52 protein-coding genes, 1 tRNA gene and 5 pseudogenes (3 of these 58 only partly in view) are annotated in these 56,666 nt (G+C 69.7%); 33 read left to right on the forward strand and 25 right to left on the reverse strand.

The window, feature by feature from the left end; genetic code table 11:
• A protein-coding gene (locus OG912_RS18235) for a DNA-binding protein (RefSeq protein ID WP_327710287.1) crosses the window boundary here: on the reverse strand, nt 1–2 show a 2-nt sliver of it. 400 nt of this gene lie to the left of the window's left edge; just 2 of its 402 coding nucleotides fall inside the window; its start codon straddles the left edge of the window (only 2 of its three bases are visible, at nt 1–2); the stop codon falls past the left edge of the window.
• Nucleotides 1–247, reverse strand: the 5' portion of a protein-coding gene (locus OG912_RS18240; protein WP_327710288.1) for a type II toxin-antitoxin system CcdA family antitoxin. The gene continues 2 nt to the left of window position 1, outside the view; only the first 247 of its 249 coding nucleotides appear in the window; its start codon is at nt 245–247; only part of the stop codon is in view: it crosses the left edge, with 1 base visible at nt 1. The genes OG912_RS18235 and OG912_RS18240 overlap by 4 nt, the downstream gene beginning before the upstream one ends.
• Before the next feature lie 132 nt (nt 248–379).
• Nucleotides 380–1,126 (reverse strand): hypothetical protein, encoded by a 747-nt coding sequence (locus OG912_RS18245; RefSeq protein ID WP_327710289.1) that lies wholly within the window; start codon nt 1,124–1,126, stop codon nt 380–382.
• 212 nt (nt 1,127–1,338) lie between these two features.
• Here OG912_RS18245 and OG912_RS18250 point away from each other — a divergent pair.
• Nucleotides 1,339–2,492, forward strand: a pseudogene (locus tag OG912_RS18250) (IS256 family transposase).
• Nucleotides 2,493–2,540: 48 nt separating this feature from the next.
• Here OG912_RS18250 and OG912_RS18255 read toward each other — a convergent pair.
• The 8 genes and pseudogenes from OG912_RS18255 to OG912_RS18290 all read right to left on the reverse strand — a co-directional run bounded on the left by OG912_RS18255 (nt 2,541) and on the right by OG912_RS18290 (nt 7,075).
• On the reverse strand, nt 2,541–3,491 hold the full coding sequence (locus OG912_RS18255) for a methylenetetrahydrofolate reductase (protein ID WP_327710290.1): 951 nt from the start codon (nt 3,489–3,491) through the stop codon (nt 2,541–2,543).
• 248 nt (nt 3,492–3,739) lie between these two features.
• A pseudogene (locus OG912_RS18260) lies at nt 3,740–4,081 on the reverse strand (hypothetical protein); the annotation flags it as partial.
• A gap of 127 nt (nt 4,082–4,208) precedes the next feature.
• A pseudogene (locus tag OG912_RS18265) lies at nt 4,209–4,855 on the reverse strand (nucleotidyl transferase AbiEii/AbiGii toxin family protein).
• A complete protein-coding gene (locus OG912_RS18270) occupies nt 4,852–5,199 on the reverse strand; it encodes a transcriptional regulator (protein ID WP_327710291.1) in 348 nt (115 codons plus the stop codon). The pseudogene OG912_RS18265 and the gene OG912_RS18270 overlap by 4 nt, the downstream one beginning before the upstream one ends.
• Before the next feature lie 367 nt (nt 5,200–5,566).
• Nucleotides 5,567–5,884, reverse strand: a complete 318-nt coding sequence (locus OG912_RS18275; protein ID WP_327710292.1) for a hypothetical protein — start codon at nt 5,882–5,884, stop codon at nt 5,567–5,569.
• Nucleotides 5,881–6,246: a hypothetical protein gene (locus OG912_RS18280; RefSeq protein WP_306070704.1), complete on the reverse strand. Its 366-nt coding sequence runs from the start codon at nt 6,244–6,246 to the stop codon at nt 5,881–5,883. The genes OG912_RS18275 and OG912_RS18280 overlap by 4 nt, the downstream gene beginning before the upstream one ends.
• Nucleotides 6,247–6,296: 50 nt before the next feature.
• A complete protein-coding gene (locus tag OG912_RS18285; RefSeq protein ID WP_327710293.1) occupies nt 6,297–6,470 on the reverse strand; it encodes a type II toxin-antitoxin system Phd/YefM family antitoxin in 174 nt (57 codons plus the stop codon).
• Nucleotides 6,471–6,836: 366 nt separating this feature from the next.
• Nucleotides 6,837–7,075, reverse strand: a pseudogene (locus OG912_RS18290) (hypothetical protein).
• A gap of 226 nt (nt 7,076–7,301) precedes the next feature.
• On the opposite strand from OG912_RS18290, the gene OG912_RS18295 reads away from it, so the two are divergent.
• Nucleotides 7,302–7,976: a HalD/BesD family halogenase gene (locus tag OG912_RS18295; protein WP_327710294.1), complete on the forward strand. Its 675-nt coding sequence runs from the start codon at nt 7,302–7,304 to the stop codon at nt 7,974–7,976.
• Nucleotides 7,977–8,027: 51 nt separating this feature from the next.
• On the opposite strand, the gene OG912_RS18300 is transcribed toward OG912_RS18295, so the two are convergent.
• Both OG912_RS18300 and OG912_RS18305 read right to left on the reverse strand, forming a co-directional pair.
• The gene (locus OG912_RS18300) at nt 8,028–8,867 is read right to left on the reverse strand and encodes an IS5 family transposase (RefSeq protein ID WP_327710295.1); all 840 of its coding nucleotides are present in this window, start codon (nt 8,865–8,867) and stop codon (nt 8,028–8,030) included.
• Between the two features lie 480 nt (nt 8,868–9,347).
• On the reverse strand, nt 9,348–10,322 hold the full coding sequence (locus tag OG912_RS18305; protein WP_327710296.1) for an SGNH/GDSL hydrolase family protein: 975 nt from the start codon (nt 10,320–10,322) through the stop codon (nt 9,348–9,350).
• A 465-nt stretch (nt 10,323–10,787) separates the two neighbouring features.
• Between OG912_RS18305 and OG912_RS18310 the strand changes: the two genes are divergently transcribed.
• Entirely contained in the window at nt 10,788–11,588 is an 801-nt protein-coding gene (locus tag OG912_RS18310) for a bestrophin-like domain (RefSeq protein ID WP_327710297.1), read from the forward strand.
• 183 nt (nt 11,589–11,771) lie between these two features.
• Here the strand turns inward: OG912_RS18310 and OG912_RS18315 are convergent, their stop codons facing one another.
• Nucleotides 11,772–12,836, reverse strand: a complete 1,065-nt coding sequence (locus OG912_RS18315; RefSeq protein WP_327710298.1) for a 5-methyltetrahydropteroyltriglutamate--homocysteine methyltransferase — start codon at nt 12,834–12,836, stop codon at nt 11,772–11,774.
• A 598-nt stretch (nt 12,837–13,434) separates the two neighbouring features.
• Between OG912_RS18315 and OG912_RS18320 the strand changes: the two genes are divergently transcribed.
• From OG912_RS18320 to OG912_RS18330, 3 genes are all read left to right on the forward strand, one after another.
• Entirely contained in the window at nt 13,435–13,827 is a 393-nt protein-coding gene (locus tag OG912_RS18320; protein ID WP_327710299.1) for a hypothetical protein, read from the forward strand.
• 272 nt (nt 13,828–14,099) lie between these two features.
• Nucleotides 14,100–14,834, forward strand: coding sequence for a polyprenyl diphosphate synthase (uppS, locus tag OG912_RS18325; RefSeq protein ID WP_327710300.1), 735 nt, complete (start codon nt 14,100–14,102; stop codon nt 14,832–14,834).
• 29 nt (nt 14,835–14,863) lie between these two features.
• On the forward strand, nt 14,864–15,541 hold the full coding sequence (locus OG912_RS18330) for a hypothetical protein (RefSeq protein ID WP_327710301.1): 678 nt from the start codon (nt 14,864–14,866) through the stop codon (nt 15,539–15,541).
• Between the two features lie 92 nt (nt 15,542–15,633).
• Here the strand turns inward: OG912_RS18330 and OG912_RS18335 are convergent, their stop codons facing one another.
• Nucleotides 15,634–15,774: a hypothetical protein gene (locus tag OG912_RS18335; protein WP_327710302.1), complete on the reverse strand. Its 141-nt coding sequence runs from the start codon at nt 15,772–15,774 to the stop codon at nt 15,634–15,636.
• Between the two features lie 558 nt (nt 15,775–16,332).
• On the opposite strand from OG912_RS18335, the pseudogene OG912_RS18345 reads away from it, so the two are divergent.
• Nucleotides 16,333–16,593 (forward strand): annotated as a pseudogene (locus OG912_RS18345) (tyrosine-type recombinase/integrase); the annotation flags it as partial.
• 217 nt (nt 16,594–16,810) lie between these two features.
• On the opposite strand, the gene OG912_RS18350 reads toward OG912_RS18345, so the two are convergent.
• Nucleotides 16,811–16,884 (reverse strand) — tRNA-Gly (locus tag OG912_RS18350).
• Between the two features lie 509 nt (nt 16,885–17,393).
• On the opposite strand from OG912_RS18350, the gene dcd reads away from it, so the two are divergent.
• Together dcd and OG912_RS18360 are read left to right on the forward strand one after the other, a co-directional pair.
• A complete protein-coding gene (dcd, locus tag OG912_RS18355; protein ID WP_136326616.1) occupies nt 17,394–17,969 on the forward strand; it encodes a dCTP deaminase in 576 nt (191 codons plus the stop codon).
• 6 nt (nt 17,970–17,975) lie between these two features.
• Nucleotides 17,976–18,476: a phosphoribosyltransferase gene (locus OG912_RS18360; protein ID WP_326737201.1), complete on the forward strand. Its 501-nt coding sequence runs from the start codon at nt 17,976–17,978 to the stop codon at nt 18,474–18,476.
• 95 nt (nt 18,477–18,571) lie between these two features.
• Here OG912_RS18360 and OG912_RS18365 read toward each other — a convergent pair whose 3' ends face one another.
• The 4 genes from OG912_RS18365 to OG912_RS18380 form a co-directional block, all read right to left on the reverse strand.
• The gene (locus OG912_RS18365; protein ID WP_326737200.1) at nt 18,572–19,510 is read right to left on the reverse strand and encodes a Yip1 family protein; all 939 of its coding nucleotides are present in this window, start codon (nt 19,508–19,510) and stop codon (nt 18,572–18,574) included.
• A gap of 109 nt (nt 19,511–19,619) precedes the next feature.
• Entirely contained in the window at nt 19,620–20,816 is a 1,197-nt protein-coding gene (locus OG912_RS18370) for an FG-GAP repeat domain-containing protein (protein ID WP_443060987.1), read from the reverse strand.
• Between the two features lie 163 nt (nt 20,817–20,979).
• Nucleotides 20,980–23,247 carry a (Fe-S)-binding protein gene (locus tag OG912_RS18375; protein ID WP_327710303.1) on the reverse strand — a complete coding sequence of 756 codons (2,268 nt, stop codon included), beginning with the start codon at nt 23,245–23,247 and terminating at the stop codon, nt 20,980–20,982.
• Between the two features lie 152 nt (nt 23,248–23,399).
• Nucleotides 23,400–24,098 carry a sugar transferase gene (locus tag OG912_RS18380; RefSeq protein ID WP_327710304.1) on the reverse strand — a complete coding sequence of 233 codons (699 nt, stop codon included), beginning with the start codon at nt 24,096–24,098 and terminating at the stop codon, nt 23,400–23,402.
• Between the two features lie 338 nt (nt 24,099–24,436).
• Here OG912_RS18380 and dnaK point away from each other — a divergent pair, with 338 nt between their 5' ends.
• The 4 genes from dnaK (at nt 24,437) to OG912_RS18400 (ending at nt 28,642) form a co-directional block, all read left to right on the forward strand.
• Nucleotides 24,437–26,296 (forward strand): molecular chaperone DnaK, encoded by a 1,860-nt coding sequence (gene dnaK, locus OG912_RS18385; RefSeq protein WP_326737197.1) that lies wholly within the window; start codon nt 24,437–24,439, stop codon nt 26,294–26,296.
• On the forward strand, nt 26,293–26,943 hold the full coding sequence (gene grpE, locus OG912_RS18390; RefSeq protein ID WP_327710305.1) for a nucleotide exchange factor GrpE: 651 nt from the start codon (nt 26,293–26,295) through the stop codon (nt 26,941–26,943). Before dnaK ends, grpE begins: the two co-directional genes overlap by 4 nt.
• A gap of 81 nt (nt 26,944–27,024) precedes the next feature.
• Nucleotides 27,025–28,194 carry a molecular chaperone DnaJ gene (dnaJ, locus tag OG912_RS18395; protein WP_326737195.1) on the forward strand — a complete coding sequence of 390 codons (1,170 nt, stop codon included), beginning with the start codon at nt 27,025–27,027 and terminating at the stop codon, nt 28,192–28,194.
• Nucleotide 28,195: 1 nt separating this feature from the next.
• Nucleotides 28,196–28,642, forward strand: a complete 447-nt coding sequence (locus OG912_RS18400; protein ID WP_327710306.1) for a heat shock protein transcriptional repressor HspR — start codon at nt 28,196–28,198, stop codon at nt 28,640–28,642.
• A gap of 31 nt (nt 28,643–28,673) precedes the next feature.
• On the opposite strand, the gene OG912_RS18405 is transcribed toward OG912_RS18400, so the two are convergent.
• Both OG912_RS18405 and OG912_RS18410 read right to left on the reverse strand, forming a co-directional pair.
• The gene (locus OG912_RS18405; protein ID WP_327710307.1) at nt 28,674–29,693 is read right to left on the reverse strand and encodes a helix-turn-helix transcriptional regulator; all 1,020 of its coding nucleotides are present in this window, start codon (nt 29,691–29,693) and stop codon (nt 28,674–28,676) included.
• A 183-nt stretch (nt 29,694–29,876) separates the two neighbouring features.
• Nucleotides 29,877–30,725 carry a helix-turn-helix transcriptional regulator gene (locus OG912_RS18410; protein WP_326740670.1) on the reverse strand — a complete coding sequence of 283 codons (849 nt, stop codon included), beginning with the start codon at nt 30,723–30,725 and terminating at the stop codon, nt 29,877–29,879.
• Nucleotides 30,726–31,213: 488 nt separating this feature from the next.
• Between OG912_RS18410 and OG912_RS18415 the strand changes: the two genes are divergently transcribed.
• Together OG912_RS18415 and OG912_RS18420 are read left to right on the forward strand one after the other, a co-directional pair.
• On the forward strand, nt 31,214–31,534 hold the full coding sequence (locus tag OG912_RS18415; RefSeq protein WP_136314816.1) for a (2Fe-2S)-binding protein: 321 nt from the start codon (nt 31,214–31,216) through the stop codon (nt 31,532–31,534).
• 195 nt (nt 31,535–31,729) lie between these two features.
• Nucleotides 31,730–32,602 carry a hypothetical protein gene (locus OG912_RS18420; protein WP_327710308.1) on the forward strand — a complete coding sequence of 291 codons (873 nt, stop codon included), beginning with the start codon at nt 31,730–31,732 and terminating at the stop codon, nt 32,600–32,602.
• Between the two features lie 114 nt (nt 32,603–32,716).
• Here OG912_RS18420 and OG912_RS18425 read toward each other — a convergent pair whose 3' ends face one another.
• A complete protein-coding gene (locus OG912_RS18425; RefSeq protein WP_326737192.1) occupies nt 32,717–33,121 on the reverse strand; it encodes a pyridoxamine 5'-phosphate oxidase family protein in 405 nt (134 codons plus the stop codon).
• 187 nt (nt 33,122–33,308) lie between these two features.
• Here OG912_RS18425 and clpB point away from each other — a divergent pair, with 187 nt between their 5' ends.
• Together clpB and OG912_RS18435 are read left to right on the forward strand one after the other, a co-directional pair.
• Nucleotides 33,309–35,903, forward strand: a complete 2,595-nt coding sequence (gene clpB, locus OG912_RS18430) for an ATP-dependent chaperone ClpB (protein WP_327710310.1) — start codon at nt 33,309–33,311, stop codon at nt 35,901–35,903.
• A 141-nt stretch (nt 35,904–36,044) separates the two neighbouring features.
• The gene (locus OG912_RS18435) at nt 36,045–36,659 is read left to right on the forward strand and encodes a YbjN domain-containing protein (protein WP_327710311.1); all 615 of its coding nucleotides are present in this window, start codon (nt 36,045–36,047) and stop codon (nt 36,657–36,659) included.
• 67 nt (nt 36,660–36,726) lie between these two features.
• On the opposite strand, the gene OG912_RS18440 is transcribed toward OG912_RS18435, so the two are convergent.
• Nucleotides 36,727–37,905: a pyridoxal phosphate-dependent aminotransferase gene (locus OG912_RS18440; protein WP_327710312.1), complete on the reverse strand. Its 1,179-nt coding sequence runs from the start codon at nt 37,903–37,905 to the stop codon at nt 36,727–36,729.
• Between the two features lie 782 nt (nt 37,906–38,687).
• On the opposite strand from OG912_RS18440, the gene OG912_RS18445 reads away from it, so the two are divergent.
• From OG912_RS18445 to OG912_RS18520, 16 genes are all read left to right on the forward strand, one after another.
• Nucleotides 38,688–39,212 carry a DUF2617 family protein gene (locus tag OG912_RS18445; RefSeq protein WP_326737185.1) on the forward strand — a complete coding sequence of 175 codons (525 nt, stop codon included), beginning with the start codon at nt 38,688–38,690 and terminating at the stop codon, nt 39,210–39,212.
• 84 nt (nt 39,213–39,296) lie between these two features.
• Entirely contained in the window at nt 39,297–40,895 is a 1,599-nt protein-coding gene (locus OG912_RS18450) for a polyamine aminopropyltransferase (protein ID WP_327710313.1), read from the forward strand.
• A gap of 86 nt (nt 40,896–40,981) precedes the next feature.
• Complete coding sequence (locus OG912_RS18455) at nt 40,982–41,944, forward strand: SRPBCC domain-containing protein (RefSeq protein WP_327710314.1); 963 nt, start codon at nt 40,982–40,984, stop codon at nt 41,942–41,944.
• Between the two features lie 21 nt (nt 41,945–41,965).
• Nucleotides 41,966–42,763: an aldose epimerase family protein gene (locus OG912_RS18460; RefSeq protein WP_326737182.1), complete on the forward strand. Its 798-nt coding sequence runs from the start codon at nt 41,966–41,968 to the stop codon at nt 42,761–42,763.
• A gap of 51 nt (nt 42,764–42,814) precedes the next feature.
• On the forward strand, nt 42,815–43,354 hold the full coding sequence (pyrE, locus tag OG912_RS18465) for an orotate phosphoribosyltransferase (RefSeq protein ID WP_326737181.1): 540 nt from the start codon (nt 42,815–42,817) through the stop codon (nt 43,352–43,354).
• A gap of 212 nt (nt 43,355–43,566) precedes the next feature.
• Nucleotides 43,567–44,589: a class II fructose-bisphosphate aldolase gene (fbaA, locus tag OG912_RS18470; RefSeq protein WP_326737180.1), complete on the forward strand. Its 1,023-nt coding sequence runs from the start codon at nt 43,567–43,569 to the stop codon at nt 44,587–44,589.
• A gap of 99 nt (nt 44,590–44,688) precedes the next feature.
• Nucleotides 44,689–45,855, forward strand: coding sequence for a MalY/PatB family protein (locus tag OG912_RS18475; RefSeq protein ID WP_327710315.1), 1,167 nt, complete (start codon nt 44,689–44,691; stop codon nt 45,853–45,855).
• 177 nt (nt 45,856–46,032) lie between these two features.
• Nucleotides 46,033–47,541, forward strand: a complete 1,509-nt coding sequence (locus OG912_RS18480) for an MFS transporter (protein ID WP_327710316.1) — start codon at nt 46,033–46,035, stop codon at nt 47,539–47,541.
• 71 nt (nt 47,542–47,612) lie between these two features.
• On the forward strand, nt 47,613–48,026 hold the full coding sequence (locus OG912_RS18485) for a DUF3151 domain-containing protein (RefSeq protein WP_326737177.1): 414 nt from the start codon (nt 47,613–47,615) through the stop codon (nt 48,024–48,026).
• A gap of 163 nt (nt 48,027–48,189) precedes the next feature.
• A complete protein-coding gene (locus tag OG912_RS18490) occupies nt 48,190–49,038 on the forward strand; it encodes a tryptophan 2,3-dioxygenase family protein (RefSeq protein WP_327710317.1) in 849 nt (282 codons plus the stop codon).
• The gene (gene kynU / locus OG912_RS18495; RefSeq protein ID WP_327710318.1) at nt 49,031–50,236 is read left to right on the forward strand and encodes a kynureninase; all 1,206 of its coding nucleotides are present in this window, start codon (nt 49,031–49,033) and stop codon (nt 50,234–50,236) included. Before OG912_RS18490 ends, kynU begins: the two co-directional genes overlap by 8 nt.
• A gap of 114 nt (nt 50,237–50,350) precedes the next feature.
• Nucleotides 50,351–50,983 (forward strand): SUKH-4 family immunity protein, encoded by a 633-nt coding sequence (locus OG912_RS18500; RefSeq protein WP_327710319.1) that lies wholly within the window; start codon nt 50,351–50,353, stop codon nt 50,981–50,983.
• A 98-nt stretch (nt 50,984–51,081) separates the two neighbouring features.
• Nucleotides 51,082–51,957 (forward strand): alpha/beta hydrolase family protein, encoded by an 876-nt coding sequence (locus tag OG912_RS18505; RefSeq protein ID WP_327710320.1) that lies wholly within the window; start codon nt 51,082–51,084, stop codon nt 51,955–51,957.
• A gap of 108 nt (nt 51,958–52,065) precedes the next feature.
• Nucleotides 52,066–53,370, forward strand: coding sequence for a sensor histidine kinase (locus tag OG912_RS18510; RefSeq protein ID WP_327710321.1), 1,305 nt, complete (start codon nt 52,066–52,068; stop codon nt 53,368–53,370).
• A complete protein-coding gene (locus tag OG912_RS18515) occupies nt 53,367–54,044 on the forward strand; it encodes a response regulator transcription factor (RefSeq protein WP_327710322.1) in 678 nt (225 codons plus the stop codon). Before OG912_RS18510 ends, OG912_RS18515 begins: the two co-directional genes overlap by 4 nt.
• 121 nt (nt 54,045–54,165) lie before the next feature.
• Nucleotides 54,166–55,401 (forward strand): cytochrome P450, encoded by a 1,236-nt coding sequence (locus tag OG912_RS18520; RefSeq protein ID WP_327710323.1) that lies wholly within the window; start codon nt 54,166–54,168, stop codon nt 55,399–55,401.
• A 65-nt stretch (nt 55,402–55,466) separates the two neighbouring features.
• Here the strand turns inward: OG912_RS18520 and OG912_RS18525 are convergent, their stop codons facing one another.
• Nucleotides 55,467–56,666 carry the 3' portion of an ABC transporter permease gene (locus OG912_RS18525; RefSeq protein WP_327710324.1) on the reverse strand. It continues 429 nt past the right edge of the window, so 1,200 of the gene's 1,629 nt are visible here — the last part of the coding sequence; its start codon lies beyond the right edge, outside the window; its stop codon occupies nt 55,467–55,469.

The following is a 56,666-nucleotide window of genomic DNA, read 5'->3' on the forward strand; positions in this document are numbered from 1 at the left end:
ACGCGGCGTCCGCGTCCTTGGAGGAGCCGGTGGCGCCGAAGATCTTCGCGTGGGCCTCGGAGAGCTCCTCGTCGCTGAAGCCTCCATGCTCTTCCTCGTGCCGACGGAGGTCGTCACCCAGAAGCTGGTGCCGGATCTGGCGAGCCACGGCCTCCGCCACATAGCCGGAGACGTTGTCCGTGAGCTTGCGGAGCTCCGCCACCTGGTCGCTGGGGAGCGTGACGGTGATGCGAGTCGTTGAGGACATACGCCAAGCATACTGGAGTATGCGTGACCGGGCTTGGGTTTCCGGCACCGATCGTTCCGGTCAAGGTTTCGCGACCGGAGGGTGCGGTTTCCGGCGCCGGGAGTTCAAGCCCGCGGGCCATGCGCGTATCGGTCAGAAGGGCGGTTCGAGATAGCTGCGGCCATCGCTGTGTGGCCGCCAGTCCCAGGGCTCCTCCGCAACAGGCTCAGGGTCGGGGACCTCGTGGCCCCACGCTTCGAGCGCCTTCCGGGCAACACGCCGATTGGGGGCATCGCCGCTGGTGTCCAGCATGGCGCGCGCGTGCACGGCGAGGTGATCGCGGTGCTCGGCAAGCGTGGGGTGCTCGGCGAGGATGAGCGCGGCGATGACGGCGGCTGCGCGCACGTCCTCGTGGCTGTCTCGGAGGAAGGGCGAGACCGCCCGATAGAGCATCGGGCGCAGGTCTCGGAAGGACGCCACGATGGTGCCGGGGGCGAGGAATGCAGGGGAGTACTGCTCCGTGCGACCCACAATCTCGTCGGAGGCGTCGTAGGCCGTGGAAGCCAGCCAGTTCAACAGCGCCGCGCGAATGGGGACGTTGCGATAGGGCCGGGGGGTTGTGGCCGCCGGGTGGGCGAGGATGCCGGCGACATACATGGCGACGGGGGCAGTGGCTTCATAGATGCTGTTCTGATGGTGGACCATCTCACTCAGCTCCGACAAAGCGGAGACCTGAACCTTGGGATCGGGTTCCAACAGCCGTGTCAGGATCTTGGGGAGGTCCTGACCGTCCCCGAATGCCGTCTGGAGCGAACCCCAATCAGTCTCTGAGAGGACTACCTGGTACGGCGGCAAGTCAGGCTCGCAGGGCATGCCGGCGCTGGAACGGCTGTGGTTCACAGCTCGATTGTCCGGGAAGAGCCGGCAGTGAGCTGCTTGGTCCGCACGCAACACTCCTGTGAGCAGGAGACGGGCCTAACCGGCGAGCAATGCTCAGGACTTGTGGATCGGCTCCTCTGGATGACGCACGAAGGGCGTACCTTCCCGAGTGAGTGATCGTCAAGTCACCGAGTAGGCCCGCGCTGCGAACCCGGCTCGGGAAGGGCACGCCCGTGCTCAGCGTAGTCAACGAAGACGGCACCACCGAGGCCGGTTCCCTGATTGACGAGATCGTCCGGGAGGGCGCGAGGCAGATGCTAGCCGCCGCGCTGGAGGCGGAAGTTGACCAGTACATAGCCGAGCTCGCCGGGCAGCGGGACGAGGCCGGTCGCCGACTGGTGGTCCGTAACGGCCGGCACCGTCCCCGAACGGTGACAACGGCCGCCGGGCCCGTCGAGGTCGCGGCCCCGCGTGTGAACGACAAGCGCGTCGACGAGGCCACCGGTGAGCGCAAGCGGTTCTCCTCGAAGATCCTCCCGCCGTGGTGCCGAAAGTCCCCGAAGATCAGCGAGGTCCTGCCGCTGCTCCACCTCCACGGCCTGTCCTCCGGCGACTTCGTGCCCGCAATGGAACAGTTCCTGGGTTCTTCGGCCGGCCTGTCGCCAGCCACCGTGACGCGGCTGACGAAGCAGTGGACCGCTGACCACGCCGAGTTCCAGCGCCGCGACCTGGCCGAATCCGATTACGTCTACGTCTGGGCCGACGGCGTCCACCCCAAGATCCGCCTGTCCGAGACGCACTCCTGCGGGACTGCCGCCGACGCGGCATGCGCGACCCGATGCTCATGGTCGGTGACGGCGCGATGGGCCTGTGGCGGGCACTGGCGGAGGTGTTTCCGCAGGCCAGGCACCAGAGGTGTTGGGTTCACAAGACCCGCAATGTCATGAACGCGTTGCCGAGGTCCGCGCAGCCCGGCGCGAAGAAGGCTCTCCAGGAGATCTACAACGCTGAGGACCGCACGCACGCGGACAAGGCGGTCAAGGCGTTCGAGAAGACGTACGGGGCGAAGTGGCCCAAGGCCGTCAAGAAGATCACCGGCGAGGTCGACGAGCTGCTGGCGTTCTACGACTTCCCCGCGGAGCATTGGGTCCATCTGCGCACGACAAATCCGATTGAATCGACTTTCAGCACGGTCAAGCTTCGAACCAAGGTCACCCGCGGGGCCGGCAGCCTGGCCGCTGCCCTCGCGATGGTCTTCAAGCTCGTCGAGTCCGCCCAGGCCCGATGGCGCGCGGTCAACGCGCCTCACCTGGTCTCCCTGGTCCGTGTCGGAGCCTGCTTCGAGAAGGGAGTCCTCGTCGAGCGTGAGGAAGTCACAGCAGCCTGAGCTACGTCATGATCAGAGAACTTGACACCTGCACGTTCATGGCCGGCCTCATACGGATGGTCGACCGCGCCCGAGCAGTCCGCTCACCTCGCCGGCGAGGGCGACCGAGGCATCGATCTCGACTTTGCGGATCGATACGCTCTCCACGAGGAAGCCGAACGGCATGCCGAGCCTGCGGCAGAAGGCGACCAGGTCACGGGCGTTGGCCAAGCAGTGCTCGTACGACTCGGCCAGGGTGTCGTCGGCGTGGAGCAGCGAGTTCTCAATCCAGCGTGGCACGTCGACTCCGAGCCATTTGAGGAACGTCAGCGTCTTCACAGAGCCGCATACCGAGAGCGTGAACACGACGGGCTTGGGTGTGAGCCGCCGCTCGCGGCAGGCGTAGTAGTAGTCGGAGACCATGCTCTTCACCGCGTCGGCGTTGTAGACGACCTGCGAGATGAAGTACGCGCATCCCGCCTCCTGCTTGGCGAGCAGCCGCAGATGCTCGTCGGGCCGCTCGGTGATGGCGACGCCGCCGAGCAGCAGCTCCGGGCGGACGTCGCGGCGCAGGGCCTGCGCCTCGGACAGGCGGGTCCGCACCGTCTTGTCTTTCGAGGCCGCACCGACGAAGACGCTGAGCACTCGGTCAGTGTCGGCCATCTGCAGCCAAGTCCGCAGCTCCGCCTCGGGGTACTTGCCGACGCACCGGTAGATAACCGCAGGGCGGTTCCACTCGCCGAGGAATTCCGCGTGGTAGTCGGCGGGGTCCATGGTCGGCAGGTATGGAAACGGCCGCTCCGCAGGATTGCGGTCGCTCTCGTCGTCGATGTCGTAGAGCGCCAGCCCGTCCAGGTCGAGGAAGTCCAACCGTGCCAACGTGGCCGCGGTGATCTCCCGTATCCGCTCGGGAGCGGTGCTCAGACGCGGCGGCGTGATGCCGAACAGCAGGATGCCGCTCTCGGCGTCGGCGTTGGTCACCAGCGTCCGGAGAGCCGTGCTGTCTCTGTGGTCGATCATGTCGCGGAAGCTACCAGCTCATTCACCAGGCAGCAGGCGAACGCCGCTCTGTGAGACCGGATTCGACCGCTCTTGCCCGAGGGAACCAAAACAAGGCTCCGATGGAACGACCGCGTTGATCAGATCCACAGGATTTGACAATAACTCCTAACCGGCCGCCGCCCGGCTGTGTGGCCAATGGTGATCGCCGGGTGGTCACCATCAGTATTCGGTTGCGCCGATGGGCTGGTGGCAGACGCAGCAGGCTGGCTCTCGGGGCGGAGGAAGCTGTACTCATCCAGAAGCCGAGTGGACTCCTCGGGGTCCTCGGACTTGGCGGCGCGGGCTTCGAGGTCGCGAAGGTGCGAGTCGAGGACGGGATTCCGCGCAATGGCGTACTGCGTCCACCACAGGCGCATGAAGGCGGGCACGGGGGTGATGTTGAAGGCGTCGCCGATGACGCGCTTCCAGTGCGCCTCAAAGTCCGGGAGGAGGTGCGGAGTGTGTTCCTGAATCGCCAACCGAAGCACTTGAGGCGTGTGTTCGGGCATGGGCGGCAACCGCAGGGGTTCCCCCTCGTACCCATCGAAGTGGAGTGCGTGGGCGGGCATGGTTCGTGCTCCTTGGTGTGGAGGGTGGTTCAGGCCGCCTCGCGTCGGTCCTCGTGCGACTCGTGCTCGCGGGCCATGTGGCCTGGCGTGCACCGTGCTGAGCGCATCCGGCCTCCATGCGGCCCCATTAGTCTTCGTGCGGAGTCTCCAGCTCTTGGAGCCGTTCGCCGATGTCGGTGGCCCATGCCTGCGCCCACTGGCGCAGCCCGGTGATCGCTTGTTCGTCGAGCCCGTAGGCGCCGAATTCCGTGTCGTCGATCCAGTCGGCTCCCAGGTCGAAGGAGTCGCGGGCGTGGCGTCGACCGAGCTCTTCGAGGTCGATATGGCTCCAGCGTTTCGCGGCAGCCTGTACGTCGATCAGGTCCCTGGCGAGTCCGCGGTCGAAGAGTGCACGAACTTTGGTTCCGACGACGTCTTCGAGGGACAGCACCAATCCGTGGTCGGTGTGTACGGGCGGTCGCCAGAGCGCTTCCTTGAGGATGTCGACCTCGCACTTTTCGTGACTGACCGGATCGGTGACGATCAGGCGTGCGGAGAGCGGGTCTGTTTCCAGAGCGCTGACCTGCCACCCGTGTCGTTCCAGGCCGGCGCGCACGGCAGCAGCGATGTCCTCCATGCGATCGGGGTTCTCGGTCGCTACGTCGAGGTCCTGGCTGAGCCGGTCGACCAGGCCGTGCGCCTGAACTGCGTAGCCGCCGGTCAGCGCCAGGGGTAGGCACCGCCCACGGCGAGTACATCAGCGAGCAGGCGACGGTGCAGATCGGTGAGATTCACGCAGCAGCCTGGGCGTTGTGAGCCAGCTCGTCGAAGGAGTGTTCCCAGACTTCACGGACATCACGACTGATCAGTGTGCGCAGTGTGGGCCACAAGCTGACGAGGAGGCCCCGGTTGAGGTACCGGACCAGGTCGTCATGCTGGCCCTCGGCCAACACGATGCGGTAATAGCTCATCCGCAGCCGTGGCTGGTCGAGGTCGAACATGGTCAGCCCCGACCATGCCAGGTGAAGTGGCAGGCGCACCGTGCCGTGCTCGGGGCCGACAAGCTCGGAGAGCGCTGTGGGCAGGCGCCGGGCGAACTTGGCGCGACGGAGATCGGAAAGGCTGGGCTGCGATGCCATATGTCGATTATCCAGGGAGAGGCCACCGAAGCCGACCGGACGCATCCAAGATGACCCGAACAAAGAAGCCCCGGGCCGCTGGCCTGGGGCTTTCATGTGGAGCGGGTGACGAGAATCGAACTCGCGCTCTGAGCTTGGGAATCAACGGTTCTTGGACAGCCAAAACCGACCTGACCTGCAGGTTCGACTGGAGGGCGCGAGGCCGGTGTGGTCTCTGCGTGCCGCACTTGACCGCTGTTGTCCGCTCCGAAGGGCACGGATGGGGCACACCGACGGGAGGTCATCAACCTGAGGTGATGTGCCGAAGCGGTGGCAGGAAGCGGAAGCCTCCCGTGGTGCGGACGCCGCGGTGACGCAGGCCTCAGGCTCAGAAGGCTTCGGTGACGACGATCTGTGGGTCGGCGTGGCGGCGCATGAAGGTGTAGATGAGCCAGCCGCGTCCGCCGGCCAGGTCCACGATGTGGGGACCACCGGGGCTCGTGGAGGCCAGCGGTCGGACGGTCATCCAGTGCGGGAGCGAGACGTCAGCGTCGATTCCCCGGAAGTACGGGTCTTCAGCGGTGATCAGTTCCGCACGAGCACTCATGACCAGGTCACTGCCTTCGGCAGGCATGCTTTGGAAGTCGTGCTGTGCCTGCTTCGTCCAGTCCATCTGCCAGGGCGGCCGGAGTGGTTCGTCGATCACTCTCCGGGCTTCCTCTCGGCGGCTTCGTGCCGGAGGCGGCTGTACTCCTCCAGGAGCTGGATGGACTCCTCGGGGTCGTCGGACTCGGCTGCGCGGGCTTCGAGATCGCGAAGGTGCGAGTCGAGAACGGGATTTCGTGCGATGGCGTACTGCGTCCACCACAGGCGCATGAAGGCAGGCACGGGGGTGATGCTGAAGGCGTCACCAATGACGCGCTTCCAGTGGGCCTCGAAGTCCGGGAGGAGGTGCGGGGCGTGTTCCTGAATGGCCAACCTGAGTGCCTGGGGCGTGCGTTCGGGCATCGGCGGCAACCGCAGGGGTTCCCCCTCGTACCCATCGAAGTGGAGTGCATGGGCGGGCATGGTTCGGGCTCCTCGACGTGAAGGGTGGGTCAGGCCGCCCCGTGCCGGTCCTAGTGCGACTGGTGCCGACGGGCCATCTCCTCGAACCACTCGGCCGGCACCAGGTAGGCGACCGTCTTCCCTTTGCGGGTGATGGCGGCGGCCTCACCGGCGATCCGGGTCCGGTCCAGGATCTCGCCCATCCCTTTGCGCAAGTCGATGGTTGTGTAGGTCTTCGTCTCCATACACTGAAGCATATAACAACTATCATAGTTGACATATATGCTCTAGAGGTGCTGGCGACCCGAAGGGGCCGACGGGCGCGCTGGGTGCATAACGGGCACACAGGGCACTCTCGATCGGGCTTGAACAACAACAAAGCCCCGGCCGCTGGCCTGGGGCTTCTGGTGGAGCGGGTGACGAGAATCGAACTCGCGCTCTGAGCTTGGGAATCACCGTCGCCCAGCCCGATCAGCTGGCTTCTGACCTGGGGAAACAGCCCCCGGTGTGGCCTCCTGGGCGGGCGTGGTGACACCCGTGTCGACCGCTGTTCACCGCTCCGAAGGGCACGGATGGGGCACGGGCCGACGAAGGCCGTTCAGGGGTGCGGGCTAGTTCCCCGAGTGGTCGATGACGTTGCCGTTGGAGCAGTTGTTCAGTGGTTTCCGGTCCAGTCGCTGAGCGCCGGCACCACGGCCAGCTCCTGGATGCACACGTCGGCGGCGGTGAAGTTCCAGTTGTTGGCGGCGTTGACGCCGCTGCCGAAGTTGGAGTCGTTGTCGGCGTGGGCGGGGGCTGCGAGGGCGACGCCGGCGAGGACCAGTGCCGCGACAGAAACGATCTTCTTCATGGCCTGAGAACGACCTACGGGAATCGGCGATACGTCCGTTCACTCTCCTGCCCGTACCGGAACGGGGGCACTTCGCCCGGTCATCGACCGGTGGCGCCGGCCTCCGTCGCACGGCGGCCCCGGCTACTTGGCCGGGGTCGGCGTTTCGCAGCCCCGCACCCTCTGTATGCAGGCAGACAGGGCCGAGGTGGGTTTGTCCTCCGCGCGTGTGAGGGATGCATCGGCCGTGTTGTCCTTTCCCCTCCCCGCACGTCGGGAGTCGCTGCGCCGTCGGTTCTCCGACGACGGATACGTCACCCTGCCCCGGCTCGTCAGCCCCGTCGGGCTCGCGACGCTCGCCTCGGAAGCGCGTCGGCTGGAGGCCGATGCGGCGCGGCGGGACTTCCGCATGCCGTGCATGGCGGACAGCCCCCGGCACATGACCACGCTCGGCGGACACCGGATCGCGCACGCTTCACCGGTCATCGCACGTCTCTACGAGGACCGGGATCTGATGCGGCTGCTCTCCTCGCTCCTGGGCGAGGCGGTCGTCGCCGTGCACGACCCCGTCGAACGACACGTTCTGAACGTCTTGCACCGGCCCGGGGACACCCACGGTGCGCATACCGACGACTACCCGCTCGCTCTCGTTCTCTTCCTTGAGGCCCCGCCGCACCCCGCCGACGGCGGACTGCTGGAGTTCCACCCTGGCCGCGGAGACCTCGATGCCCTCGGCGCGCCCGGTGCCCGGCGCGTGCACCACCGGCCCGGCGACGGTTACCTCCTGCGCAGCGACCTCACCGCCCACCGCGTCACCCCGCTCGGGCGTCCAGGAGTCCGGCGTACGGTGCTCAACTTCGCGTACACGACGCCGGGCCGGCAGGGCGTGACCAGCTCGTCCGCGTCCCTCCTCTACGACTGAGAGGGTGTTTCGTCCCGTTGTTTCATCCCTGATTGCGCGGTTGTGGATGGTTCACGCTCCGCGCCATGTTGGGGTGGATTCTGCGGTGAGTCTGCGGGTCATGAGGTTGATCATCGCAAGGTGGATCATGGCTTCGGACCGGTGTGGATGGGCTTCGTAGTCGCGGGCCAGGCGTCGGTGGTTCATGAGCCATCCCAGGGTCCGCTCGACGGTCCATCGGCGGGGTAGAACGGTAAAGCCCCTGGTGGTGGGGTCGCGGCGGACTATGTGCATGTCGATGCCGAGGGTGGCGGCGTGCTCGACGAGGTGCTGGCGGTAGCCGCCGTCGACCCAGGTTTTGCGGATGGTGGGATGCTCGGCGGCGATCTGTTCGATGAGGGTTCGGCTGGCGGTCGAGTCCTGCACGCTGGCCGCGGTGACCAGTACGCCGAGGAGGAGTCCGACGGTGTCGATGACGATGCTCCGCTTGCGGCCGACGATCTTCTTGCCCGCGTCGATGCCTTGCCCGGTGGCGGGGACGTTGGTGGAGGTCTTGATGCTCTGGGAGTCGATGACGCAGGCGGTTGGTTCGTCGTCCCGGCCTTCCTGCCTGCGGACTTGGCGGCGGAGGAGGCTGTTGAGCTGGTCGAATACGCCTTCTTCCTGCCAGCGAGCGAAGTAAGCGTAGACGGTGTTCCAGTGGGGGTGGTCGTGCGGCAGATAGCGCCAGGGGATCCCGGTGCGGTTCACATAGAGGACCGCGTCCAGCAGGCTTCGCAGGTCGTGATTCGGTGGCCTGCCGATGTCCAGCCCGCGGCCTCGGCGCTCTGCCCGCCATGCGGTCAGGACCGGCTCCACCGAATCCCATCGGGCATCGGAGAGGTCGCTTGGATAGCGACGACGCTCAGTCATGATTCTGGAGTACCGGCCGACTGCGGACCCGGCCCAGGCGCATGCATCAGGCGCGCGAAGCGCACGGTGCACGACAGCGCGTCCTGGGATGAAACAGGAGGAGTGCGGGCGAGACTACGGCATCAGAGCCCCACCAGCACCACCGGGACCTCGAGAAGCACCCATCTCATCAAAGCCGAGTCACATAGCATCTGAAACCACAGCAACAGAGGCGTAAACACCCTCTGAGTGCCTGTTTTCGAACCCCGGACAGGCAGGTCAAGGGCTGCTGGTCTGGATGGGCACCTTGTGCAAGCGTTCGGGGAACGGTCACGGTGACCGTTCCCCGAACGGGAGTCTTTGCGGCTGGTGTGGCACGAGGGTGGGAGCGACGAATGCCGCACGTTGACGGCGGTCAAGGCCACCCGGGGCACTCCGAGGAGGCCGGAAGCTTGCGTGCCCGGAACGGTGGGCGGGACGGCTCCCCGGGAGTGCAGTTGCTCAGTTGATGCCCAGGGCGTTCAGGATGGCCGCGGAGACGTGGTCGGCGGCGTTCTTGTGGCCCTTGGTGTTGGGGTGGACGAAGGCCACCTTGGTCGGGAAGTAGCTGAAGATGCCTTCGACCCATTTGCCGGCGTCGCAGGCGCTGTGGTTCCGGGTGGAGTCGGTGAGGTCGACGAACGCGTCGCCGTGGTCACCGGCCGCCTTTTCGATGGCCTTGTTGAGGGGCCCCTGGACGTCGTCGCGGAGCCAGTCCAGGTCGCCCGGGGTGATCGAGGCGAATTGCTCCCAGTCGTTGTACCGGCACTTGGTCGTGTCCTGGGGGATGACCGTGGGGTAGCCGACGTTGATGACCTTCGCGTGGGGGGCGCGCTTGTGGACGGTGGCGAGCATCTCGTCGTAGTCGCTGCTCACCTTGGCCAGCCGGCCGGGGATGTTGCCGGCCAACTCGTCCCGGCACGGTGTGCCCACGCCGCCGCTGTCCTGGTCCAGTTGCAGGCAGGTGAAGAGGATGTCGGCGAATCGGAGGGTGTTGCCGCCTGCGCCGACGGTGACCACGTCGGTGCCGGAGTTCACCGCCCCGGACTGGGGAGGCACCGGCAGGAACGGGTATTCCGGGTCCTCGGAGAAGGGCGGCAGGTGACGGCCGATCGGGTTCTGGGCGTTGTCGGTGATGTCCTCGATGGTGGCCGCGCCGCAGCTGACGTTGGTCAGATCGATCAGTGAGCCCAGATCTCGCTCAATGACCTGGGGGTAGGACTGGTCGGTGCGCTCGCATCCGTCCCGGGGGACCTCGAAGGTGTCGCCGGCCGCCGGGATCACTCCGGCAGTGTAGGAGTCACCCATGGCGACCCACTGGTAGGACTGCGCCGCGGCCGCCGGGGTTGAGCCGGCGAGCTGTACCGGGACGAGGGCACCCGCCGCCAGAGCCACGGTGCAGCCCAGTACAGCCAGTCGGGCACGAGTGTTTGTCATAGATCCTCCGTAAGTGCGGTATTTGCAGCTTCGCGATCTTACAAGGAGAGTCACTCAAAGAACTCGCTTAGCTACAGAGTGTCACTATTGGTGTGGGTCCTCCTGGACGCCCACGGACCAGGACACAGGGAAGCCGTCCGCTCAACCGTCTCTGTGACGCCTGAGCGAACGGCTTCCCTGCGAGCAATTCCGATCCAAAGCGCTGCGACCTGTGGGTTCCAAGTTCAGGAACAGGCTGTGAGGTGCCGCCCGGTCGGGGCCGACGCGGGCCGGCGGAGAGCTGACCGGGTCGGGGGCATCGCCGCCCGGGGCGGTCCGGGCGTGAGGCTCTCCGGCGGAAGGGGCATCGCTCGTTCGGGGCGAGGTGACGTGTCCGCTGTTCCGGGCGGCGGGCGTTGCGGGACGTATCCCCGTGCCCCGCACACCGGGGGCTTCCCCGTATCCCACCCGGAGGGTGTCCGTCCCGTGGTTCTCGTCATCGTCGTTGCCGCACTGGCCCTGCTCGCCGGCCTCGCCGCCAACCGCTGGCTGCGGCCACGCCTCCTCAGCGAGGACGACGACGCGGGCATGGCCGTCAAGGACCTGGTCGGCCCCCTGCTGACCCTGACGGTGCTCCTGCTCGCCTTCGTCCTCGTCACCGCCAACGGCTCCTACGGCAAGGCCGAGGTCGCCTCGCGCGGCGAGGCCCGAGCCGTCGACCAGCTCGTCGAGGCCGCCGAATACGCGCCCGAAGGACCGCGATCCGAGATCCAGGCGGACGCCGTCTGCTACGCCCGTGCCGTACGCGTCCAGGAGTGGCCCGCCATGGCCGACGGCAACGGCTCGCCGGCCCCCAGCGTCTGGTCCACCGACTTCCGCCGCGTCTTCCGCGAGGTGGAGGGCAAGCCGGTCTTCGGCATGCTGGTGGCCGCCGACAACAAGCGCTCGGAGGAGCGCGAGGAACGCCTCACCCAGGCCACCGCGAGCATCCCCAGCGCGATCCTCTGGTTCCTGCTGGCCACCCTGGTGATCACCGTGGTGGCGCTCGGCGTCTGCCTGCCCCGCCGCAACAACCGAGGGCAGATCATCACCCTCACCGTCATCACCGCGCTGCTCACCGCCACCCTGTGCATCATCCGCGACGTCGACCGCCCCTTCGGCGGCATCATCGACGTCCAGCCCACGGCCATCACCGAGGCCGAACGCCAGGCGACCCGCGACTTCCTTACCCGCCACACCCCCGCCGACCTGCCCTGCGACGACCAGGGCAACCGCCGCACCGTCTGATGAGGCAGGGCTCCGTGCTCACCCAGTTCCCGGCCAAGGGCAGCGCCCGGAGCCGCTTCGCGACATCCCCGGTCGCGTCGTCGAGCATGCCGGCGGACCGTCGTCGTAGGGATGCCTTCCCGACCGCCTGGGCGTACGGGTCGCTGCTGCCGCAGGCCACCTGGCTGCGGGGCCGGTCGCGACTCAGGAGTTCAGGGCTGTCGCGGCGAGTGCGGTGCCTTCCACACGGGCGCGGATCTTGGCGAACGCGGTCTCACGCGAGGTCGATTGGTCGTCGGCGAACGGCGCGAAGCCGGCGTCGTCGCACGTGCCCAGCCGGTCCACCGGGAGGTGGCGGGCGGCCGCCAGCACTCGGTCGCGTACCTCCTGGGGGGTCTCCACCCGCGGGTCGATCGGGTCGGTTACCCCGATGAAGACCCGCGCATGGCCGGGCAGGTGGTCGGCGATGACGCGCAGGACCCGGTCTGGGTCGCCTTCGCCGGCCAGTTGCAGGTAGAAGTTGCCGACGGTGAGCTGGAGCAGCTTCGGCAGCAGGCCGAGGTAGTCGACGTCGAGGCTGTGGGTGGAGTCCTGGTCGGCACCGGGGCCGGTGTAGACGCCGATCCTGGCGTGCTCGGCCGGGGTGAACCGGGACAGCACTCGGAGGTTCAGGGCGATGAAGTGATCCAGCAGCCCTCCGCTCGGGTCCAGCTTCAGGGACAGACGGGCCTCCTCGAAGTCCAGTTGGACGACGTGGGCGCCCGCGTCCAGGCAGCCGCGGATGTCCGTCTCCGCCTCGTTCACCAGGTCCTCGAGGAACTGCTCACGCGAGTAGCCGGTGATCCCGGCCGCCGGGTAGAGCAGGCTCAGCGCCGAGGGGGCGACGACGGCCTGCTTCACCGGAACCTTCGCGTGCCGTCGCGCGGCCCGCAGGTACTCGTCGGCATGGGTCTTGTAGCGGAACGGGCCGGAGGCCAAGCCGGGCAACTGCCGCTGGTGCCCGTCGGCGAAGGGGATGACGACCCCGTCAGCGGACAGGTTCGACAGCCCCTCGACCGGATACGTGAGGAAGCTGTGCTTACTCTGCTCGCCGTCGGTGACGACCGGCGACCCGATCGCCTCCAGAGTCTCGATGGTGTCGCAGACGGCCTGCTCCTGGATCGCCGCGAGCTTCGCGCCGTCGAGACGGCCGGCCTCGAAGGCAGCCATCGCGGTCAGCAGTTCGGGGGAGCGGGGCAAGCTGCCGATGAGTTCAGTGGGAATGGTCACGGCGGCAGCGTAGAAGGACAAACAGCGCAGACCTTTCTGAACTCATGCACAACACCGCATCGGCCACTTTCGGAGTAACGAGACCTCTTCGCATTGACCCCGCCGGTGCGGGGAGTGACACGGCACGCGCCGCGTCCTGCTCTATGCGAACCAGTTCACAGCTCAGACCGCCGACCACTCACTGTGACATTCGCGGCCAGGTGGCTCCCCGTCAGGTGGTCGCCGGAAGGGGCCTCAAAACTGGCCGTCAACACCTTGTCCGGGCGGCACCCGAGAGTCCGCACTTTGATGATCATCAGCGTGCGATGGCCCGGCTCCTCCAGCAACACCCACCGCCGTGGTGTCGATGGTGGGGCCGGGGGTTGAGCGCTGCCTCGGGGCTTTGATGCGGCGGTTGCCGCCGAGATCAATCGCGTATCGGTCCTCAACTCCGCGGACCCGGGCCCGCGCAGGGGGCTGTTCGGGTGGTTGCGGAGACCATGATCATCCGCAGGGGTGAATGCGGTTGGGACGCGGTGCGGCCCGCGGGAGGGAATGGGGTGTGCCCGGTTTTCCGCCGGGCCGTAACTTGCCCAGAAAGGGCACGATTCACATGCGCATGCGTACCAAGCTGGTCCTGGCCGGCCTCGGCGTCGCCACCGTCGGCGCCACCCTCGGCGGGATCGCGATGGCCGCCGATCCCACCTCCAACACCGTGGCCCCCTACGCCCAGGCCGCGGCCACCGTCAACTCGAACGGCAACATCGCCCAGAAGACCAACACCGTCACCTCGGTCAGCAACCCCACCACCGGCTCGTACTGCGTCGTACTGGCATCGGGCGTTCAGGCGTCCAAGTCCATCCCGATGGCCACCCTCAGCAACACCGCCACCCGGGGCAGCGGCGTCCGCGTCTCTCGCAACGACTCCTCCTGCCCGGCCAACTCCATCCGCGTGACCACCAGCACCGACGGGGCAGTGGCGAACCAACCGTTCTACCTGCTCATCCCGTAACAGCCGCATGCGACGGTGTCCCGTCCGGGTTCTCCCCGGACGGGACACCGTCGCACGCGCCCGGCCGGCAGGACACGCGTCCTTGTCACGGACCTCGAAACCCTCGGTACGGCGCTGCCCTCCGCGCCGCGTCGCGTCGCGGGAAGTCACGCGGCACAGGAGTGGCACCGGGTCCCGGGAGCAGTTCCCTGGTCGCACACAGTGCCGTGTCCTTCTTGCTCCTGGGCCTGTTGCCTTTCTGACTTTGCCATTTCCTCCGGTTGGGAGCCGCCATGACCGAACCGTCTCTACTCGCCGCCTCTGTGCGCCCGGGAGTGCCGGCGCATGTCGCTCTCGTTCTCGACGGCAATCGGCGCTGGGCTGCCCAGCGTGGTCTCAGCGTGGCCGAGGGGCACCGCAGTGGGATCGGGAAGATCCCTGATGTCCTGGAGTGGTGCGAGGAGGAAGGGGTCGCCATGGTGACGCAGTGGATCCTGTCCATCAGGAACCTCCAGCGCGGCCCCCAGGAGCTCGCCGATCTCTACCAGTCGTTCATCAGCCTGTGTGAGCGTCTCGCCGAGGCGCAGCGCTGGCGGGTCCGGGTGATCGGTGCCCTGGAGTTGTTGCCGCCGCCTGTCGCGGCCGCGTTCGAGGACGTGCAGCGGCGCACCGAGCAGGTGGAGGGGGTGCAGGCCAATATCGCTGTGGCCTACGACGGTCGGCGGGAGATCGTCGCCGCGGCCCGGTCCCTGGCTCAGAAGTACCGCGGCCGCGGGCCGCAGGAGTCGGTCGGGGATCTGTCGTGGTGGGAGGGGGAGTTCGCGTCCCATCTGGGCACGGCGGGACTGGCGGACCCGGACCTGGTGATCCGCACCTCGGGCGAGCAGCGTCTGTCGGGGTATCTGACGTGGCAGACAACGCAGTCGGAGTTGTACTTCTGTGAGCGGCTGTGGCCGGATTTCACCCGGGAAGACCTGTGTGAGGCGCTGGACAGTTACGCCTCGCGACAGCGTCGGCTGGGACTGTAGGCCCGACGATGCCGCAAAGGAAGAAGTCCATGACCGCCACACCGCCTGACGGCCCCGTGCTCTCGGACACACACGAACACCCGCACCCACGCCGGCCGGAAGGGCAGCCCGGCCACCCTGAGGGGGGCAGGCACACGGACCGTACGACCGTGGCCCGGACGGTCACGGACGTACTCCAACCGCGCAACGTCCTGCTCGTGGGCATGCCGGGCATCGGGCTGGCCGCCGCCGGCGACTGGAGCGGCATCCCCTGGGGGCTGCTCGGCGCCCTGTGCGCCGGGATCGTTCCCGCCGCCTACATCGAGTGGGAACGCAAACGCGGCACCTGGGGCGACCGCAACATCGTCGACCGCACCAAACGGCCCCCGATCTTCGCGGTCATCCTGGCCTCCATCGGCCTCGGCTCGGTCATCATGATCCTCGGCCACGCCCCCACCGGGATCCTCCTGGCGATGCTCGCCCTGTGGGCGATGACCGTCGTCCTGCTGGCCGTCAACCACGTCTGGAAGATCAGCGTCGACAGCGCCGTCGCCTCCGCGATCCCCGCGATGCTCGCCGTGGTCCACACCCCGTGGTGGCTCCTCGCCTACGGCCTGACCCTCGCCGTGTGCTGGTCCCGCGTCGCACTCACCTACCACAGCATCGCCCAGACCGCGGCCGGTGCCGGCGTCGGCGCCACCACCGCAGCCGCATTCCTCCTGACCTAGCGCCGCCCCATCGCCCTCTGAGTTCATCCTTGTTGACCGAGGGAAAGACACCCTGCTTCTCTCCCAGTTCGGCCGGCTGCGTGCTGGTCCGCTCACACGTTCAGGGGTGGGGGAACGCCGTCCTCGGTGAGGTGATCGAGGGCAAGTCGGCCGTCGACGCGATCGCGGCTGTCAGCACAGGCACCAAGAACGGGCGCGCGGATGCCCTGGATGAGGACGTCGTCATCCAGCACGCTGAGATCATCGGGTAGGGACATGCCCTCCGGCGTCTGCACCAGCCCGCCAGCCGGTCACTCGGCGGGCGGGCCCGTCAGAGAGCCGCAGCCGACGGCCTGATCAAGGCTTGGCGCACGGCCCGCCGCGAGTACGAGAACCTCGCCAGCGCGCTCACGCCGCGGATGATCGTTCTCGCGGTAGCGGGGTTCCCCGAGGCCGGTACCGGCCGCACATGCCGCCGTGGCGCCGCACGAACTGGGACCGGCCGGGCCACGCCCGGGGCGCGGCCCCGAAGAAGCCGTCCGGGCGGCGGCTCACTCCGGGGCTGCGGGGCGTCAGCCGCCGACGGTGAAGCTGAGGGTGTGGTCAGCCCGGCCTTGTCCCGGGCCCGGCGCCACTTGCGGCCGAACGTGGTGCCGCGCAGTACCGCTCCCCTCTCACCAACGAAGACGAGCCCGTCCACACCCGGCTGGGCGAACCACTCCAGATGCCGGCGGACGTCCTCGTGGAGGAATGACGGCAGCACGATCTCCCGTCGGCCCGCGCGGGACTTGGGAGCGCCGACCACGCGGTGACGGCACACAGGCAACACACTCGCGGCCGACACCGGTGCCAAGCTCAAGGACCTCATGGTCCGAGCCGGCCAGTCCTCCGAGCGCGCGCAGCTTATCTACCAGCACTCCACCAAGGAACACCAGCGCAAGCTTGCCGCCAACATCGATCTCGACGTACGCCGCCAGCAGTCGGCTGGAGCCCCGGGGCATGGCGGGTCGACCGTTCACCCGCTGGTGCCACGTCCGCCCGGACCGTCCGCCCCACGGGCTGCACGGCGTTGATCGCGCAGGAGCAGGCAGTCCGCACTGTGCGTGTGACGCAGGGCACTTGGAAGGGATCTCGCGCTGCGGGACCCGGTAGTGGAGCGCTCGCTCTCAGGGGTGACGGATCCACTATTGGTGCAGATGGGACGGGTCGTTATGGCACGCGAATGGCACGAGCCCTAAAAATGGTCTAGACAATAAACAAGGCCCTGGTCTCCGACCAGGGCCTTCATCATGGAGCGGGTGACGAGAATCGAACTCGCGCTCTGAGCTTGGGAAGCTCATGTTCTACCATTAAACTACACCCGCGTAACGCACCGGCCGATCAGCCGCGCATCGTCACACACTGTACCCCATCGCGGACCCCCCGAGGCGTGAGCCCCGGTGTGAGGCGTGGTGGGGGTTCGGTCGGGCGGGGCTGGGGGTGGACGGGGGTGTGTCGGGCGGGAGTTGGGGGCGTAGCGTGAGTGGTCGGAGTGCCGCGTGCGGCGGCGTCCCGTTCATCCCCTAATGTGGCTTTCTCGTCCACGGCTTGATGGGGAAGGGACTTGATGGACTCCATGGAGCGCACCGTCGTCCGCTGTGCCGAAGGGCACGTTTTCGCTACCGCCTCGTTCCCGATGCAGCAGCTCGGGTCCGGGCGGATCGGTCCCGGGCGGCTTATCCGCTGTCCTCGTTGTGCGCGGTTGCGGCATGCCGTGCCTGTGGGGTTCGAGGAGCGGTAGAAGAGCGAGCGGCAGGGGTCTGCGGGAGCAGGCGACAGGCGCGCGGGGCGGCCCGATGGGGGCGGGCCCGCGCGTTCTGCGTATCCTCGGTGGGTGCTTCTCTCAGACAAGGACATCCGGGCCGAGATCGACGCCGGACGCGTACGTATTGATCCTTTCGATGCGTCGATGGTGCAGCCGTCGAGCATCGATGTGAGGCTCGACCGCTATTTCCGGGTGTTCGAGAACCACCGCTATCCGCATATCGATCCGGCCGTCGAACAGGCCGATCTGACCCGTACCGTCGAGCCGGACGGGGACGAGGCGTTCATCCTGCACCCCGGTGAGTTCGTGCTCGCCTCGACGTACGAGGTCATCTCGCTGCCCGACGATCTCGCTTCGCGGCTGGAGGGCAAGAGCTCGCTCGGCCGGCTCGGGCTGGTGACGCATTCGACGGCCGGGTTCATCGACCCCGGGTTCTCCGGGCACGTGACTCTGGAGCTGTCGAACCTGGCGACGCTGCCGATCAAGCTCTGGCCGGGGATGAAGATCGGTCAGCTGTGCATGTTCCGGCTGAGTTCGCCGTCGGAGTTCCCGTACGGCTCCGAGCGGTACGGGTCGCGGTACCAGGGGCAGCGTGGGCCGACGGCTTCGCGTTCCTTCATGAACTTCCACCGGACGCAGGTGTGATGCCCGGTGAGTGACGACGTACGGGAGAACCTGACGTACGACGGCTTCGGGCATGCCGTGCGGGAGCTGGCGCAGGCCGTGGCGGATGACGGGTACGAGCCGGATGTGGTGCTGAGCATCGCGCGCGGCGGGGTCTTCGTCGCCGGCGGTCTGGCGTACGCGCTGGACTGCAAGAACATTCACCTGGTGAACGTGGAGTTCTACACCGGTGTGGGTACCACGCTGGAAATGCCCGTCATGCTGGCGCCCGTGCCCAACGCCATCGATTTCTCGGACAAGAAGGTCCTGATCGCCGACGATGTCGCCGATACCGGGAAGACGCTGAAGCTGGTGCGTGACTTCTGTATCGATCATGTCGCCGAGGTGCGTTCCGCCGTGATCTACGAGAAGTCGCATTCGCTCGTGAAGTGCGAGTACGTGTGGAAGAAGACCGATCGCTGGATCAACTTCCCGTGGAGCGTGGAGAAGCCCGTCGTGCGGCGCAGCGGGCAGGTTCTCGACGCCTGACCGGTTTCGGGAGCGCGCAGCGAGGAACCCCCGGGGCCTTCGATGGCCCCGGGGGTTCCTTCGTTTCCGTCAGGTGTTTCTCGCAGGTGTTTCTCTCAGATCGTGCCCAGTTTGAGGATCGAGACCAGGGCGAGCAGCTGGATCGCCGACGCGCCCAGGGCCTTCGGCCACGGCAGGTCGTGGGACTTGCTCACCATCGAGGTGAACAGGGCCGCCGCGGCCAGCCAGGTGAGCCAGCCGAGGATCTGGACCAGGGAGTTCTCGCCGCCCAGGAAGAGCGCGAAGATCAGGCGTGGGGCGTCCGTGATCGACATGATCAGCATGGAGAGGCCCACGGTCGGCTGCCACGCGCCGTCGCCGCCGAGCTGGCGGGCGAGGGTGTGGGTGACCGCGCCGAGCACCAGGCCGCCGAGCACGAAGCCGATGCCCGTGATGACGACGTAGGGGATGGCGTTGCCGACCGGTGCGTTGATCGCGTCGTCGCGGGCCTGGTCGAAGCCGAACAGCGCCAGCAGGCCGTAGAGGAACGTGACGATGAGCGCCGGGCCCCAGACGGGGTAGTCGCGCATCTGCCAGAACGTCGGGCCGGGGCGCGTCACGATGCCGCTCAGCAGCTGCTTCCAGTGCAGTCGAGGACCCGAGGGCTGGGCGGGGGCCTGGCCGGCGCGGTAGGTGTTGCCGTCGCCGTACTGGTCCTCGTCGATGCTGAAGGCCTGGGTATGACCGGGGCTGTTCGCGTACGGGTCGCCCTGGTGGGGCTGCGGAGCGTGGGGGTGCGGAGCGTGCGGGTGCTGCTGCGGGTACGGGTCGGCGAAGTATTCGGGCTCGTCGGCTCCGCCGCCCTGGTAGCCGCCACCGTTGTAACCGTTGTTGTATCCGGCGTTGTGCGGGGCTCCACCGCCTCCCGTCGGCGGCCATTGCTGCTGTCCGTACGGCGGTGGTGCCTGATTGCCGTACGGCTGCTGCCGCGGTTGCTGCTGCGCTTGCTGCGGGGTGCGGTTGTCCCGGCCGCGTCCGATCCTGAATCCAGCCACGTAATCGAACGTACCTGGTCCGCGCGGGTCGGGTGGGCGGGGCGGGGGAACTGGGCCGCCTTTGCCGCCTACCTGTGACATCCCCTAAGGGAACCCTGGGGGGTTGTCCTCAGCCCGCTGTGAACAGGGCGCTGGTGAACGTGATCAGCGGGCGGTCCGGCGTCGCCGCCGGGTACAGCGCGATCAGGTCCGCCGTTTCGCCCCGGTGCGTGCGGACCACGGTGTCGGGCTTCCTGTCGCCGTCGAAGTCCGCGTACCGCTGGAGCAGGTTCGTTTCTGCGCGGGACGCGGCGGGGCGGCCGGCGGTCTTGCGCAGGGGGGCCGTCGGGAGGCCTGTGGCCGGGGTCCCGAAGCGGTACGGGCCGCCCGGGCGGCCCGGTCCGTCGGGGCCGCCGAGCAGCAGCGCGCCCCTGGCGGCGGTGCCGGGCTCGTGGGGGAGGGCGGTGTACACCAGGTCGTCATACCCGTCGCCGTTCGTATCCGCCCGGGGCTCGGGGGCGGACAGGGCGGGGCCGGCCCCCGGGATCGTGCCGCCGGCGGCGTGCGGGCGGCCGTCGCGGGTGAAGGGGCCTCGCAGGAAGCTCAACCGGCCCGAGCTCGCCGTCACGGCCAGGTCCGGCTTCCTGTCGCCGTCGAAGTCGCCGCAGACGGGGTGGTCCGGCCAGGCGTTGCCGAAGCGGGCCCGGTCCGGGATGCGCAGGGTGACCGCCTTGCCGGTGAGGCCGGCGGGGGAGCCGAAGAGGATCTGCAGCGGCACGGGCGGGCGGCCGATGCCGTTGTACGGAGGGTCGGTGGCCACGATCAGATCGGTGAAGCCGTCCTGGTCCAGGTCGCACGACGCCTCGGCGTCGAACGCCGCGGGGAGGGTGTCGCCGGACTTGGCGGCGTTCGTGTGCGCGCTGAGCAGCTGGCGTGCCGAGGGGTCGAGGCCGCGGCTGGCGGAGCCGTACACGATGCCGATCCCGGCGTCGTCGCCGTGGCTGTCGGCCGCCGGCTTCACCAGGTCGTCGAGGACGAGATCGCGGTGGCCGTCGCCGTTGAAGTCGTCGGGGGTGTGGCTGCCGGTGCCGTGCGGGACGGCGTGGCGCTCGGCGCCCGCCAGGCCGGACAGGGCGGTGGGCGGGGTGTCGCCGTTCTTGGGCGCCGAGGAGGCGGGGGAGCCCGCGCAGGCCGTCAGCAGGAGGACGCAGGCGCAGAGGCCGCCGATGGCCGCGGTGGCTGCCGCGCCGGGTGTTCGTCCGGTTCGCGCCGTCGCCGTCGCCGCCGAAGTCGCTGTTGCTGTCGCCCTTGCGATGCGTATCCGCACGGGATACCTCCGAATACGTACTCCCGCAGGAATACCTCGTACGTACGTCTCGGCCGTCCCGGCCGTCCCACATCATGCGCCACCCGAGCCGCAGAGCAGAAGCGGCCGGTCCTGCCCCCGAGGCAGGTCCGGCCGCTTGTGCAACGCGGTGGCGCGGTTCCGGTTACTTCGCCGGTTCCGGCTCCGGCGCGTCCGCCGCTTCCGGTTCGCCCGCCGGGTCGGCCGGGGTCTTCACGGAGTCGAGCAGCAGCTGCGACACGTCGACCACCTGGATCGACTCCTTCGCCTTGCCGTCGTTCTTCTTGCCGTTGACCGAGTCGGTCAGCATGACGAGGCAGAACGGGCAGGCGGTGGAGACGATGTCCGGGTTGAGGGAGAGGGCCTCGTCGACGCGCTCGTTGTTGATGCGCTTGCCGATCCGCTCCTCCATCCACATCCGGGCACCGCCGGCGCCGCAGCAGAAGCCGCGCTCCTTGTGGCGGTGCATCTCCTCGTTCCGCAGACCCGGGACCTTCGCGATGATCTCGCGCGGGGGCGTGTAGATCTTGTTGTGACGGCCCAGGTAGCAGGGGTCGTGGTACGTGATCAGGCCCTCGACCGGGGTCACCGGGATCAGCTTGCCCTCGTCCACCAGATGCTGGAGCAGCTGCGTGTGGTGGATGACCTCGTACTCGCCGCCGAGCTGCGGGTACTCGTTCGCGATGGTGTTGAAGCAGTGCGGGCAGGTGGCGACGATCTTCTTCGTCGCCTTCGCCTTCTTTGTGGAGTCGTCCTCGTCGTCCTCGCCGAACGCCATGTTCAGCATCGCGACGTTCTCCTGGCCGAGCTGCTGGAACAGCGGCTCGTTGCCCAGGCGGCGGGCCGAGTCACCCGTGCACTTCTCGTCGCCGCCCATGATCGCGAACTTGACGCCCGCGATGTGGAGGAGCTCCGCGAAGGCCTTCGTGGTCTTCTTGGCCCGGTCCTCCAGGGCGCCGGCGCAGCCGACCCAGTAGAGGTAGTCGACCTCGGTGAGGTCCTCGACGTCCTTCCCGACGATCGGGACCTCGAAGTCGACCTCCTTGGTCCACTCGACGCGCTGCTTCTTGGCAAGACCCCAGGGGTTGCCCTTCTTCTCCAGGTTCTTGAGCATCGTGCCCGCCTCGGACGGGAACGCGGACTCGATCATCACCTGGTAGCGGCGCATGTCGACGATGTGGTCGATGTGCTCGATGTCGACCGGGCACTGCTCCACGCACGCACCGCAGGTGGTGCAGGACCAGAGGACGTCCGGGTCGATGACGCCGTTCTCCTCGACCGTGCCGATCAGCGGGCGCTCGGCCTCGGCGAGGGCGGCCGCGGGGACGTCCTTCAGGGCCTCGGCCGAAGCCTTCTCGTTGCCCTCCATGTCCTTGCCGCCGCCGGCCAGCAGATACGGGGCCTTGGCGTGCGCGTGGTCGCGCAGGGACATGATCAGCAGCTTCGGGGAGAGCGGCTTGCCCGTGTTCCAGGCGGGGCACTGCGACTGGCAGCGGCCGCACTCCGTACACGTGGAGAAGTCGAGGATGCCCTTCCAGGAGAACTGCTCGACCTGGGAGACACCGAAGACGGCGTCCTCGGCCGGGTCCTCCCAGTCGATCTCCTGGCCGCCCGAGGTCATCGGCTGGAGTGCTCCCAGCGCGACCTCGCCGTCGGCGTTCCGCTTGAACCAGATGTTCGGGAAGCCGAGGAAGCGGTGCCAGGCGACACCCATGTTGGTGTTGAGCGAGACCGTGATCATCCAGATCAGCGAGACGCCGATCTTGACCATCGCGGTGAAGTAGATGAGGTTCTGCAGCGTGCCGAGTGCGAGTCCCTTGAAGGCGAGGACCAGCGGGTACGAGACGAAGTACGCGGCCTCGTAGCCCTCGACGTGGTGGATCGCGCCCTCGAGACCGCGCAGGGTCAGGATCGCCAGGCCGATGACGAGGATCACGTACTCGACGAAGTACGCCTGCCAGGCCTTCGAGCCCGCGAACCGCGACTTGCGGCCGGCCCGGGAGGGGAGGTTCAGCAGCCGGATGGCGATCAGCACGAGGATGCCGACCGTCGTCATCAGGCCGATGAACTCGATGTAGAGCTCGAACGGCAGCCATTCACCGATGATCGGCAGCACCCAGTCGGCCTTGAAGAGCTGTCCGTACGCCTGGAGCAGCGTCGGCGGCAGCGTCAGGAAGCCGATGGCGACGAACCAGTGCGCGAAGCCCACGATGCCCCACCGGTTCATCCGGGTGTGGCCGAGGAACTCCTTGACCAGGGTGATCGTGCGCTGCTTGGGGTCGTCGGTGCGGCTGCCTGCCGGTACCGGCTGTCCGAGGCGGACGAACCGGTAGATCTGCGCGACCGCTCGGGCGATGAGCGCAACGCCGACGACGGTCAGCACCAGCGACACGATGATCGCGGCGAGTTGCATGTAGGGGCTCCTCGGGCCTGCGAGGGTGGGATCCAGCGATGAATGATGCTTACCAAGCGGTGAACGATGCTTGCTGAGCAGTCTTACTGAGTGATTCTGTCAAGTGATCTTACTAAGCGGTAACTTAATCAGTCTGTGCTGACACTATCCACTTATTCCGCCGTCCTGTAGCCGGGCAGGCGGTGATCTGTGTCGCTCAGGTCTGCCTTGCCGCGCCGCGCGAGGCCCCGGACCGCCTCGCGCAGGGGTGTGCCGACGGCTTCCGCGAGGATCGCCAGGTCCAGACCCAGCCGGTGGTGCTCGGCGTAGTGCTGGTCGAGGAGATCCGGCTCGTCCCACGGCATCGTCGAGCGGTGGCGGATCTGGGCCAGGCCGGTCAGGCCGGGTTTCAGCTCCCGCCGCCAGTTTCGCGCACCGGCCGGGAGCTCCTGCGCGCGCCCCGGTGTGAGCGGGGCGGGGCCGACGAGGGAGAGCTCGCCCCGTACGACGTGGGGCAGCCGGGAGATCACGTGCAGCCGCAGCCGCCGGGTGCGCAGCGACCGCAGTGCGAAGGGTCTGCCGTCCGCTCCCATCCGGGTCGACCGTGTCAGTACGCCCCCGGAGCCGCGCTGCACGGCAAGGGTCAGGGCGGCCGCGGCGAGGAGGGGGGCGGCCAGGACCAGGAGGGCAGAGCCGAGGGTCAGGTCCAGGGCGCGCTTCGCGGTGGGGCGAGGTGGGGCCGCCGGGGCCAGTGACCTCAGGGCCGTGCGGGCGGCGGTGAGGCGTGAGGCCCGCGGGGGCCGCCAGGTGTGTCCGGCCGGTCTCCGCCGCTGCCGCGGCCCGTGACTCTGCCCTCGCCTCTGCGTCTGCATCGTTCGCACCTGCCTGGGTCGGCTGACTGGAGTCGGTGGCTCGTGCGCCGGTTTTGCGCGGCTCACGGCATTTTGTGACAGAACGATCCCACGAGGCGATGATGGGGAGGCGCGTGTGCCCCGCGGGGCGGGCAGGTGTCGCCCGTACGCGGGCCCGGTCTGCCGTCGATCACCTGTGTGTGGCGTGTGTCCACCGTCATGAATCGCTGTGTTTTGCCTGGTGAGGTGGGGTGCGTTCACGTTAGTTGAGTCGACTCGACTCAGGTCTGTTGACACTGGGACGGGTGTCATGCATCCTTGAGTCAGATCCACTCAAGTAGTCAGTTGGAGGAATTGAAATGGCACGTGCGGTCGGCATCGACCTGGGCACGACTAACTCCGTCGTCAGCGTTCTCGAAGGCGGCGAGCCCACCGTCATCACCAACGCCGAAGGCGCCAGGACCACGCCGTCCGTCGTCGCTTTCGCGAAGAACGGCGAGGTGCTGGTCGGCGAGGTCGCCAAGCGCCAGGCAGTCACGAACGTCGACAGGACGATCCGTTCGGTCAAGCGCCACATGGGCACTGACTGGAAGATCGAGATCGACGGCAAGGGCTTCAACCCGCAGCAGATGAGCGCCTTCATCCTGCAGAAGCTCAAGCGTGACGCCGAGGCCTACCTGGGCGAGAAGGTGGCCGACGCGGTCATCACCGTCCCGGCGTACTTCAACGACTCCGAGCGTCAGGCGACGAAGGAGGCCGGCGAGATCGCGGGCCTGAACGTCCTGCGTATCGTCAACGAGCCGACGGCCGCCGCGCTGGCGTACGGGCTCGACAAGGACGACCAGACGATCCTCGTCTTCGACCTCGGTGGCGGCACCTTCGACGTGTCCCTCCTGGAGATCGGCGACGGCGTCGTCGAGGTGAAGGCCACCAACGGTGACAACCACCTCGGTGGTGACGACTGGGACCAGCGCGTCGTCGACTACCTGGTGAAGCAGTTCGCCAACGGTCACGGCGTGGACCTGTCCAAGGACAAGATGGCTCTCCAGCGTCTCCGCGAGGCCGCGGAGAAGGCGAAGATCGAGCTGTCGTCCTCGACGGAGACCTCGATCAACCTGCCGTACATCACGGCGTCGGCCGAGGGCCCGCTGCACCTGGACGAGAAGCTCACGCGCTCGCAGTTCCAGCAGCTCACCGCCGACCTCCTGGACCGCTGCAAGAGCCCGTTCCAGAACGTCATCAAGGACGCGGGCATCCAGCTCTCCGAGATCGACCACGTCGTTCTCGTCGGTGGCTCGACCCGTATGCCGGCCGTCGCCGAGCTCGTCAAGGAGCTCACGGGCGGCCAGGACGCCAACAAGGGTGTGAACCCGGACGAGGTCGTCGCCATCGGCGCCTCGCTCCAGGCCGGTGTCCTCAAGGGCGAGGTCAAGGACGTCCTGCTCCTCGACGTCACCCCGCTGTCCCTCGGTATCGAGACCAAGGGAGGGATCATGACCAAGCTCATCGAGCGCAACACCACGATCCCGACCAAGCGCTCGGAGATCTTCACGACGGCCGAGGACAACCAGCCGTCCGTGCAGATCCAGGTCTACCAGGGCGAGCGCGAGATCGCGGCGTACAACAAGAAGCTCGGAATGTTCGAGCTGACCGGTCTGCCGCCGGCCCCGCGTGGCGTGCCGCAGATCGAGGTCGCGTTCGACATCGACGCCAACGGCATCATGCACGTCGCTGCCAAGGACCTCGGCACCGGCAAGGAGCAGAAGATGACCGTCACCGGTGGCTCCTCGCTGCCGAAGGACGAGGTCAACCGGATGCGCGAAGAGGCCGAGCAGTACGCGGACGAGGACCACCGTCGTCGCGAGGCCGCCGAGTCGCGCAACCAGGGCGAGCAGCTCGTCTACCAGACGGAGAAGTTCCTCAAGGACAACGAGGACAAGGTCCCCGGCGACGTGAAGACGGAGGTGGAGACCGCGCTCACCGAGCTGAAGGAGAAGCTCAAGGGCGAGGACACCGCCGAGATCCGCACGGCCACCGAGAAGGTCGCGGCCGTCTCCCAGAAGCTGGGCCAGGCGATGTACGCCAACGCCCAGGCCGAGGGCGGCCCGCAGGCCGACGCGCAGCCGGGTGCCGACCAGGCCCAGGGCGACGCCCAGGACGATGTCGTCGACGCCGAGATCGTCGACGACGAGAAGGACTCCAAGGGCGGTGCGGCGTGACCGAGGAGACTCCGGGCTTCGAGGAGAAGCCCGACGTCCCCTCCGGCGCCACCCCTGACGACGCCGAGCCGAAGGCCGCCACCCCCTCTTCGGAGGAGGAGGCGGCCCCGGCCGGGGACGCGAACCAGACAACGGCACTGACCGCTCAGCTGGACCAGGTCCGCACCGCGCTCTCCGAGCGCACGGGCGACCTCCAGCGGCTCCAGGCCGAGTACCAGAACTACCGCCGCCGCGTGGAGCGGGACCGGGTCACGGTCAAGGAGATCGCAGTCGCGGGTCTCCTGTCCGAGCTCCTGCCCGTGCTCGACGACGTCGGCCGGGCCCGTGAGCACGGTGAGCTCGTGGGCGGGTTCAAGTCGGTGGCCGAATCGCTGGAGACGGTCGTCGCCAAGCTCGGACTGCAGCAGTTCGGCAAGGAGGGCGAGCCCTTCGACCCGACGATCCACGAGGCCCTGATGCACTCGTACGCGCCGGACGTCACCGAGACGACCTGCGTGGCGATCCTGCAGCCCGGGTACCGGATCGGCGAGCGCACCATCCGTCCCGCGCGGGTGGCGGTGGCCGAACCCCAGCCGGGGGCGACGCCCGCGTCCGCGAAGGAAGAGAAGAGTGACGACGAGGAGAGCGGTGGCGGCGAGGAGGTCTGACATTCCGTCCGACCACCTGGCAGCACACCGACCTCCCACCCGTCCGGCCATGTGGCCGGTCGTCCGGAAGGAGGGACGTCGATGAGTACGAAGGACTTCGTCGAGAAGGACTACTACAAGGTTCTCGGCGTCCCGAAGGACGCCACCGACGCCGAGATCAAGAAGGCGTACCGGAAGCTCGCCCGCGAGTTCCACCCGGACGCCAACAAGGGCAACGACAAGGCGGAGGAGCGCTTCAAGGAGATCTCCGAGGCGAACGACATCCTCGGTGACACCAAGAAGCGCAAGGAGTACGACGAGGCGCGCGCCCTCTTCGGCAACGGCGGCTTCCGCGCCGGACCCGGCGGAGCCCAGGGCAACTTCGACCTGGGGGACCTCTTCGGAGGTGCCCCGGGCGGAGCCGGCGGGTTCGGCGGCGGCGGCCTGGGAGATGTCTTCGGCGGCCTCTTCAACCGGGGCGGCGGCGGTACCGGCACACGGGTACAGCCGCGCCGCGGCCAGGACATCGAGTCCGAGGTGACGCTCAGCTTCACCGAGGCGGTCGACGGGGCCACGGTCCCGTTGCGGATGTCCAGCCAGGCACCCTGCAAGGCGTGCTCCGGCACCGGCGACAAGAACGGCAGCCCCAGGGTCTGCCCGACCTGCGTCGGCACCGGGCAGGTCTCGCGCGGCAGCGGCGGCGGATTCTCGCTCACCGACCCCTGCGTGGACTGCAAGGGCCGGGGCCTCATCGCCCAGGACCCCTGCGAGGTCTGCAAGGGCAGCGGCCGGGCGAAGTCGTCCCGCACCATGCAGGTCAGGATTCCGGCGGGCGTCCTCGACAGCCAGCGGATCCGGCTGCGCGGCAAGGGCGCCCCGGGCGAGCGCGGCGGACCGGCCGGCGACCTCTATGTCGTCGTCCACGTCGACGCCCACCCGGTCTTCGGCCGCAAGGGCGACAACCTCACGGTCACCGTGCCCGTCACCTTCACGGAGGCGGCGCTCGGCGGCGAGGTGAAGGTCCCCACGCTCGGCGGACCGCCGGTCACCCTGAAGCTTCCGGCCGGCACGCCCAACGGGCGCACCATGCGGGCCCGCGGCAAGGGCGCGGTCCGCAAGGACGGCACCCGCGGTGACCTGCTGGTCACCGTGGAGGTGACGGTCCCCACGGACCTGGGCACCGACGCCCGGGACGCGTTGGAGGCCTACCGAAAGGCGACCGCGGACCAGGACCCGCGGGCGGAGCTGTTCCAGGCAGCGAAGGGAGCTTGAGGTGGACGGCCGACGACGCAATCCGTACGAACTCACCGATGAATCCCCGGTGTACGTGATCTCGATCGCGGCCCAGCTCTCGGGCCTGCATCCTCAGACGCTGCGCCAGTACGACCGCCTCGGCCTGGTCTCGCCCGACCGCACGGCCGGACGCGGACGGCGCTACTCGGCCCGCGACATCGAGCTGCTGCGCACCGTGCAGCAGCTGTCGCAGGACGAGGGCATCAACCTGGCCGGCATCAAGCGCATCATCGAACTGGAGAACCAGGTCGCGGCCCTCCAGCAGCGCGTCGCCGAGCTCTCGGCGGCCGTGGACGGGGCGGCGGTGGCCATGCGGCAGCGCGAGGCGCAGGTGCACGCGTCGTACCGGCGCGACCTGGTGCCGTATCAGGATGTGCAGCAGACCAGCGCCTTGGTGGTCTGGCGGCCGAAGAGGCCGAAGGACTGAGGGGATTCGATCCCCGCCACGGAGAAGCCCGTCACCCCGGAACGTCAGGGGCGGCGGGCTTCTCCGTCGTGACCGGCGGTACGGGCTCGGCGATGCCGGAGCGGACGAGGAGGGCGCCGAGATGGGTGCGGCTGGTGGCGCCGAGGGTCTGCATGAGCTTGGCGATGTGCGTGCGGCAGGTGCGGACGCTGAAGCCCAGCTTCTTCGCCACAGCCTCGTCGTGGTGTCCCTGGACCAGGAGCCGGGCGATGCTGAGCTGGACGGCGGTGGCGGGAGTGCCCGGGGCTGCTGTCTGCAGTTGCTCGGCGATCGGGGTCGCCTGCGCCCACAGGACTTCGTACACCTGCACCAGGTAACGGACCAGCGCCGGATGCCGGATCTGGAGAGCCACATTCCGGTCGGCCGTCGCGGGAATGAACGCTGTCGCGTGGTCGAAGATGATGAGCCGGTCGATGGTCTGTTCCATCGTTCTGACCTGCACCTGTCCTGGTGGCATCTGCTCCAGGTAGTTCCTGAGGGGCGCGCTGTAGCGTGCCGGGTGCTGGTAGATGTGGCGGAGCCGGGCTCCTCTGTCCACAGCCGACAGGCCGTTGGAGAGGCCCTGCTGGATCTGTTCGGGTGATCGGTGGCCGCCTGGCTGGGCCGTCAGCACTTCCGTGTCGGCGACGGTGGCTGCCTCGTGGAGAGCGGCGCCGATCAGCCTCTTGCCTTCGAGCACGGTGATGGACAGGTTGGGGTCCTCGCTGGCGATGGCCGCCAAGGGGGCGAGGGAGTCGACCAGGGCCGCGCTGCGGCGTATCTGTTCATAGACGTTGCGCGTGATGGGCTGCAGCAGATGGGCGAGCGCGGCCGAAGGCGTGGCAGGGCACAGCATCGTCGGATCCCGGGGGTCCGGGTGGAGCAGGGCCATTTCGACGAGGCAGGGGGCCGATGAGATCTCCGCTCGTGCGATGCGGCCGTGTCGCAGGGATTCGGAGTAGAGCCGGATTGCCGGCTCGCACAGTTCGGAGTCGCTGTGCGGGTGATTTGGTATGACCGTTTCCGTGCCCATCTGGACCCCCTCATTCCTTGCAGTGCAACAAGATGACGGTGGTGAAACCCTAGCGACCGGGGGAGTGTTGACCTGTTGGGGGAGCCGGGAACTCCCCCGGCTGATTCAGGGCACGACCATGCTCTCCCCCGTTGCGTGGTTGTGCCCCCGGCCCGGGGGTGGGGAACTTTGGGTGCCGGCCGGTCAGGAATCCTGTTCCAGGATTCCTGACCGGGCGATCAGATAACCGAGTTGCGTCCGGCTCTTGCTGCCGAGGGCGGCGTTCAGTTTGGCGATATGAGTTCGGCAGGTGCGCACGTTCATGCCGAGGCGCCGGGCGATCGAGTCGTCGACGTGTCCTTCTACGAGGAGTTGAGCGATGGAGCGCTGGACGCCGCTTATGCCCTCCGGGGTGGGCTCGTACCGCACGTCCTCCAGAAGCGGGGTGGCGCGCTGCCAGAGCTGTTCGAACACCCTGGTCAGGTATGCCACCAGGCCCGGGTGGCGCAGCTCCAGTGCCACTTCCGCGTCCTCCTGGGCAGGGATGAAGGCCACCGTGTGGTCGAAGACGAGCATGCGCTCGACGAGTTCCTCGAGGGTGCGGATCTCGACCTTGCCCTCCGCCAGACGCTCGGCGTAGGCATACGTCCCATGGTGGTGCCGGACGGTGTGCTGATAAAGCGTGCGAATGCTGACGCCGCGGTCGATCACGGCCTGTCCGCGCTCGACGCCTTTGCTGAGAATGAGCTCGCTGCGCCCGCCGCCCGGCTGGATGGTGAGGACTTCGGTGGTGCACTCGGCCGTCGCGACATCGATGGCGGCATTGATTCTGGCGTTGCCTTCCAGCACGGTGATGGCGTGCGTGGTCGGTGCGTCCTGTGCGCTGATGTCCATGAACGGTTCGAAGGATTCAGCCAGTTCGAGGGAGCGGCGACGCCGGTCCTGGATCTCCCGCTCGATGGGGTGGAGTCGCTGCGCGAGTGCGGCCGACGGAGGTACGGGACGGAGCCACTCGGGGTCGTCGGGGTCCGGGTGCAGCAGGGCGAAGTCCATCAGGCACGGTGCGGGCGCCACATCGGAGCGAGGTATCCGTCCTGATCGCAGTGCACTGGCATAAAGGCGCTGCCCTGCTTCGCACAGATCGGTGATCCCATGAGGATGTCCCGTATTCGGTCTACTTGTGGCCATATCTCCACCCCCCATGTTCTTGAACCAGCAGGAACATGATGCATCGACCCAGTGGTGTTCGCGTCCCTGGGTGAGACATCGTCTTACGTGCGGGGGAGATGACCCATCAAGTGAGGACGAAGCCGAAATGTATAAGCGAATGCTTCGCTCGGTGCTTGCCACTGCGTTTGCGGGGGCCTTGGCTTACGGCGTGCTGGGTGCCACCGACATTACGTGGGAGGTCGCGCCCGACTCGTCATCGAGTCGCGTCGCAGCAGCCCCTGTCGGGGACATCACGTGGGGCGGCGTTGCGCCGAAGGATGCCAAGGGCGACATCACGTGGGGTTTCACGTCGACTTCGGCGGGCGTCTGACATGACCACGCCGCCGGACGACCGGACCTTCCGGCGTGAGATGGCAACCGCCTACCGCTCAGGGTGGCATTTCATCGACCTCGTCACGGCGCTTCCTCATCGTGGTGATTCGTTGATGGTCACTCTGTTCGGTGACCCGGTCGTCGTCGCCCGTGAGGACGACGGGGAGCTGCGCGCCTACCGCTGCCTCCGCAAACCGCGCGGAGCACCGCAGCCCGTGCGCTGTGCCATTCGGTACGACATGATTTTCGTGAACCTCGCGCAGCGCGATCACCAGCTGTTCGAACCCGAAGCCATCTCCGCCACCCCCCGCAGTGCCTGAGCGATCCCCCGTCGTTCCACGTCGCTCAGACACTCCCCCACACAACGGCGCCACCGTGACCTGAACACGGTGGCGCCGTTGTGCTTCTCCCGGAGACATTCCGGTCGGAGCAGCTCAGAAGGTGTCAAAGTGCGCCGTCTGTGTGGGTGAGGGCGCGGTCCTCCATGCTCCGCCCTTCCACCCCAAGGGTCATTCATGAGCGGACACGAGGTCGAAGAACTGCCGGGCCGGCGCGGACATGACGGCGATGCCGCATACCTCGACAAGATGCTGCTCCACCGCGAGGTGGAGGTCTCCTTCGACGAAACGGTGAACGGGAAGGTCTTTCTGGCGGTGTGGCTGAGGGCCGCCGCCGTGGCGTTCGGCGTGCTTCTCCTCTTCGGCTTCGTCGGGCTCGTCGCCCTGGCCGGTGATCCGCAGAGCGGGCTCGGGATCATGGGGATCGGCATGCAGATCGCGATGATCGCGTTCGTCGCCGTCTTCCTGGCGTCGAAGATCACCGAGCCGGTCGGTGAGTGGCGGGTCCTGCTGGCCGACCGGGAGGCGCACGCCGAATCGGCGTACACCGAGATCGCCAGGGTCGTGCAGGAGCGCCGGCTGCCGGTCGTACCGGTGTTCCGCCGCATCCGCACCGAAGGCGAGAACCCCCGGGTGACCCACCGGATGGCGCTCCAGGACGGGAGTTACGTCGCGTACCTCTCGGTATTCGCCTATGGCACCAGCCTCTATCTGGGCTGGGTGATGTGGCGCGAGCGGCGGGGCACCGAGCTCGTCGGGCAGTTCGTCTCCGACTTCGTCAGGGGCTTCGGCGGCAGCGACATGGAGAAGGTCGTCATGCGGACCGAGCCGCCGCGCGCTCTGCGGGAGGCGTTGCACGCCGCCGCCAGGGAAGGGCTGTACGCCGCCGTCGACGGACGCGTGGTCGCTCCCGAAGCGGCCTTCCCGCACGGTCTCCCGCAGATCGAGGAGGAGGTCGCGGCGTCCCTCCCGGTCCAGGCGCAGGCGCCTGCGCCGATGGCGCCGCCGCCGGTGCCGCCCCGCCGGCCCTGGTCGGAGGGCGGCAGCTGACGGCCGGGAAGGGCGGGGTGGCACGCCTGGCGGCCGCTGCGGGTCACCCCCGGCCGAGCGCCTGGCGGCCGCTGCGGGTCACCCCCGGCCGAGCGCCCGGCGGCCGCTGCGGGGTCACCCCCGGCCGAGTGCCCGGTCCAGGCTGATCTCGATGACGACCCGGTCGGGGTTGGGCGACGGCGTGCGCTCGTAGCGCTCCATGTGGCGGCGTACGGCCGTCTCGACCCTGTCCTGCTCCGTACGGACCCTGGCGACGCCCTCCAGGGTCGCCCAGCGTGCCCGGTGCACCTGGCAGGCGGCGACGCGGGCGCCGTCCGGGCCCGCGGCCAGGATGTTGGCGACCTTGCGGCTGTTCTTGTTGGTGATGATGCGGGCGAGGCCGGCCTCGGGGTCGTACGTCACACAGACCGGCACCACGTGCGGGGTGCCGTCGGGGCGGGGCGTGGTGAGGGTGCACAGATGGGACTCGCGCCAGAACGCGAGGTACTCCGGGCCGGGATTGCGTACATCGACTGCCATGGGGCCAGCGTAGGCAGTCCCGGGCCGCTCCGCGGTGGCGGGCGGGCCGAGGCGCCGGTTCACTCGGAGCGGAAGAGGGCCCGGAAGTCGCCCGTTCTTGCCTTGAGTGGAATAGACTCAACTTTGTGCACGTTGATCGTGTCAGTAGTGAGGACGGACCAGTCACCGCAAGGAGGAGAGCGCGCACGTGGACGCCGAGCTGACCAACAGGAGCCGGGACGCCATCAACGCGGCCACCAGCAGGGCCGTGAAGGACGGGCACCCCGATCTGACCCCGGGGCATCTGCTGCTCGCGCTGCTCGCGGGTGAGGACAACGAGAACATCATCGATCTGCTGGCCGCCGTCGAGGCGGACCAGATCGCCGTACGTACCGAGACCGAGCGGCTCCTGGGCGCCCAGCCCAGCGTCACCGGCTCGACCGTCGCCCCGCCCCAGCCCAACCGCGAGCTGCTCGCCGTCATCGACGACGCCGCCCGGCGGGCCAAGGAGCTCGGCGACGACTACATCTCCACCGAGCACCTGCTCATCGGCATCGCTGCGAAGGGCGGCCGGGCCGGTGAGATCCTCGACGGGCAGGGTGCCAGTGCGAAGAAGCTGCTGGACGCGTTCGAGAAGAGCAGGGGAGGGCGCCGGGTGACCACACCGGACCCGGAGGGTCAGTACAAGGCCCTGGAGAAATTCGGTACGGACTTCACCGCGGCCGCGCGCGAGGGCAAGCTCGACCCGGTCATCGGGCGCGACCAGGAGATCCGCCGCGTCGTCCAGGTGCTGTCACGCCGCACCAAGAACAACCCGGTGCTCATCGGTGAGCCCGGCGTCGGCAAGACCGCCGTCGTCGAAGGGCTCGCCCAGCGCATCGTCAAGGGCGACGTCCCCGAGTCCCTGAAGAACAAGCGGCTCGTCTCGCTGGACCTGGGCGCCATGGTCGCGGGCGCGAAGTACCGCGGCGAGTTCGAGGAGCGCCTGAAGACCGTCCTCTCCGAGATCAAGGAGAGCGACGGCCAGATCATCACGTTCATCGACGAGCTGCACACCGTCGTCGGCGCGGGCGCCGGAGGCGACTCCGCCATGGACGCGGGCAACATGCTCAAGCCCATGCTGGCCCGCGGCGAACTGCGGATGGTCGGCGCCACCACGCTCGACGAGTACCGCGAACGGATCGAGAAGGACCCCGCCCTGGAGCGCCGCTTCCAGCAGGTGCTCGTGGCGGAGCCGTCCGTCGAGGACACCATCGCGATCCTGCGCGGGCTCAAGGGCCGCTACGAGGCCCACCACAAGGTGCAGATCGCGGACGCCTCCCTGGTCGCCGCCGCCACGCTCTCCGACCGCTACATCACCTCCCGCTTCCTTCCCGACAAGGCCATCGACCTCGTCGACGAGGCGGCCTCCCGGCTCCGGATGGAGATCGACTCCTCGCCCGTCGAGATCGACGAACTCCAGCGCTCCGTCGACCGGTTGCTCATGGAGGAACTGGCCCTCAAGAACGAGTCCGACACGGCCTCCAAGCAGCGTCTTGAGAAGCTGCGCCGCGACCTCGCCGACAAGGAGGAGGAGCTGCGCGGTCTCAACGCCCGCTGGGAGAAGGAGAAGCAGGGCCTCAACCGCGTCGGTGAACTCAAGGAACGCCTCGACGACCTGCGCGGACAGGCCGAACGGGCCCAGCGCGACGGTGACTTCGACACCGCGTCCAAGCTGCTGTACGGGGAGATCCCCGGCGTGGAGCGCGAGCTGGCCGAGGCCGCCGAAGCCGAGCAGGAGGCCGCGAAGGAGCCCAAGGAGACCCTGGTCAAGGACGAGGTCGGCCCGGACGACATCGCCGATGTCGTCGGTGCCTGGACCGGTATCCCGGCGGGCCGCCTCCTGGAGGGCGAGACCCAGAAGCTGCTGCGCATGGAGGACGAGCTGGGCCGGCGCCTCATCGGGCAGACCGAGGCCGTGCAGGCCGTCTCGGACGCGGTACGCCGCACCCGGGCCGGAATCGCCGACCCCGACCGGCCCACCGGATCGTTCCTCTTCCTCGGCCCCACCGGTGTCGGCAAGACCGAGCTGGCGAAGGCCCTCGCCGACTTCCTCTTCGACGACGAGCGGGCCATGGTCCGCATCGACATGAGCGAGTACGGCGAGAAGCACAGCGTCGCCCGGCTGGTCGGCGCCCCGCCCGGGTACGTCGGCTACGAGGAGGGCGGCCAGCTCACGGAGGCGGTCCGCCGCCGGCCGTACAGCGTCGTCCTGCTGGACGAGGTGGAGAAGGCGCACCCCGAGGTCTTCGACGTCCTGCTCCAGGTCCTCGACGACGGGCGGCTCACCGACGGACAGGGCCGGACGGTGGATTTCCGGAACACCATCCTGATCCTGACGTCCAACCTCGGCAGCCAGTACCTGGTCGACCCCCTGACCAAGCCCGAGGAGAAGAAGCAGCAGGTCCTGGACGTCGTGCGGGCGTCCTTCAAGCCGGAGTTCCTCAACCGGCTCGACGACCTGGTCGTCTTCTCCGCCCTGTCCGGCGACGAGCTCGCCCACATCGCGGGGCTCCAGATCGACCGGCTCGCCAAGCGGCTGGCCGACCGGCAGCTCACCCTCGACGTCACCCCGGCCGCCCTGGCCTGGCTGGCCGAGGAGGGCAACGACCCGGCCTACGGTGCCCGGCCGCTGCGCCGCCTCATCCAGACGGCGATCGGCGACCGGCTCGCGAAGGAGATCCTCGCGGGCGGGATCACGGACGGCGACACGGTCCGCGTCGACCGGGAGGGCGACGGTCTGACCGTCGGCCGGGCGACCTGACCGGAGCACATGTGGCGTAACCGGCGGCCCCGGTCCCCACCGGCTGGATATCAGCTTGTGGCGGATCGGGGCCGTCCGGGCTTGCCATGCCCCGCCCGGCATGGGAGAGGATGGCAGCCAACCGCACGAAGGGAAATTACGGTGAGCATCGATCCGTCCTCGATTCCTAACTTCGGGGGCCAGCCCGAACCGCAGGCGGCAGGACCGGAGGGCCCCGTCGTCCCTGACCAGGACCTCGTCAAGCAGCTCCTGGAGCAGATGGAGCTGAAGTACGTCGTCGACGACGAGGGCGACCTCGCAGCGCCGTGGGAAGACTTCCGCACGTACTTCATGTTCCGTGGCGAGGGCGAGCAGAAGGTCTTCTCGGTCCGTACGTTCTACGACCGCCCGCACGACACGGACCAGCGCCCGGTCCTCCTCGACGCGATCGACGACTGGAACCGCCGCACCCTGTGGCCCAAGGTCTACACGCACACCCACGAGCCCGAGGAGGGCTCCGAGGACACCGGCGCCTCGGTCCGGCTGATCGGTGAGGCGCAGATGCTCATCGGCACCGGCGTCTCCCTGGAGCACTTCGTCTCCTCGACGGTCAGCTGGGTGCGCGCCTCCATCGAGTTCGACAAGTGGCTGCTGGAGCACCTCGGCCTGGCCCCGGCCGAGGAGAAGGCGGACGAGGCGGCCGGCGCAGCCGACGCGCCCGGCACGGCCGGTGCCGCTGCTGCGGCCGCCAAGGATCAGGCCGCTCCCGACGCCTGAGCCACGCGCCACGACAGCACGGCGCGGGTCGCGGTCCCCTCCGGACCGCGACCCGCGCCGTGCCGTGTCACAGGCCCTTGAGCCGTGAAACGGCCTCCTCCAGCACCTCCGTACGCTTGCAGAACGCGAAGCGCACGAAGGGTGCGCCCTGTTCCCGGTGGTCGTAGAAGACCGCGTTCGGGACGGCCACCACCCCGCACCGCTCCGGCAGTGACCGGCAGAACGCGAAGCCGTCGCCGCCGCTGTCCAGCGGGCGGATGTCGGTGGTGACGAAGTACGTGCCGGCCGGGCGGTAGACCTGGAAACCGGCCTCGGCGAGCCCGCCGCTCAGCAGGTCCCGCTTGGCCCGCAGATCCGCGCGCAGCGTGTCGAAGTAGCTGTCGGGCAGCCGCAGCGCCTCGGCGACCGCGTACTGGAACGGCCCGGCGGAGACGTAGGTCAGGAACTGCTTCGCCGAGCGCACGGCAGTCACCAGCTCGGGGCTCGCGGTGATCCAGCCGACCTTCCAGCCGGTGAAGGAGAACGTCTTGCCGGCCGAACCGATGGTCACCGTCCGCCCGCGCATGCCGGGGAAGCCGGCCAGCGGCAGGTGCTCGCCCTCGAAGACCAGGTGCTCGTAGACCTCGTCGGTGACGACGAGGAGATCGCGCTCGCAGGCCAGCTCGGCGATCGCGCCGAGTTCCTCGCGGGTCAGGACGGTGCCCGTGGGGTTGTGCGGGGTGTTGAGCAGCAGCAGCCGGGTGCGCGGGGTGACGGCGGCGCGCAGTTCGTCGAGGTCCAGCCGGTAGGTTCCGGTGGCGGGCTCGGGGTGCAGGGTGACGGGGACGCGGGTGGCGCCCGCCATGGCGATGCAGGCGGCGTACGAGTCGTAGTACGGCTCCAGTGCGATGACCTCGTCGCCGGGCTCCAGGAGCGCCAGCAGGGAGGCCGCGATGGCCTCGGTGGCGCCCGCGGTGACGAGGACCTCGGTGTCGGGGTCGTAGGTCAGGGCGTAGCGGTGCTGCTGGTGGTCGGCGATCGCGGTACGCAGTTCGGGGACGCCCGGCCCCGGCGGGTACTGGTTGCCGTGGCCGGCGCGCAGGGCGCGGACCGCGGCCTCGCGGATCTCCTCGGGGCCGTCGGTGTCGGGGAAGCCCTGGCCGAGGTTGATGGCGCCGGTGCGGACGGCCAGCGCGGACATCTCCGCGAAGATCGTCGTGCCGAACTCGGCGAGGCGGCGGTTGAGCAGCGGTCGTCCGTGTGTCATGACCGCCATCCTGCGCGGAAGCTCTGGAGTTGCTCAAGTCTGCTTTGGCCGTACGGGGGCGGGGGAATCCCCCTGGCACGCAGGAAGCGGGGGACCTCGCTTCGGGGGATGGAGGGGCGTGAGGTCATGGGAATGCTCGTCGCGGTACTGGTCGTGATCGCGGTGCTCGCGGTCGTCGTCGGGCTCAGGGTGAGGGAGGGAGCCCGGCAGCAGTCGTACGCCCGGCGTGGCCGGAGCGCTCGGCTGACGTCGGACGCCAGGCGCGCCCGCCGCGTAGGCGGTGGTGCCGGTGCCGGCTGGTACGCGGGCGGTGGGACAGGCGGTGCGTCCTGCGGTGGCGGCAGCGGAGGCGGCGGTCACTCGGGGGGCCACTCGTGCGGCGGGGGGTCTTCGTGCGGCGGTGGTTCGTCGTGCGGTGGCGGGGGCGGATGCGGAGGCAGCTGACACGGGGCAGCTGGTCCGCGGCCGGGCAGGCACGGCCGGCCGGGCGTCCGGCGGGGCTCAGGGGGGAGATCCTCTAAGTCCCGCCGGACGTCTTTTCGTTGGGCTGTGCGGCGCATTGCCGGTGAACACCTGAACCGGCAGGCCCCCGAGGGGATGGAAACCACGCCAAGTTGGGTAAAAACGCTGCGAGTGCGGCGTAGTTCGTGATTCCCTCGGTTGAGAGAACATCCAGCCCTCGGACCCCAGTTGGACCTGATCGGGCGCTTCCCACCTCCCACGTGCACCACGTCGGGGCGCCCTCTGTCCACGTGTCCATGTGTGTTTTGCGGAGCCGACCCATGCTCACGACCCTCCATACGGCCTATTCCGACACCCGTGCCGACGATCTGGCCTGGGCGCTGGGGCGTGAACCGCTCCCGGCGCTGGCCGTCCTCGACCTCCGGCTGGGCGGCGCGCAACTGCAGTTGCGCCTGCTCGGCGCCTCTCACCAGGTACTTCTGGAAGAGGAGCGCGGCAGCTGTTCCGAAACCGTCGCCTGTATCCCCGGCAGCAGCACCCCCCTGCCCTTAGGCGTCTCCAAGCGGCTGGGGGACTGGGAGTACGAGTTCGCGGCACGCGTCGAGACCCTCGGCGCGGGCTCCTTCGCGGGCCGTGCGCAGGAGTTGCTGGCGCTCGTCGCCGACCATCCCCACGGACTGGCCGGGACGTTCCCGGGGAGCCCGCACGCCTTCACCGCCATGCTCGCCCAGCGGACCGAGGGCCAGGTGCGGTGGCGCACCTGGCACGCGTATCCGCAGGAGGGGCGGCTGGTGGTGACGCGGACCCGGGTGGGTGTGCGAATGCCGGCAGCGGCGGTCCTGTGACCGGCGCCAACTCCCTTGCGAGCGCGTCGATTACACCCTTGTGGGTGACAAGCGACGACGTTTCAGTGACGTAGCGTTCCCGGCATGATCGACCAGCAGGTGTCGCTGCGAGGGGGCGCGGCGCGGCTTCCCGTGCGACCGAGGACCGGTCGGTACCTCGTGCTGGCCACCGTCTTCATCTGCGCCGCCTGCGGGTTGGTGTACGAGCTCGAACTGGTCGCCCTCGCCTCCTACCTGATCGGTGACTCGGTCACCCAGGCGTCCGTCGTGCTGTCCGTGATGGTGTTCGCCATGGGCATCGGCTCGCTGCTCGCGAAACGTTTACGCAGCCACGCCGCGGTCGGCTTCGGGCTGATCGAGGCGGCCCTCGCCCTGGTCGGCGGCTTCTCCGCGCTGGTGCTCTACGCGTCGTTCGCCTGGATCGGGGAGTCGCGGTACGCACTGGTCGGGTTCTCGCTGGCGATCGGGATCCTGATCGGGGCGGAGATCCCGCTGCTGATGACGCTGATCCAGCGGGTGGACCGGCAGGACGCGGGCGGGGCCGTGGCCGACCTCTTCGCCGCCGACTATGTGGGCGCGCTGGTCGGAGGGCTGGCATTTCCGTTCCTGCTGCTGCCGATGCTCGGGCAGCTCACGGGTGCGCTGTTCACCGGGGCGGTCAACGCGGCGGCGGGCGGTGCGCTGGTCCTGTGGCTGTTCCGGCGGGATCTCACGGCCCGCTCCCGGTGGCTGCTGATCGCCGCCAACGTGACGGTGATCGCGGTGCTCGCCTCGGCCGCCGTGCTGGCCGACGACTTCGAGCGGGCGGCGCGGCGGGCGGTGTACGGGGACCAGGTGCGGGTCGCGGTGCAGACCGAGGTCCAGGAGGTCGTGCTGACCGGCGGGGGCCGGGGCTCCCTCGACCTTTATCTGGACGGGCGCCTGCGGGTCAGCTCCCGCGACGAGTACCGCTACCACGAGGCGCTGGTGCACCCGGCGATGAACGGGCCGCACGCCCGGGTGCTGATCCTGGGCGGCGGCGACGGTCTGGCGGCCCGCGAGGTGCTGCGCTACCCGGACGTGCGGGGCGTGACCGTGGTGGAGCTGGACCCCGCCGTCACCCGGTTGGCCCGTACGGACCGCGCGCTCTCCGCACTGAACGCGCACGCCTACCGCGATCCCCGGCTGACCGCCGTGACCGGGGACGCGTTCAGCCGGCTGCGGATGGCGCACGACCGCTACGACGTGGTGATCGCGGACCTGCCGGACCCGGGGATCTCGGCCAGTACGAAGCTCTATTCGGCGGAGTTCTACGGACTGGTCGCCCGGGTCCTCGCACCGGACGGCCGGCTGGTGGTGCACGCGGGGCCGGCCGTGAGCCGGCCGCGCACGTACTGGACGGTCGAGGCGTCGATGCGGGCGGCGGGGCTGCACACCAGCCCCTATCGGATCAGCGGGCGGTACGCCGGATTCGCCGCCGGCCCCGACCGGGCGACGGACCGGACGGCACAGGTGCACGGCTGGGGGTTCGTGCTGGCCGGTCCCGCCGCGGCACCGGCCCTCGGTCTGGACCCGGGGGCGCCGCGGCTGCGGTCCCTCACGGGCCCGGCGCTGCGGGACGCCGGGCGGCGGGCGGAGTCCGGGCGGCTGGAGGGCCAGGCGCCCTCGACGCTCGTGCACCCGCGGTACTGGGAGGAGCGGTGAGCGGGGCGTGCCGGGCCTGTGGCGGCGGCCTTTCGGGGGTGCCGAAGCGCTGACGTGATGGCCGGGGCTGAGTAGGCTCGGTTTCCATGGAGCATGAGGTGTTCGTTCCGGTTCCGGTCCCGGCCCTTCGGCGGACGCTGGGCGATCCTGCCCGGGTCGCCCGCTGTGTGCCGGGGCTTCAGCAGGACGCCGACGCGGCCGCGGGCCCGCTGTCCGGCCGGCTCAAGGTCCGGGCCGGCGGCCACACCATCACCTACCGGGGCGCGCTGCGGCTCACGCCGTTGGCGGGCAGGGAGGCCGGGGAGGCCGCGTACGGCCTGTCCGTGGCGGGCGAGGGGGCGGAGGCGCGGGGCAGCGGTTCGGCGAAGCTGGCCCTGACGGTCCGCCTCACCGATCGCGACGGCGGTACGGCGATCGCCTTCCAGGGCACGGTGAGCGGCGACGGCCGCCTGCTGGAGCTGGACCCGGCGGCCGCGCTGTCGACGGCGCACCGTCTGCTGGACCGGTTCGCGCAGCAGCTGGTGACGGAGTCCCTCGCCGGGGACGCGGGGGCGGGGGCCGACACGGCGGACGGGGCCGCGCAGGACGTGGGCGAGCCCGCCGAGGCCGCCGTCGCAGCCGAGGAGCAGGCCGTCGGGGAAGCGGTGGAGCAGGCCATCGAGGAGGCCGCCGAGGAGGCGGACGTCCCGGGTGCCGCCGAGTCCGCGCCCTCGCACGAGGCGGCCGCGGACGATGCGCCGGGGGAGCAGCCGCCGGACCAGGCCTCCGTCTTCGACACCCCGGTGCCGCCCTCGGCGATGGATCCGGTGGCCGGGATCGAGTTCACCGTCCCGGACGGGCCGCCGGCCGAGGCCGCGCATGCCCGGCGCACCATGATCGGCCGCAGTGCGGAGGAGGTCGACCACGCTCCGCCGCGCGGCCGGTACGCCCCCGTGCCCTCCCCCGATTCGACCGGTGCGGGCGCCACGCTCCGCTGGGTGGCCCCGGCGGCCGCGCTCGCCCTCGCCTCCGCGGTGGTGGTGAGCCGGGCGCTGCGGCGCCGGAGGTAGCCGCGCCAGTAGGGTCGTCGTGTGAGCAGCAGCGAGAAGGACGTCCGGCTGTCCGTCGGCGACGCAGAGTTGACCGTGAACCCCGCCAACGGCTGCCGTATCAGCAGCCTGCGGATCGGCGGTACCGAACTGCTACGGCAGGGGGAGCGGTACGGCTGCTTCCCGATGGTGCCGTGGTGCGGGCGGACCGAGAACGGGCAGTTCCACAACGGCGGTGTGCTGCATCAGCTGCCGCTGACCGCCCCGCCGCACGCCATCCACGGCACGGGCCGCGACACGGCCTGGCGCACCGCGCGGGCGAGCGGGACGGAAGCCGCCTTCTACTACGACCTGACCGACCCCTGGCCGTACCCGGGGCGGGTGACGCAGACCTTCGAACTGACCGAGTCCTCACTGACGTTGGCGTTCGGCGTCGAGACCTACGGGGACTCCTTCCCGGCACAGGCCGGCTGGCACCCGTGGTTCCGGCGCAACCTCGGCAGCGGCGAGGACGTCCGGATCGACTTCGATGCCGCATGGCAGGAGGAGCGGGGCGAGAACCATCTGCCGACCGGGCGCCGGATCCCTCCCCTGGCCGGACCGTGGGACGACTGCTTCGGCATGCCCGACGGCGTCGATGTGACCCTCACCTGGCCGGAGCAGCTGGAGCTCACGGTGAAGAGCCGGACCGAGTGGGTCGTCGTCTACGACGAGCAGGACGAGGCCGTCTGTGTGGAGCCGCAGTCGGGCCCGCCGAACGGGCTGAACACCGCGCCCCGCTATGTCACCCCGATCGAGCCCCTGGAGATCGCGACGACCTGGAGCTGGCGCGGGCTCTGAGCGCGACGGTCCGGAACGGGTGCGGGGCCGGTCGGCCTTATCCTCGTAGCCATGACTGACGTACGTGCTGAGCTGTTGCAGCAGATCAAGGACAAGGCCGTGGTTCACGGCAAGGTGACGCTCTCCTCCGGCCTCGAGGCCGACTGGTACATCGATCTGCGCCGCATCACGCTGGACGGCAAGGCCGCTCCGATGGTCGGTCAGGTCATGCTCGACGCCACCGCGGAGCTGGACTACGACTGCGTGGGCGGGCTGACGCTGGGTGCCGACCCGGTCGCCACCTCGATGCTGCACGCCTCCGCCGCCCGCGGGCAGGAACTGGACGCGTTCGTGGTGCGCAAGGCGCAGAAGGCCCACGGGATGCAGCGCCGGATCGAGGGCACGGACGTGAAGGGCCGCCGTTGCCTGGTCGTCGAGGACACCTCGACGACCGGTGGCTCGCCCCTGACCGCCGTCGAGGCGGTGCGGGAGGCGGGTGGCGAGGTCGTCGCCGTCGCCGTGATCGTGGAGCGCGGTGCGGCTCCGGCCATCGCCGAGGCGGGCCTGCCGTACGTCCACGTCTACTCGGTTCCGGACCTCGACCTGGCCTGATGCTGCTCTGACCTGCGGTTTCCCTCAAGGGGGGCCGGTTTCACGTGAAACCGGCCCCCCTTGTCGTATCTCTGCAGCCGGAGCCCGGGAACGCTGGGGGAGGACACCGGGTGGAGCCGGGACCAGAGTCTGGGAAGATGGGGGCGACGATGACGTCGCCCCCAGGTCAGGGAACCAGCAACGCACACCCGCACATCCCAAGGAGCGGACAGATGCCCATCGCAACCCCCGAGGTCTACGCCGAGATGCTCGACCGGGCGAAGGCAGGCAAGTTCGCCTACCCGGCCATCAATGTGACGTCGACGCAGACCCTGCACGCTGCGCTGCGCGGTTTCGCTGAGGCCGAGAGCGACGGCATCGTCCAGATCTCCACCGGTGGGGCGGAGTTCCTGGGCGGCCAGTACAACAAGGACATGGTCACGGGCGCTGTCGCCCTCGCCGAGTTCGCGCACATCGTCGCCGCCAAGTACGACATCACGGTCGCGCTGCACACCGACCACTGCCCCAAGGACAAGCTGGACACCTACGTCCGTCCGCTGATCGACATCTCCGCGGAGCGCGTCGCCAAGGGTCTGAACCCGCTGTTCCAGTCCCACATGTGGGACGGCTCGGCCGAGACGCTGGCCGACAACCTGGCCATCGGCCAGGAGCTGCTGGCCAAGGCCGCCGCCGCCAAGATCATCCTTGAGGTCGAGATCACCCCGACCGGTGGCGAGGAGGACGGCGTCACGCACGAGATCAACGACGAGCTCTACACGACCGTCGACGACGCGCTGCGTACCGCCGAGGCGCTCGGTCTGGGCGAGAAGGGCCGCTACCTGCTGGCCGCGTCCTTCGGCAACGTGCACGGCGTCTACAAGCCGGGCAACGTCGTCCTGCGTCCCGAGCTCCTCAAGGACCTCCAGGAGGGCGTCGGCGCCAAGTACGGCAAGACGTCCCCGTTCGACTTCGTCTTCCACGGCGGCTCCGGTTCCACCGCGGAGGAGATCGCCACCGCGCTGGAGAACGGCGTCGTGAAGATGAACCTCGACACCGACACCCAGTACGCCTTCACCCGCCCGGTCGCGGACCACATGTTCCGCAACTACGACGGTGTGCTGAAGGTCGACGGTGAGGTCGGCAACAAGAAGGTCTACGACCCGCGCACCTGGGGCAAGTCCGCCGAGGCGGGCATGGCCAAGCGCGTCACGGAGGCCTGCGCCAACCTGCGGTCCACCGGCACCAAGCTGAAGTAAGTCCGTCCGTACGGATGTCTGCGTGGGCCCGGTAACCCCTTGGGGTGCCGGGCCCATGGCATGTCCGTACCCGGCAGCAATGATGTGAGGGAAACAGCTGTGAGCACGTCCTACGACTTCGACACCGTCATCGACCGGCGCGGCACCTGGAGTGTGCAGTGGGACGGTGTCGCGGACCGGTTCGGTGTGGACGGCCTGCTGCCGTTCACCATCTCGGACATGGACTTCGAGACGGCCCCCGAGGTGTTGGCGGCCCTGCGGGACCGGCTCGATCACGGCGTCTTCGGCTACACGGACTGGCGGCTGGGCGACTTCCGCCCGGCGATCGCCCACTGGTACGCGACGCGGTACGACACCACGATCGACACCGGCCGGCTGGTGTACGGGCCTTCGGTGCTCAGCCAGTTGTCGCAGCTGCTCCAGATGTGGACGGTCGAGGGGGACGGCGTGGTCGTCCACACCCCGACGTACGACGGCTTCCGCAAGGCGGTCACCGGGCTCGGCCGCGAGCTGCGGGGCGTGGGGCTGGGGGACACGGCCGCGCTGGAGCGGGAGCTCGCGCGGGAGGACAGCAAGGTCCTCGTGGTCTGTTCGCCGCACAATCCGTCGGGGCGGGTGTGGACGGAGGCGGAGCTCGCCGAGATGGCCTCGCTCGCGGCACGGCACGGGGTCGCCGTGATCAGCGACGAGATCCACGCGGACTTCGTGCACGACGGGCGCCCGCACGTGCCGTGGACGCGGGTGGGGGGTGACGGGCGCTGGGCGCTCATCACCTCGGCCTCGAAGGCGTTCAATTTTCCGGCGCTGACCGGTTCGTACGGGCTCATCGGCCGCGCGGAGGACCGGACGGAGTACCTGCGCCGGATGGAGACCGCGGAGGGCCTCGCCTCGCCGGCGGTCCTCTCGCTGACCGCGCACATCGCCGCGTACCGGGACGGCGCGGCGTGGCTGGACGCCGTGCGCGAGTATGTCGCCGGGAACCTGGCACTGGTCGCGGAGCGGCTGAACGCGGCGTTCCCCGCTCTGGAGTGGGAGCCGCCGCAGGCCGGGTACCTGGCCTGGATCGATCTGCGGCGGGCGGGTGTCGAGGACGACGAGGCGCTTCAGCGCGTGCTGGTCGAGCGGGAACGCGTCGCGGTGATGCCGGGGAGCGTGTACGGGGCGGAGGGCTTCGTACGGCTGAACGTGGGGTGTGCGCGGAGCAAGGTGGAGGCGGGGGTGGCGGCGCTGATCCGGGGGGTGGAGGCGGTGCGGGGGGCCGCGTAGCGGCCGTGCGGGGGAGGGCACGCGGGGCGTTTCGGGGGCGCTGCCCCCGGGCCCCCGCTCCTCAATCGCCGGAGGGGCTTTATTTGCCGGGCTGGTGCCAATTTGCCGAGCTGGGGCCTATGTGCCCACCCGCGGCTTGAACGCGCCCGAGGGGCTTGAGTTTGCGATGCTGAGGCCATGGCGGAGAGCTCAGCAGGTCCCACCGGCATCCGTGTCGCCTCCCCCACCGGCCGCTGGGTCGTCCTCACGACCGTGCTCGGGTCGAGCATGGCCATGCTCGACTCCACCGTCATCAACGTCGCCCTGCCCCGCATCGGCGAGGACCTCGGCACCGGCCTGGCCGCCCTCCAGTGGACCGTCAACGCCTACATGCTGACCCTGGCCGGGCTGATCCTCCTCGGGGGAGCGCTCGGCGACCGGTACGGGCGGCGGCGGGTCTTCGTCGTCGGCGTCGTGTGGTTCGCCGTCGCCTCGCTGCTCTGCGGCATCGCGCCGAACGCCGACGTGCTCATCGCCGCCCGTGCCCTCCAGGGCGTCGGCGGCGCCCTGCTCACCCCCGGGTCGCTGGCCCTGATCCAGGCGAGCTTCCATCCGGACGACCGGGCCCGTGCGGTCGGGCTGTGGTCGGGGCTCGGCGGGGTCGGCGCCGCCGTCGGGCCGTTCGTCGGCGGCTGGCTCGTCGACGGGCCCGGCTGGCGGTGGGTGTTCCTGCTCAACCTGCCGCTCGCCGCGATCTGTGTGCCCGTCGCCCTGCGCCACGTACCGGAGTCCCGGGACCCGAACCAGCACGGCCGCTTCGATGTCCTGGGGGCGGTCCTCGGGGCCCTGGCGCTCGCGCTGGTGACGTACGCGCTGATCGAGGCGCCGGGGCACGGCGCGTCCCCTGCGGTGATCGGGGCGGCGGTGGGCGGGGTGCTGCTCGGCGCCGCGTTCGTCCAGGTCGAGCGGCGGCGGCCGGACCCCATGCTGCCGCCGTCGGTGTTCGCGTCCCGGCAGTTCACCGCCGTCAACCTCGTCACCCTCTGCGTCTACGCGGCGCTCGGCGGATTCTTCTTCCTCTCCGCCATCCAGCTCCAGGTCGTGGCGGGGTACTCCGCGCTCGGCGCGGGTACCGCCCTGCTGCCCACCACCGTCCTGATGCTGCTGTTCTCGGCCCGGTCCGGCGAGCTGGGCCGGCGGATCGGGCCGCGTATTCCGCTCACCGTCGGTCCGCTGACCGCCGCCGCCGGAATGCTGCTGATGCTGCGCGTGGGACCGGGGTCCGACACCGTGACCGGATACCTCACCGACGTACTCCCCGCCGTCGCCGTCCTCGGCGTCGGCCTGGTCACCCTCGTGGCACCCCTCACCGCGACGGTCCTGGCCTCCGTGGACACCACCCGGGCCGGCCTCGCCAGCGGGATCAACAACGCCGCGGCCCGCGCTGCCGGGCTGATCGCGGTGGCCGCCCTGCCCCTGCTCGCCGGGATGGGGCCGGAGGCCTACCGGGACGCCGGGGAGTTCGCCGCGACCTTCCGGCGGGCCATGCCGATGTGCGCCGGGCTGCTGGTGCTCGGCGCCCTCATCGCCTGGGCGACCGTCCGTACGCCGCCGGCCGCCGTGCAGGAGACCGCGCAGCCGGAGTGCACGGTGAACTGCGGCGTCACGAGCCCCCCGCTCGAACCCGCACCGGAAACCGGCCGGTAGCGGCGGCGTCTTCGCGTCCATTGCGCGCACCTGGTGCCCGGGCGGGCCCGGTGCCAGGCACACTTGAACCCATGTCGATCCACGAGAACCTGCTCGGGGGCCCTGCCCCGACCCACCTGCCCGACGACCCGGAGCCGCGCGAGATGCTGGCCGCCGGCACCGCGCCCGCCGATGTCGCGGCGAAGTACCCGACCTCCTCGCTCGCCTGGGCACAGCTCGCCGACGAGGCGTTCGAGGGCGGCCGGGTCATCGAGTCGTACGCCTACGCCCGCACCGGCTACCACCGCGGCCTGGACGCCCTGCGCCGGGCCGGCTGGAAGGGGCACGGCCCCGTACCGTTCGAGCACGAGCCGAACCGCGGCTTCCTGCGGGCCCTGCACGCCCTCGCGCGTGCCGCGCAGTCGATCGGCGAGCAGGAGGAGTACGAGCGCTGCTCGTCGTTCCTCCGCGACTCCTCGCCGACCGCCGCCCAGACGCTCGGCTAGAGCCCCTCGGCCGGATCATGCCGGGCCCCGTGGACGATCACCGTCCGCGGGGCCTCTGCCGTTCCAGGGAGAGGTCGTTAGGATGCGGGCAGGGGACCGGAGCTCCACCACCTCACCGGTGGGGGCGGACCGCTACCCGGAAGCTCGTGTCGAGGAGACAGCGATGTCGACGATTCACCCCGACCCCGAAGCCACCGGTGCGCAGACCCCGCACCTCGACTTCGCGGGAACGACTCCGTACGAGGACTATGTCCAGGCGGATGTCCTGACCCACCTCCAGCACCTCCGCTCGGACGACCCCGGCGAGATGGTCTTCCTGGTCACCACCCAGGTCATGGAGCTGTGGTTCACCGTCATCGTCCATGAGTGGGAGACCGCGGCACACGCCCTGCGCCAGGACCGGCTGAGCGTCGCACGCGACGCGCTGAAGCGGTCCGTGCGGGAGCTGGAGGCGCTCAACGCGTCCTGGACGCCGCTCGCCCAGCTCACCCCCGCCCAGTTCAACTCCTACCGGTCCGCGCTCGGCGAGGGCTCCGGTTTCCAGTCGGCGATGTACCGGCGGATGGAGTTCCTGCTCGGCGACAAGTCCGCCTCCATGCTCGTGCCGCACCGGGGTGCGCCCCGCGTCCACGCCGAACTGGAGAAGGCACTGGCCGAGCCGGGTCTGTACGACGAGACGCTCGCCCTCCTCGCCCGGCGCGGCCACGCCGTGCCCGAGGCCGTGCTCGGCCGCGACCTCACGCGGAAGTACGAGCCGTCGCCCGAGGTCGAGGCGGTCTGGGCGGAGATATACGCCAACCCGGACCAGCACGACGAGCTGGTCCGCCTCGGCGAGGCGCTCACCGACGTCGGCGAGCTCGTGTGGCGCTGGCGCAACGATCACCTCGTCGCGACCCGGCGGGCCATGGGATCCAAGACCGGGACGGGCGGTTCCGCCGGGGTCGCCTGGCTGGAGAAGCGCGCCACGAAGAACGTGTTCCCCGAGCTCTGGACGGCCCGCAGCCATGTCTGACCTTCAGGAGCGCGCACAGGCGCTCGACGCAGCGGACGAACTGGCACCCCTGCGGAAGCTGTTCACCCTCGACGACACCGTCTACCTGGACGGCAACTCGCTCGGCGCGCTGCCCCGCCATGTGCCCGCCCGGCTGCAGGAGGTCCTCACCCGCGAGTGGGGCGAGCTGCGCATCCGGTCCTGGGACGAGAGCGGCTGGTGGACCGCGCCGGAGCGGATCGGCGACCGCATCGCGCCGATCGTCGGGGCGGGCGCCGGACAGATCGTCGTCGGCGACTCGACGAGCGTGAACGTCTTCAAGGCCGTCGTCGCCGCGACCCGGCTGGCCCCCGAGGGCCGCGACGAGATCCTGGTCGACGCCGCCACGTTCCCCACCGACGGGTACATCGCCACGTCGGCGGCCCGGATGACCGGTCACCGGATCGTCCCGGTCGCCCCCGCCGACGTGCCGGACGCGCTCGGCCCGCGTACCGCCGCCGTGCTGCTCAACCACGTCGACTACCGCTCCGGCCGGCTCCACGACCTGCCCGGACTCACCGCAGCCGTGCACAACGCGGGCGCGGTCGCCGTCTGGGACCTGTGCCACAGCGCGGGCGCGCTGCCCGTCGGCCTGGACGAGCACGGGGTGGACCTGGCGGTCGGCTGCACGTACAAGTACCTCAACGGCGGCCCCGGTTCGCCCGCGTACCTGTACGTCGCCGAGCGCCATCAGGCGGCCTTCGACTCGCCCCTGCCCGGGTGGACGTCGCACGCCGACCCGTTCGCGATGACGCCCGGGTACGCCCCCGCCGACGGTGCCGTACGCGGCCGGGTCGGGACGCCCGACATCCTGTCCATGCTGGCGCTGGAGGCGTCCCTCGACGTCTGGGACGGGGTCGGGATCGAGGCGGTCCGGGCCAAGTCCCTGGCGCTGACGGACTTCTTCCTGGAATGCGTCGACGCGTACGCCCCCGCGGGCCGGGTCACCTCGGCCACCCCGGCCGCCCACGCGGAACGCGGCAGCCAGGTCGCGCTGCGGTGCGAGGACGCCGAACCCGTGATGGGTGCACTCATCCCGCGCGGTGTCGTCGGGGACCTTCGGCGGCCGGATGTGCTGCGGTTCGGCTTCACACCGCTGTACGTCGGTTTCGCCGACGCGGAACGTGCGGCGCGGGTCCTCGCGGACGTGTTGACCGGTACGGCCGCTCCGGCGGCGTAGGCTGCCGGGTCCGTCCGGCGACCGGCTCGCCCCGGTCGCCGGACGGACCCCTGTCCTGCCGAGAGGGCGACAGAATGGGTGCAACGACAGCCGACGGGCAGGGAGTCGCGCCAGATGCTTTTCGATATCGGCGGCGACGGCGACGACGGGCGCGACCGCTCCCGCCACATCCGGGCCTCGCGCGAGGTCCTCGCCGACGTGGTGAACCGTCCGGAGGACCTCCGGGCACTGTGCGACATCGGCTTTCCGCAGCGCCCCTTCTACCTGGCCCCCGTCCTTGTCGCGGACGGCTGTGCGGTCGAGGCGGGCCGCCCGATCGTGGACCTCGATGACGAGGTGGTGATCATCGAGGAGGAGTTCGGCAACATCCTGCTCTTCGGCGCGGTTCAGGGCTGGTACCTCTTCCTCGGCCTCGACGACGGCACGGTGCACGCCATCCCCGACGAGCTGGAGCTCTTCGACGGGGACCTGCGCCCGGTCCACACGGACCTCTCCTCGCTCCGCCACCTGCTGGAACTGCTGCACCGGCGCGTGCTGAAGGTGGACCGCGAGCGCACCGGCGGCGACCGGAGCGCGCCTTACGCCGAGCTCGACCGCTTCGCCGACGGAATCCAGGCCGAGTTCGCACGTGTCGACCCGGTTGCCTTCTCCGAGGAGGAGTCCAGAGAGAGCCCCTGGGTCTACTTCTTCGGTGACCTCCGGGGCGGTCTGTACGGCACGTACTACTCCCGGCCCGGTCGGCCCTGACGCCGGATCACCTGCCGCGGCGAAGAGGACGCCTCCGTACTGATACCGTCCCCGCAGGTCAAGCCAGTTGGGCATGTCACAGGGACGGTTGGAGCAGCATGTCGGATTCTGCCGCGCGTGATCAGGACGCAGCCGAGACCGAGGCGGCGTTCTCGCATCCGGTGGTCGCCCCCGATGTTTCCGCCGCCTACGGCAGCCACCCGGACCAGGTGATCGACTTCTACGCCCCGCGCGACGGGCGCGCCGGTGCGCCCGTCGTGGTCGTCCTGCACGGCGGGGCGTGGCGGGCACCTTACGACCGGCTCCACATGTCGCCGTTCGCGGACTTCCTGGCCAGGCGCGGCTTCGCCGTCGCCAGCGTCGAGTACCGGCGCGGCAGCGAGCTCCCGCAGCAGCGGGGCTCCGGCCCCGTCGCGGGCCGCTGGCCGGAGACCTTCGACGACGTCGCGGCGGCGATGGACGCGCTGCCGGAGCTGCTGGCGCGGCACATGCCCGCGGCGGACGCCCGCCGGATCGTCGTCACCGGGCACTCCGCGGGCGGGCAGCTGGCTCTGTGGGCCGGCGCCCGGCACGTCCTGCCGGAGGGTTCGCCGTGGCGGCTGCCGCGCCCGCCCGCGCTGCGCGGTGTGGTGGCCCTGGCCCCGATCGCGGACTTCGCCTCGGCTGTCGCCCTGGACGTGTGCTCGGGCGCGATCGGGCAGTTCCTCGGGCGGGAGGAGGACTTCGCCGAACGCGGTGCGCAGGCCGACCCGGCGCTGCTGCTGCCCACCGGCATCGCGACCGCGGTCGTGCAGGGCACCACCGACCTCACCGTCCCGCAGGCCGTCTCGGAGGCGTTCGTCGACGCGGCGGCGAAGGAGGGCGAGATGGTGGGGCTGACGCTGCTGCCGGGCGTCGGACACTTCCCGCTGATCGATCCGACGGCCGACGCCTGCGCCGTGGTCGCCGAGGAGATCGCCCAGCTGGCCTGGTGAAACCCGCGGGCCGGCAGATCCGGGGACCCGGGTAGTACTTGCGACGGACGGCTGAGGATCCGTATCGGTGCTGACGACCCGGGACGCCGCGCCCCCTACCGTGGAAACGTGACCAAGACCAAGACCAGAAGCCCGGAGCTCCGGGTGGCCGCAGGGGCGATAGCCGGCCTGCGCCAGGACCTCATCCACGACGCGTTCGCCTATCGTCCGCTGGCGCGGATGCGGACCGACGGGCTGCTGACCCGGCGGCTTTCGGCGGGACTCCGGGCGCGGGCCGCGTGGACTCCGCACGCGGTGGTCCTGGCGGCCGCGCTGATCGCCTTCGTGGCAGGGTTCTCCCGAACCGGCAACGCCGGCGTCCTCGTGTCGGGGCTGCTGCCCGCCGCCTGCATCGGGATGACGCTGGTCAGGCCGGTCGGGGCGTTCTGGATGTCGATGGCGCTCATCCCGGTGACCATGGTCGTCGGCGGCATCGACGGGCCGTGGGGGCCCAGTACCTTCTTCGCGCACCTGGTGGTGCTGTCCGTCGTCGCGGCGAGGACCGGGCCGCGCACCGCGGCCTGGATGTGGGGCCTGACCGTGCTGGTCGGCACGCTCCTGGAGAACGCCGCAGGGTGGGACTTCGTGGGGTCCACCGCGGCCATGGCGGTGACCTCCGCGTTCGCGCTGCTGCTGGTGAGCCTGGTGCAGGTCCGCCGGGAGGCGGAGCGCGAGGTCACCGTGCAGCGCACCGTCACCGCCGTCGAGCGCGACCGGCGCACGCTGCTGGAGGAGCGCACCACCATCGCCCGTGAGCTGCACGATGTGGTCGCCCACCACATGTCGGTCGTCGCGATCCAGGCCGAGGCCGCCCCCTACCGGGTCCAGAATCCGCCGCCCGAGCTGGAACAGGCCTTCGTCACCATCCGGGAGAACGCCGTCGCGGCCCTCACCGAACTGCGCCGGGTCCTCGGCGTCGTACGGGCCGAGGACTACGAGGCGCCGGACGCCCCGCAGCCCACCCTGGCCGAGCTGGACGGGCTCCTCGCCAACGTCGGCGAGGCCGGGCTGCCGGCGGAGAAGACCGTGACCGGTGCGGTGCGGGAACTGCCCCAGGGCGTCGAACTGTCGGCGTACCGGATCATTCAGGAAGCCCTCAGCAACAGCCTGCGGCACGCACCGGGCGCCACCGCCAAGGTCGAGATCGGCTATGTGCTGGGCGGGCTCGGGCTGCGCGTCGTCAACGGTCCGCCGACCGGTCCGGTGAAGCCCTCGCCCGGCGCCGGGCACGGGATCACGGGCATGCGGGAGAGGGTGGCGATGCTGAACGGTGAGATGACGGCCGAGCCGACCACGGAAGGCGGTTACGAGGTCACCGCCTTCATCCCCGTGCAGGCCGCGCCGTCCGACGCGCCCGCCAAGGAGCAGCCATGACCACGCCCGCCGCCGCGCCGATCCGGGTGCTGATCGTCGACGACCAGATGATGGTCCGCGAGGGCTTCTCGGTCCTCCTCAACGCGATGCCGGGCATCGAGGTCGTCGGCGAGGCGGTCAACGGGCGCCAGGCCGTCGCCCAGGTCGCGGCGCTCCGGCCCGACGTGGTGCTGATGGACATCCGGATGCCGGAGCTCAACGGCATCGAGGCGACCCGTGAGATCGTCGCCGCCGACGCGGATGCGAAGGTGCTGGTGCTCACCACCTTCGACCTCGACGAGTACGTCTACCAGGCGCTGCGCGCCGGTGCTTCCGGCTTCCTCCTCAAGGACGCCTCGGCCCGCCAACTCGCTGACGGTGTGCGCGTGGTGGCGTCCGGTGAGGCGCTTCTCGCCCCCACGGTCACCCGGCGCCTGATCACGGAGTTCTCCAAGCTCGCGGCGGCCCCGCGGCCACCGGCTCTCGCCCAGATCGGCGATCTCACGGAGCGCGAGACGGAGGTGCTCGTCCTGATCGCCCAGGGCCTGTCGAACGCGGAGATCGCCTCGCACCTGGTGGTCGCCGAGTCCACCATCAAGACCCATGTGAGCCGCATCCTGGTCAAGCTGGGCCTGCGCGACCGTACGCAGGCGGCCGTCTTCGCCTACGAGGCCCGGCTGGTCACGCCGTCGTGAGGCGGGGCGTGCGGTGGCGAGGCGGGCCTGTGCTGCGGTGAGGCGGGGCGCTGCCGTGCGAACGGAGCCGCGGACCGGGGCAGGGCTGGCTCGGGCGCGGGTGGCCGGTTAGCGTCTGTCCATGGACCAGCCCACGCCCTCCGCCCCCGGCCCCGAGGCCCCGTTCGACCCCTGGTCGGCGGCGTTCGTCGCCGACCCGTACCCCGCCTACGCCGAGCTGCGTGCCACCGGCCGGGCGCACTATTTCGAGCCGACCCGCCAGTGGCTCGTCCCGCACTACGCCGACGTGTCGGCACTGCTGCGCGACCGGCGGCTGGGCCGCACTTATCTGCACCGGTTCACGCACGAGGAGTTCGGCCGGACGCCGCCGCCCGCCGCGCACGAGCCGTTCGAGACGCTCAACGGGCAGGGGCTGCTGGACCTTGAGGCGCCGGACCACACACGGATCCGCCGGCTCGTCTCCAAGGCGTTCACCCCGCGCACCGTCGAACAGCTCCTTCCGACCGTTCAGCGACTGGCCACCGGACTCGTCGACGACTTCGTCGCCCAGGGCGGGGGCGATCTGCTGACGGCGGTCGCGGAGCCGCTGCCGGTCGCCGTGATCGCCGAGATGCTCGGCATCCCGGAGTCCGACCGTGCGCCGCTGCGGCCCTGGTCGGCGGCGATCTGCGGAATGTTCGAGCTCAACCCGTCCGAGGAGACCGCCCGCGCCGCCGTCCGCGCCTCCCTCGACTTCTCGGCGTATCTGCGCGAGCTGATCGCGCAGCGGCGAGGCAACCCGGGTACGGATCTCATCTCCGCGCTCATCGCCGCCCATGACGAGGGCGAGCGGCTGACCGAGCAGGAGATGGTCTCCACGTGCGTACTGCTGCTGAACGCGGGACACGAGGCGACCGTCAACACCACGGTGAACGGCTGGTGGACGCTGCTGCGCCACCCGGAACAGCTGGCCGCCCTGCGGGCGGACCACGGGCTGCTGCCGACCGCGGTGGAGGAGCTGATGCGGTACGACACCCCGTTGCAGATGTTCGAGCGCTGGGTGCTCGACGACATCGAGATCGACGGCACGGTCATTCCGCGTGGCTCGGAGGTGGCCCTGCTCTTCGGCTCGGCCAACCGCGACCCGGCCCGCTTCGCCGACCCGGACACGCTGGACCTCGCCCGGCAGGAGAACCCGCACATCACCTTCGGCGCGGGCATCCACTTCTGTCTCGGGGCCCCGCTGGCCCGTGCCGAACTGGCTGCCTCCTTCGGTGAGTTGCTGCGCAAGGCGCCGGGCATGCGGCTGGTCGCGGAGCCGGAGTGGAACCCGGGCTATGTGATCAGGGGCGTGAAGGAACTGCGCGTCGAGCTCTGACGGGGGAGGGGCCAGGGCGGCCTGCGGGCCGCCCTGGCCCCTATCTCCTTCCCCGGGCCGGCGCCTCAGCCGCTCAGCATGTCCCGCCGCCGCACCGCCAGGCCGCCCGCCACCAGCACCACCGCGACCGCGGTGAGCAGCACCACCGGCCCCCACTCCATGCCTGCCGCCCCCGGGAGCTTCGGCAGGTGCGTGAACGGCGATATGTCCATCACGGGCTCCGGCAGATCCAGGGCGGGGCCGATCCAGCCCAGCGCCAGGCAGAGCCCGACCAGCCCCCAGCCCGCGGCGGCGGCCTTCGGCAGCGCCCCGTACAGCAGGACCGTCACCCCGCCCAGCAGCCAGACTGCGGGCAGCTGCACCAGCGAGGCGCCGAGCACGGCGGGGAGTTCGTGCCCGTAGCCCACCGCCAGGCCGAGGCCGCCGACCGTCATGATCAGGGCCGCGCCGCCGAAGGCGATGAGCAGATGGCCGGCCGCCCAGCCGATCCGGCCGACCCCGGCCGCGAGCACCGGTTCCGCGCGCCCGGCAGTCTCCTCGCCGTGCAGTCGCAGCACCGAGGAGACGATGTACAGCGCGGCCACCGTGCCGAGCACGGAGACCATCGAGGCGAGGAAGGCATCGGTCAGACCGGACTGCCCGCCCATCCGCTCGAAGATCTCCTTGGTCTTCTCGTTCTCCCCGACGAGATCGGCCGCGCCGCCGGTCAGCCCGCCGAAGACGACGCCGACCACGGCGAACGACAACGTCCACCCCAGGAGCGCCCCGCGCTGGAGGCGCACCGCGAGGCCCAGGGCGGTGGAGATCCGGCCCCGGGCGGGTCCCGGTCGCGTCGCCAGGAAGCTCATGCCGACGTCGCGGCGCCCGGTCAGCGCGTACGCCACGGCGCACTGCACGGCCACGGCGCCGGCGATCACGAGGAGCACCCACCACCGCTCGGCGGCGTACGGCCGGACGCTCGTAGCCCAGCCGAGAGGGGAGAGCCGGGTGAGGACGGACGAGCCGTCGTCCGTCGCGGAGTCGCCCGCCGCCTTCAGGACGAACGCGGCGCCGATCACCGCCGCCGTCAGCCCCTTCGCGAGCCGCGCGCTCTCGGTGAACTGTGCGGCGATCGCCGCGGTGCAGGCGAACAGCGCTCCGACCCCGGCGACGGACAGCGCGAGTGCCACCGCTCCGGCTCCGCCCGCCCCCGATCCGGCCATCCCCGCCACGATCATCAGGGCGAGTGCGGCGTTGGCGATCAGCGCGGCGAGCAGTGCCGCGGT

Source organism: Streptomyces sp. NBC_00464, assembly GCF_036013915.1.
Classification (GTDB): domain Bacteria; phylum Actinomycetota; class Actinomycetes; order Streptomycetales; family Streptomycetaceae; genus Streptomyces.

Coding starts and splice junctions, on each gene's coding strand:
- OG912_RS18255 (WP_327710290.1), bottom strand. CDS start 3,491: ATGATCGACCACAGAGACAGCACGGCTCTCCGGACGCTGGTGACCAAC.
- OG912_RS18270 (WP_327710291.1), bottom strand. CDS start 5,199: ATGGCATCGCAGCCCAGCCTTTCCGATCTCCGTCGCGCCAAGTTCGCC.
- OG912_RS18280 (WP_306070704.1), bottom strand. CDS start 6,246: ATGCCCGCCCATGCACTCCACTTCGATGGGTACGAGGGGGAACCCCTG.
- OG912_RS18285 (WP_327710293.1), bottom strand. CDS start 6,470: ATGGAGACGAAGACCTACACAACCATCGACTTGCGCAAAGGGATGGGC.
- OG912_RS18300 (WP_327710295.1), bottom strand. CDS start 8,867: ATGACTGAGCGTCGTCGCTATCCAAGCGACCTCTCCGATGCCCGATGG.
- OG912_RS18305 (WP_327710296.1), bottom strand. CDS start 10,322: ATGACAAACACTCGTGCCCGACTGGCTGTACTGGGCTGCACCGTGGCT.
- OG912_RS18320 (WP_327710299.1), top strand. CDS start 13,435: ATGCGTACCAAGCTGGTCCTGGCCGGCCTCGGCGTCGCCACCGTCGGC.
- uppS (WP_327710300.1), top strand. CDS start 14,100: ATGACCGAACCGTCTCTACTCGCCGCCTCTGTGCGCCCGGGAGTGCCG.
- OG912_RS18330 (WP_327710301.1), top strand. CDS start 14,864: ATGACCGCCACACCGCCTGACGGCCCCGTGCTCTCGGACACACACGAA.
- OG912_RS18375 (WP_327710303.1), bottom strand. CDS start 23,247: ATGCAACTCGCCGCGATCATCGTGTCGCTGGTGCTGACCGTCGTCGGC.
- OG912_RS18380 (WP_327710304.1), bottom strand. CDS start 24,098: ATGCAGACGCAGAGGCGAGGGCAGAGTCACGGGCCGCGGCAGCGGCGG.
- dnaK (WP_326737197.1), top strand. CDS start 24,437: ATGGCACGTGCGGTCGGCATCGACCTGGGCACGACTAACTCCGTCGTC.
- dnaJ (WP_326737195.1), top strand. CDS start 27,025: ATGAGTACGAAGGACTTCGTCGAGAAGGACTACTACAAGGTTCTCGGC.
- OG912_RS18405 (WP_327710307.1), bottom strand. CDS start 29,693: ATGGGCACGGAAACGGTCATACCAAATCACCCGCACAGCGACTCCGAA.
- OG912_RS18410 (WP_326740670.1), bottom strand. CDS start 30,725: ATGGACTTCGCCCTGCTGCACCCGGACCCCGACGACCCCGAGTGGCTC.
- OG912_RS18415 (WP_136314816.1), top strand. CDS start 31,214: ATGACCACGCCGCCGGACGACCGGACCTTCCGGCGTGAGATGGCAACC.
- OG912_RS18420 (WP_327710308.1), top strand. CDS start 31,730: ATGAGCGGACACGAGGTCGAAGAACTGCCGGGCCGGCGCGGACATGAC.
- OG912_RS18425 (WP_326737192.1), bottom strand. CDS start 33,121: ATGGCAGTCGATGTACGCAATCCCGGCCCGGAGTACCTCGCGTTCTGG.
- OG912_RS18440 (WP_327710312.1), bottom strand. CDS start 37,905: ATGACACACGGACGACCGCTGCTCAACCGCCGCCTCGCCGAGTTCGGC.
- OG912_RS18445 (WP_326737185.1), top strand. CDS start 38,688: ATGCTCACGACCCTCCATACGGCCTATTCCGACACCCGTGCCGACGAT.
- OG912_RS18450 (WP_327710313.1), top strand. CDS start 39,297: ATGATCGACCAGCAGGTGTCGCTGCGAGGGGGCGCGGCGCGGCTTCCC.
- OG912_RS18455 (WP_327710314.1), top strand. CDS start 40,982: ATGGAGCATGAGGTGTTCGTTCCGGTTCCGGTCCCGGCCCTTCGGCGG.
- pyrE (WP_326737181.1), top strand. CDS start 42,815: ATGACTGACGTACGTGCTGAGCTGTTGCAGCAGATCAAGGACAAGGCC.
- fbaA (WP_326737180.1), top strand. CDS start 43,567: ATGCCCATCGCAACCCCCGAGGTCTACGCCGAGATGCTCGACCGGGCG.
- OG912_RS18480 (WP_327710316.1), top strand. CDS start 46,033: ATGGCGGAGAGCTCAGCAGGTCCCACCGGCATCCGTGTCGCCTCCCCC.
- OG912_RS18485 (WP_326737177.1), top strand. CDS start 47,613: ATGTCGATCCACGAGAACCTGCTCGGGGGCCCTGCCCCGACCCACCTG.
- OG912_RS18490 (WP_327710317.1), top strand. CDS start 48,190: ATGTCGACGATTCACCCCGACCCCGAAGCCACCGGTGCGCAGACCCCG.
- kynU (WP_327710318.1), top strand. CDS start 49,031: ATGTCTGACCTTCAGGAGCGCGCACAGGCGCTCGACGCAGCGGACGAA.
- OG912_RS18500 (WP_327710319.1), top strand. CDS start 50,351: ATGCTTTTCGATATCGGCGGCGACGGCGACGACGGGCGCGACCGCTCC.
- OG912_RS18505 (WP_327710320.1), top strand. CDS start 51,082: ATGTCGGATTCTGCCGCGCGTGATCAGGACGCAGCCGAGACCGAGGCG.
- OG912_RS18515 (WP_327710322.1), top strand. CDS start 53,367: ATGACCACGCCCGCCGCCGCGCCGATCCGGGTGCTGATCGTCGACGAC.
- OG912_RS18520 (WP_327710323.1), top strand. CDS start 54,166: ATGGACCAGCCCACGCCCTCCGCCCCCGGCCCCGAGGCCCCGTTCGAC.